This is a genomic window from Shewanella sp. SM95 (assembly GCF_025653595.1).
Lineage (GTDB): Bacteria > Pseudomonadota > Gammaproteobacteria > Enterobacterales > Shewanellaceae > Shewanella > Shewanella oncorhynchi.
The window spans coordinates 1-57,671 of record NZ_JAKKSE010000017.1; the positions used below are offsets into that span (position 1 = coordinate 1).

Annotated in this window: 51 protein-coding genes (1 of these 51 running past the window's edge); 27 read left to right on the forward strand and 24 right to left on the reverse strand. The window is 45.6% G+C overall.

Translation table 11 applies throughout. From position 1 onward, the window contains the following. Positions 1 to 4 precede the first annotated feature (4 nt). Entirely contained in the window at positions 5 to 2,548 is a 2,544-nt protein-coding gene (locus L5M29_RS16795; RefSeq protein ID WP_263169032.1) for an Ig-like domain-containing protein, read from the forward strand. Positions 2,549 to 2,618: 70 nt separating this feature from the next. Here L5M29_RS16795 and astB read toward each other — a convergent pair whose 3' ends face one another. Further along, the gene (astB, locus tag L5M29_RS16800; RefSeq protein ID WP_131523320.1) at positions 2,619 to 3,953 is read right to left on the reverse strand and encodes an N-succinylarginine dihydrolase; all 1,335 of its coding nucleotides are present in this window, start codon (positions 3,951 to 3,953) and stop codon (positions 2,619 to 2,621) included. A 330-nt stretch (positions 3,954 to 4,283) separates the two neighbouring features. On the opposite strand from astB, the gene topA reads away from it, so the two are divergent. Further along, positions 4,284 to 6,926 carry a type I DNA topoisomerase gene (topA, locus tag L5M29_RS16805; protein WP_105252683.1) on the forward strand — a complete coding sequence of 881 codons (2,643 nt, stop codon included), beginning with the start codon at positions 4,284 to 4,286 and terminating at the stop codon, positions 6,924 to 6,926. Positions 6,927 to 7,152: 226 nt separating this feature from the next. Here topA and zomB read toward each other — a convergent pair whose 3' ends face one another. Then, complete coding sequence (gene zomB, locus L5M29_RS16810) at positions 7,153 to 7,932, reverse strand: flagellar motor control protein ZomB (protein WP_028759720.1); 780 nt, start codon at positions 7,930 to 7,932, stop codon at positions 7,153 to 7,155. 228 nt (positions 7,933 to 8,160) lie between these two features. Between zomB and cysB the strand changes: the two genes are divergently transcribed. Then, positions 8,161 to 9,144 (forward strand): HTH-type transcriptional regulator CysB, encoded by a 984-nt coding sequence (gene cysB, locus L5M29_RS16815; RefSeq protein ID WP_028759721.1) that lies wholly within the window; start codon positions 8,161 to 8,163, stop codon positions 9,142 to 9,144. A gap of 64 nt (positions 9,145 to 9,208) precedes the next feature. On the opposite strand, the gene L5M29_RS16820 is transcribed toward cysB, so the two are convergent. The 4 genes from L5M29_RS16820 to L5M29_RS16835 all read right to left on the reverse strand — a co-directional run bounded on the left by L5M29_RS16820 (position 9,209) and on the right by L5M29_RS16835 (position 12,796). Next, the gene (locus tag L5M29_RS16820; RefSeq protein WP_263148394.1) at positions 9,209 to 9,871 is read right to left on the reverse strand and encodes a response regulator transcription factor; all 663 of its coding nucleotides are present in this window, start codon (positions 9,869 to 9,871) and stop codon (positions 9,209 to 9,211) included. Positions 9,872 to 10,091: 220 nt separating this feature from the next. Next, a complete protein-coding gene (locus L5M29_RS16825; RefSeq protein ID WP_168825401.1) occupies positions 10,092 to 10,556 on the reverse strand; it encodes an acyl-CoA thioesterase in 465 nt (154 codons plus the stop codon). A gap of 180 nt (positions 10,557 to 10,736) precedes the next feature. Next, on the reverse strand, positions 10,737 to 11,801 hold the full coding sequence (locus L5M29_RS16830) for a 3-deoxy-7-phosphoheptulonate synthase (protein WP_028759724.1): 1,065 nt from the start codon (positions 11,799 to 11,801) through the stop codon (positions 10,737 to 10,739). 182 nt (positions 11,802 to 11,983) lie between these two features. Beyond that, a complete protein-coding gene (locus tag L5M29_RS16835) occupies positions 11,984 to 12,796 on the reverse strand; it encodes a pyruvate, water dikinase regulatory protein (RefSeq protein ID WP_028759725.1) in 813 nt (270 codons plus the stop codon). Between the two features lie 124 nt (positions 12,797 to 12,920). On the opposite strand from L5M29_RS16835, the gene ppsA reads away from it, so the two are divergent. The 4 genes from ppsA to L5M29_RS16855 all read left to right on the forward strand — a co-directional run bounded on the left by ppsA (position 12,921) and on the right by L5M29_RS16855 (position 19,590). Next, a complete protein-coding gene (gene ppsA / locus L5M29_RS16840; RefSeq protein ID WP_028759726.1) occupies positions 12,921 to 15,290 on the forward strand; it encodes a phosphoenolpyruvate synthase in 2,370 nt (789 codons plus the stop codon). A gap of 98 nt (positions 15,291 to 15,388) precedes the next feature. After that, entirely contained in the window at positions 15,389 to 18,430 is a 3,042-nt protein-coding gene (locus L5M29_RS16845; protein WP_263168941.1) for an FAD-binding and (Fe-S)-binding domain-containing protein, read from the forward strand. A gap of 125 nt (positions 18,431 to 18,555) precedes the next feature. Beyond that, positions 18,556 to 19,029 (forward strand): DUF1285 domain-containing protein, encoded by a 474-nt coding sequence (locus tag L5M29_RS16850; protein ID WP_212600194.1) that lies wholly within the window; start codon positions 18,556 to 18,558, stop codon positions 19,027 to 19,029. A gap of 144 nt (positions 19,030 to 19,173) precedes the next feature. Next, the gene (locus L5M29_RS16855) at positions 19,174 to 19,590 is read left to right on the forward strand and encodes a MarR family winged helix-turn-helix transcriptional regulator (protein WP_028759729.1); all 417 of its coding nucleotides are present in this window, start codon (positions 19,174 to 19,176) and stop codon (positions 19,588 to 19,590) included. Positions 19,591 to 19,726: 136 nt separating this feature from the next. On the opposite strand, the gene L5M29_RS16860 is transcribed toward L5M29_RS16855, so the two are convergent. Continuing rightward, positions 19,727 to 20,071, reverse strand: coding sequence for a hypothetical protein (locus tag L5M29_RS16860; RefSeq protein ID WP_011789104.1), 345 nt, complete (start codon positions 20,069 to 20,071; stop codon positions 19,727 to 19,729). Between the two features lie 211 nt (positions 20,072 to 20,282). Continuing rightward, positions 20,283 to 21,317: a Glu/Leu/Phe/Val dehydrogenase dimerization domain-containing protein gene (locus L5M29_RS16865; protein ID WP_028759730.1), complete on the reverse strand. Its 1,035-nt coding sequence runs from the start codon at positions 21,315 to 21,317 to the stop codon at positions 20,283 to 20,285. 280 nt (positions 21,318 to 21,597) lie between these two features. Here L5M29_RS16865 and L5M29_RS16870 point away from each other — a divergent pair, with 280 nt between their 5' ends. Further along, positions 21,598 to 22,047, forward strand: coding sequence for a DUF4826 family protein (locus L5M29_RS16870; protein WP_011789106.1), 450 nt, complete (start codon positions 21,598 to 21,600; stop codon positions 22,045 to 22,047). Positions 22,048 to 22,219: 172 nt separating this feature from the next. Here the strand turns inward: L5M29_RS16870 and L5M29_RS16875 are convergent, their stop codons facing one another. The 6 genes from L5M29_RS16875 to rluE form a co-directional block, all read right to left on the reverse strand. Beyond that, on the reverse strand, positions 22,220 to 23,359 hold the full coding sequence (locus L5M29_RS16875; protein ID WP_263168944.1) for a cupin domain-containing protein: 1,140 nt from the start codon (positions 23,357 to 23,359) through the stop codon (positions 22,220 to 22,222). Between the two features lie 117 nt (positions 23,360 to 23,476). Beyond that, positions 23,477 to 24,847, reverse strand: coding sequence for an adenylosuccinate lyase (gene purB / locus L5M29_RS16880; protein ID WP_263168946.1), 1,371 nt, complete (start codon positions 24,845 to 24,847; stop codon positions 23,477 to 23,479). A 29-nt stretch (positions 24,848 to 24,876) separates the two neighbouring features. Next, the gene (hflD, locus tag L5M29_RS16885) at positions 24,877 to 25,494 is read right to left on the reverse strand and encodes a high frequency lysogenization protein HflD (RefSeq protein WP_131523325.1); all 618 of its coding nucleotides are present in this window, start codon (positions 25,492 to 25,494) and stop codon (positions 24,877 to 24,879) included. A gap of 3 nt (positions 25,495 to 25,497) precedes the next feature. Next, positions 25,498 to 26,616: a tRNA 2-thiouridine(34) synthase MnmA gene (mnmA, locus tag L5M29_RS16890; RefSeq protein WP_014610717.1), complete on the reverse strand. Its 1,119-nt coding sequence runs from the start codon at positions 26,614 to 26,616 to the stop codon at positions 25,498 to 25,500. A gap of 307 nt (positions 26,617 to 26,923) precedes the next feature. Next, positions 26,924 to 27,418, reverse strand: a complete 495-nt coding sequence (locus tag L5M29_RS16895; protein WP_263168949.1) for an NUDIX hydrolase — start codon at positions 27,416 to 27,418, stop codon at positions 26,924 to 26,926. A 45-nt stretch (positions 27,419 to 27,463) separates the two neighbouring features. Then, a complete protein-coding gene (gene rluE / locus L5M29_RS16900) occupies positions 27,464 to 28,249 on the reverse strand; it encodes a 23S rRNA pseudouridine(2457) synthase RluE (RefSeq protein WP_263168951.1) in 786 nt (261 codons plus the stop codon). 343 nt (positions 28,250 to 28,592) lie between these two features. Here rluE and L5M29_RS16905 point away from each other — a divergent pair, with 343 nt between their 5' ends. Beyond that, positions 28,593 to 30,818 carry an NADP-dependent isocitrate dehydrogenase gene (locus L5M29_RS16905; RefSeq protein WP_105252673.1) on the forward strand — a complete coding sequence of 742 codons (2,226 nt, stop codon included), beginning with the start codon at positions 28,593 to 28,595 and terminating at the stop codon, positions 30,816 to 30,818. A gap of 321 nt (positions 30,819 to 31,139) precedes the next feature. Here the strand turns inward: L5M29_RS16905 and cspD are convergent, their stop codons facing one another. Then, positions 31,140 to 31,346 (reverse strand): cold shock domain-containing protein CspD, encoded by a 207-nt coding sequence (gene cspD / locus L5M29_RS16910; protein ID WP_006081937.1) that lies wholly within the window; start codon positions 31,344 to 31,346, stop codon positions 31,140 to 31,142. 194 nt (positions 31,347 to 31,540) lie between these two features. On the opposite strand from cspD, the gene clpS reads away from it, so the two are divergent. Together clpS and clpA are read left to right on the forward strand one after the other, a co-directional pair. Beyond that, positions 31,541 to 31,849, forward strand: a complete 309-nt coding sequence (gene clpS, locus L5M29_RS16915; protein ID WP_006081936.1) for an ATP-dependent Clp protease adapter ClpS — start codon at positions 31,541 to 31,543, stop codon at positions 31,847 to 31,849. A 43-nt stretch (positions 31,850 to 31,892) separates the two neighbouring features. Beyond that, positions 31,893 to 34,160, forward strand: coding sequence for an ATP-dependent Clp protease ATP-binding subunit ClpA (gene clpA, locus L5M29_RS16920; protein WP_263168955.1), 2,268 nt, complete (start codon positions 31,893 to 31,895; stop codon positions 34,158 to 34,160). Positions 34,161 to 34,276: 116 nt separating this feature from the next. Here the strand turns inward: clpA and infA are convergent, their stop codons facing one another. The 3 genes from infA to aat all read right to left on the reverse strand — a co-directional run bounded on the left by infA (position 34,277) and on the right by aat (position 35,988). Then, the gene (gene infA, locus L5M29_RS16925) at positions 34,277 to 34,495 is read right to left on the reverse strand and encodes a translation initiation factor IF-1 (RefSeq protein WP_006081934.1); all 219 of its coding nucleotides are present in this window, start codon (positions 34,493 to 34,495) and stop codon (positions 34,277 to 34,279) included. Positions 34,496 to 34,577: 82 nt separating this feature from the next. Next, entirely contained in the window at positions 34,578 to 35,288 is a 711-nt protein-coding gene (locus L5M29_RS16930) for an arginyltransferase (RefSeq protein WP_028759740.1), read from the reverse strand. Next, positions 35,275 to 35,988, reverse strand: a complete 714-nt coding sequence (gene aat / locus L5M29_RS16935; RefSeq protein ID WP_113940541.1) for a leucyl/phenylalanyl-tRNA--protein transferase — start codon at positions 35,986 to 35,988, stop codon at positions 35,275 to 35,277. The genes L5M29_RS16930 and aat overlap by 14 nt, the downstream gene beginning before the upstream one ends. Positions 35,989 to 36,042: 54 nt before the next feature. Here aat and L5M29_RS16940 point away from each other — a divergent pair, with 54 nt between their 5' ends. Together L5M29_RS16940 and L5M29_RS16945 are read left to right on the forward strand one after the other, a co-directional pair. Beyond that, positions 36,043 to 36,513, forward strand: coding sequence for a glycine zipper 2TM domain-containing protein (locus L5M29_RS16940; RefSeq protein ID WP_028759742.1), 471 nt, complete (start codon positions 36,043 to 36,045; stop codon positions 36,511 to 36,513). A 70-nt stretch (positions 36,514 to 36,583) separates the two neighbouring features. Next, positions 36,584 to 37,336 carry a Nif3-like dinuclear metal center hexameric protein gene (locus tag L5M29_RS16945; protein ID WP_263168957.1) on the forward strand — a complete coding sequence of 251 codons (753 nt, stop codon included), beginning with the start codon at positions 36,584 to 36,586 and terminating at the stop codon, positions 37,334 to 37,336. Between the two features lie 156 nt (positions 37,337 to 37,492). On the opposite strand, the gene L5M29_RS16950 is transcribed toward L5M29_RS16945, so the two are convergent. Both L5M29_RS16950 and metG read right to left on the reverse strand, forming a co-directional pair. Continuing rightward, positions 37,493 to 38,449, reverse strand: coding sequence for an AEC family transporter (locus L5M29_RS16950; RefSeq protein WP_263168959.1), 957 nt, complete (start codon positions 38,447 to 38,449; stop codon positions 37,493 to 37,495). Between the two features lie 271 nt (positions 38,450 to 38,720). Beyond that, on the reverse strand, positions 38,721 to 40,790 hold the full coding sequence (metG, locus tag L5M29_RS16955; RefSeq protein ID WP_263168961.1) for a methionine--tRNA ligase: 2,070 nt from the start codon (positions 40,788 to 40,790) through the stop codon (positions 38,721 to 38,723). A 160-nt stretch (positions 40,791 to 40,950) separates the two neighbouring features. On the opposite strand from metG, the gene apbC reads away from it, so the two are divergent. The 9 genes from apbC (at position 40,951) to L5M29_RS17000 (ending at position 48,032) form a co-directional block, all read left to right on the forward strand. Continuing rightward, positions 40,951 to 42,066: an iron-sulfur cluster carrier protein ApbC gene (gene apbC / locus L5M29_RS16960; RefSeq protein ID WP_006086266.1), complete on the forward strand. Its 1,116-nt coding sequence runs from the start codon at positions 40,951 to 40,953 to the stop codon at positions 42,064 to 42,066. 11 nt (positions 42,067 to 42,077) lie between these two features. Continuing rightward, positions 42,078 to 42,716, forward strand: a complete 639-nt coding sequence (udk, locus tag L5M29_RS16965) for a uridine kinase (RefSeq protein WP_028759746.1) — start codon at positions 42,078 to 42,080, stop codon at positions 42,714 to 42,716. 31 nt (positions 42,717 to 42,747) lie between these two features. After that, positions 42,748 to 43,329, forward strand: coding sequence for a dCTP deaminase (gene dcd / locus L5M29_RS16970; RefSeq protein WP_028759747.1), 582 nt, complete (start codon positions 42,748 to 42,750; stop codon positions 43,327 to 43,329). 5 nt (positions 43,330 to 43,334) lie between these two features. Continuing rightward, complete coding sequence (gene pabC / locus L5M29_RS16975; RefSeq protein ID WP_168825428.1) at positions 43,335 to 44,144, forward strand: aminodeoxychorismate lyase; 810 nt, start codon at positions 43,335 to 43,337, stop codon at positions 44,142 to 44,144. Beyond that, positions 44,141 to 45,178, forward strand: coding sequence for an endolytic transglycosylase MltG (gene mltG / locus L5M29_RS16980; RefSeq protein ID WP_105252663.1), 1,038 nt, complete (start codon positions 44,141 to 44,143; stop codon positions 45,176 to 45,178). Before pabC ends, mltG begins: the two co-directional genes overlap by 4 nt. 22 nt (positions 45,179 to 45,200) lie before the next feature. Beyond that, positions 45,201 to 45,827 (forward strand): dTMP kinase, encoded by a 627-nt coding sequence (gene tmk / locus L5M29_RS16985; protein ID WP_028759750.1) that lies wholly within the window; start codon positions 45,201 to 45,203, stop codon positions 45,825 to 45,827. After that, on the forward strand, positions 45,821 to 46,777 hold the full coding sequence (gene holB / locus L5M29_RS16990; protein WP_173244537.1) for a DNA polymerase III subunit delta': 957 nt from the start codon (positions 45,821 to 45,823) through the stop codon (positions 46,775 to 46,777). The genes tmk and holB overlap by 7 nt, the downstream gene beginning before the upstream one ends. 6 nt (positions 46,778 to 46,783) lie before the next feature. Next, positions 46,784 to 47,110 (forward strand): PilZ domain-containing protein, encoded by a 327-nt coding sequence (locus tag L5M29_RS16995; RefSeq protein WP_028759752.1) that lies wholly within the window; start codon positions 46,784 to 46,786, stop codon positions 47,108 to 47,110. A gap of 133 nt (positions 47,111 to 47,243) precedes the next feature. Beyond that, positions 47,244 to 48,032, forward strand: a complete 789-nt coding sequence (locus L5M29_RS17000; protein ID WP_263168965.1) for a TatD family hydrolase — start codon at positions 47,244 to 47,246, stop codon at positions 48,030 to 48,032. Between the two features lie 241 nt (positions 48,033 to 48,273). Here the strand turns inward: L5M29_RS17000 and rsmF are convergent, their stop codons facing one another. Further along, positions 48,274 to 49,719 (reverse strand): 16S rRNA (cytosine(1407)-C(5))-methyltransferase RsmF, encoded by a 1,446-nt coding sequence (rsmF, locus tag L5M29_RS17005; protein ID WP_263168968.1) that lies wholly within the window; start codon positions 49,717 to 49,719, stop codon positions 48,274 to 48,276. Between the two features lie 224 nt (positions 49,720 to 49,943). Between rsmF and L5M29_RS17010 the strand changes: the two genes are divergently transcribed. Further along, complete coding sequence (locus tag L5M29_RS17010; protein WP_263168969.1) at positions 49,944 to 51,170, forward strand: nucleoside recognition domain-containing protein; 1,227 nt, start codon at positions 49,944 to 49,946, stop codon at positions 51,168 to 51,170. 140 nt (positions 51,171 to 51,310) lie between these two features. Here L5M29_RS17010 and L5M29_RS17015 read toward each other — a convergent pair whose 3' ends face one another. From L5M29_RS17015 to L5M29_RS17025, 3 genes are read right to left on the reverse strand one after another with little or no spacing between them, the layout of a single operon-like run. Then, positions 51,311 to 53,950, reverse strand: a complete 2,640-nt coding sequence (locus L5M29_RS17015) for a PqiB family protein (RefSeq protein ID WP_263168973.1) — start codon at positions 53,948 to 53,950, stop codon at positions 51,311 to 51,313. Next, positions 53,937 to 54,554 carry a paraquat-inducible protein A gene (locus L5M29_RS17020; protein WP_105252657.1) on the reverse strand — a complete coding sequence of 206 codons (618 nt, stop codon included), beginning with the start codon at positions 54,552 to 54,554 and terminating at the stop codon, positions 53,937 to 53,939. Before L5M29_RS17020 ends, L5M29_RS17015 begins: the two co-directional genes overlap by 14 nt. 1 nt (position 54,555) lies before the next feature. Beyond that, the gene (locus tag L5M29_RS17025; protein WP_173496834.1) at positions 54,556 to 55,188 is read right to left on the reverse strand and encodes a paraquat-inducible protein A; all 633 of its coding nucleotides are present in this window, start codon (positions 55,186 to 55,188) and stop codon (positions 54,556 to 54,558) included. 206 nt (positions 55,189 to 55,394) lie between these two features. On the opposite strand from L5M29_RS17025, the gene L5M29_RS17030 reads away from it, so the two are divergent. The 4 genes from L5M29_RS17030 to prc form a co-directional block, all read left to right on the forward strand. Further along, complete coding sequence (locus tag L5M29_RS17030) at positions 55,395 to 55,694, forward strand: YebG family protein (protein WP_105252655.1); 300 nt, start codon at positions 55,395 to 55,397, stop codon at positions 55,692 to 55,694. A 17-nt stretch (positions 55,695 to 55,711) separates the two neighbouring features. Then, entirely contained in the window at positions 55,712 to 56,170 is a 459-nt protein-coding gene (locus L5M29_RS17035; protein ID WP_028759760.1) for a GAF domain-containing protein, read from the forward strand. Between the two features lie 280 nt (positions 56,171 to 56,450). Then, entirely contained in the window at positions 56,451 to 57,080 is a 630-nt protein-coding gene (gene proQ / locus L5M29_RS17040) for an RNA chaperone ProQ (RefSeq protein ID WP_028759761.1), read from the forward strand. Positions 57,081 to 57,108: 28 nt separating this feature from the next. Next, positions 57,109 to 57,671 carry the 5' end (the start) of a carboxy terminal-processing peptidase gene (gene prc, locus L5M29_RS17045; RefSeq protein ID WP_173244557.1) on the forward strand. 1,483 nt of this gene lie beyond the right edge of the window, so the window shows 563 of its 2,046 coding nt (coding positions 1-563); its start codon is at positions 57,109 to 57,111; the stop codon falls past the right edge of the window.

A 57,671-nucleotide genomic window follows, 5' to 3' on the forward strand; every position in this document is an offset into this window, starting at 1 on the left:
ATTAATAACTGCAAATATTGAAGGTGCAGTGAATGTTAAAGTAAATGTGTTTGGTTATGACAGTACTGCCGATGTATCGCTTTATATGCAAGGTGACGGTAATGCGGTAGGGCAAGTGCCACCACCGAAACTAACACTCAGTTCAACTACCACCAACATTAACGCAGCGACCCCTGCAACCGTGACGGCAACGTTACTGGCAGCTGATGGCAGTGCCTTAGCCAACAAGTTGGTGCAATTTAGTTTAAGCAATGCGGCGTTAGGGTTATTTGACCCAGAAATTGGCTCTGTGCTGACTGACGCTAATGGTAAGGCAAGCATTAAGCTGAAGACCTTGAATATTCCAGGTGCGGGTTTTGTGTATGCTGACATAGTAGGTGTGGATGTCGCGCAAGCTTCATTGGGCGTCACCATGGCAGGCGATGGCGGGTCTTCTAAAGTGACCTTACAACTGACGGACAAGAATGGTAATCCAGCAGAGACTATCTCTACAGCTTTCTCCGGCAAGCTTAGGGCTACAGTTATTGGGTTAACTAAACCAGTGATTGTTACATTTGCATCGCCTATTGGTGATTTACCCGTGGTTACCGCAGTCACAAAGCTCATTAATAATGAATGGGTTGCTGTTGTTGATATTTTTGCGACAGATAAGTTGGGTGCAGGATTAGCGACAGCATCACTTGCTGATGGTGATGTTGGTGAAGCTATTGTTGTCGTTGGTGCGACTGACCTTAATATGGGCAGTGGTGATCCGTTTATAGATGGAGTTGCTAGCGTTAGCACAACGCAAATTTCTGCCGGTGGTACAGCTTCCGTCAGCGTCGCTATTAGGGATAATCTTGGCAATTTATACACTCAACCAGTTGCAGTTACCTTTAAATCAACATGTACTAGTCAAACACCTGCCAAAGCTGACCTAAGCTCACCTGTAACCACTATTAATGGTGTTGCTGAATCTCGTTATTTAGCCAAAGGATGTGAGGGGGATGACACAATAAATGTGTCTGCTAATACAGGTGGTTTGACTCTTTCTGCAACAGCATCTATCAATGTGTTACCAGCTAGCGCGGGCAGCATAGTGTTTGTTGATGCCAGGCCAGAAAACATTGGTATAAAAGGTACAGGTGGTAGTGAGTCCTCAACGTTACGCTTTAAAGTGTTAGATACCAATGGTAATCCTGTAGCTAACCGAGATGTCAGTTTTAAATTGAATAATCTGTCGGCAGGTTTGGGGTTAATTCCAAACTCGGCTAAGTCAAATAACGAGGGGTATGTGCAAACAGTGGTTAACTCTGGCACCGTTGCCGCCACAGTAAGAGTTACCGCGAGTATTGACGGTACAATCCCATTAATCTCTAGTCAATCCAATGTGCTTGTGGTTTCTACCGGTAAACCTGATCAAGATAGTTTCTCTTTATCTGCTTCAGAACTTAACATAGAAGGTTGGGAGCATGATGGTGCTCAAGTCACTATTACCGCCCGTTTAGCCGATGCCTTTAACAACCCTGTGCCTGATGGTACTGCTGTGGTGTTTACCGCTGAAGGTGGTTCGATTGACAGTTCTTGTCGAACTTCAAAAGGTGTATGCTCAGTGGTTTGGACCAGTCAGAATCCTCGCCCTGTAGGAGTCGATGGTAATGGACCTTTGTATGACGCAAGTGGTGCACAAATTAATGATCCTAATGCAGTGTTGAAGGAAGAAACTAATTTTGATGGTGGTAAATATTTCGGCAACCATTTTGGCCAGCCCTATGGTGGTCGGGTGACTATTACTGCAACCGCGATTGGTGAAGAGTCATTTGCGGACTTAAACAGCAATAACATTCTCGACACAGATGCTGAATTTAGTTTATTCGCTGGTTTGCCGCCCAATTGTGGCCGCGATAATAGTGGTGAATGTTATGATCTTACTGAGGCATTTGTTGATCACAATGAGGATGGTTTATACACGCCTGCTTATCCAAAGAATGGTTCAACAGATGCATCAGGTGATCGAGAAACTTTCATTGATTTCATTGATCCGGTAAGTCCAACTGGACAAGGAGTCTTTAATGTAGCGGATGGTGAGTACAGTGGTGTTCTATGTGATGACTCAGCTGCCTCATTAGTCAAATGTAGTCCTCAAGCATCAATTTCTGTTCGCCGTTCATTAGTGTTAGTAATGTCGGGGAGTGTTGCGATAGCAACCCGTATAGAAAATGTTCTGATACAAGATAAAGCCGCCGGCAATCAACAGATTGATATAGGAATTAAAGGGACAGCTTTTGTAGCTTTTACTATTTCAGATATCAATAATCAGCAAATGCCAGCAGGCTCCGTTATTAATGTTAAAGCGTCAGGGGCTACAGTAACTAGCTCAACAAGTATTATTTGGCCAAGTACAAATTATAATGGTGGTCGTGAAGTTGACGTTAGTTTAAAAGGTGGTGATGAACCTGATTCTGGGAATTTAATTGTCACCGTTACTACACCAGGTATAAAAGGTGATAATGGGGATATCGCTGGAACGACAACCGAAGTTTTAAATATTCCAATTGTCGTGAATTAGTCTTTCGTTAGTTTGTAAAACAAGGTGCCAACGGCACCTTGTTTTACATAAAAGCGAAATATCTGCCTAATTAACGCTGGAACTGATACACGCTACCTAGTTTCATGATCTGTGTCAGTTCATCTAGAGCTGTTCGAGATTCGATGATTAGCTGAGGGTCTGCAAGATCTTGGGTGGTTAATCTGTCACGGTAATGTTTGTCTACCCAAAGGTTTAAACGAGTAAATAAAGCATCATTCATCAGAGTGTGTTGATTTACCGCTGCGACTTCCACTTCATTCATGGCGACACGTAAACGAAGACAGGCAGGGCCGCCACCGTTTTGCATGCTTTGTTTTACGTCGAAATAAAGCACTTGCTTAATCGGCGTGTTTAATGTGAGTAATTCGTTCAAATAGGCAAATACCGCGGGATTTTCTTGGCAATCTGTTGGGGCAATAATCGCCATTTCACCGGATGGCAACGTAATAATTTGAGTATTGAATAAATAGCTTTTGACTGCGTCGTTAATTGCTACTTTCGCAGTTGGCACTTCAATGAAATACAGCTCAGTGTCGAGTTTACGTTTAATTTCATCGATCTTATTCTGGGTATTTAAGAAGGCTTGTTCGTGGTAGAACAGGACATTTTGATTACCTACTGCGATAACATCGTTATGGAATACACCTTGATCAATCACATCAGGATTCTGTTGGATGAAGACACAATTATCGTCTTCCAGCTGATGTAAGCGTGCGACTGCCATCGACGCTTCTAAGGTTTGTCTTGCTGGATATTTTTGTGGTTTAGGTGCGTTGGGATTGGTGGCTTCTTGTCCATAAACAAACAGCTCAACACCAGCATGGCCGTATTCATTGCAGAGACGAGTGTGGTTTGCGGCACCTTCATCACCGAAGCTATTATGCTCAGGTAAGTGACTATGGTGATGAAAATAGTGGGGATCACTGAAAGTTGCTGTTAATATGCGCCCCGTTGTCAAAGGCTCGATGCTGCGATGAAGTTTATCGACTAAATTTGCTGGGGTAAAATGCAGTTTGCCGTCACGTGTATCAGCACTTGGTGAGACGGTAGCGGCATTGGCTGTCCACATACTGGAAGCACTGCAACAGGCATTAAGTAATATGGGCGCTTCTTTTGCCGCTTGTTTTAATACATTAGCATCAGAGCCAGAAAATCCAATTCGGCGCAATGTATAGAGGTCTGGGCGCTCTTGAGGAGCTAATATTCCTTGAACCATGCCCATATCGGCTAGTGCTTTGGCTTTTTGGAGTCCTTGTTTTGCAGCAGCTTTGGGGTTGGAAACTAAGGCGGCATTGCTAAGTGAGGCGACATTGCCAAAAGACAACCCTGCGTAATTGTGTGTTGGTCCAACGAGTCCATCAAAATTCGCTTCAAAGTGCTTCATTGCTTATCCTTGTGATAGGGAAAGTTATTATTTGTTCATATGGTCCCTGAGGGAACCCAGTATACTGAAGCTTTTCGAGTGCACAAGCGGACGGTTTTGTGCTCAAAGCGACTTTTTCACGATAAATGCATAACTATTTCTTGCTTGCTGGCAAATAATGAAATATTAGTTTTTAATTACGCATATTATATTTTTACATTTTTTCAACTTTGATTAAAAAGTGACTCGCTGGTACATATAAAAGAGGGATTAACTTGAAACTATCAGTACAACCCTCTATATATGGTGCCAATTTCCACCTTCTTGAGATTTTTTGGCGCAAATTAAACTATGGGTAAATCGCTAGTTATTGTCGAATCACCGGCCAAAGCTAAGACTATTAATAAATATCTTGGCAAAGAATTCATCGTTAAATCGAGCGTAGGTCACATCCGTGATCTGCCGACATCATCGACTTCAGAAGGCAATGAAAAGGTTAAATCCGCTGCCGAAGTTAAGAAGATGTCGCCAGAAGAAAAAGCTCAATATAAAAAGGTGAAAGATCAGCAAGCGCTAGTGTCTCGTATGGGCGTAAACCCTGAAAAGGGCTGGGCGGCTAAGTACCAAATTTTGCCGGGTAAAGAAAAAGTCGTTAAAGAGTTACAGGCACTTGCCGATTCTGCTGACCAAATCTATCTCGCAACCGACTTAGACCGTGAGGGAGAAGCTATCGCCTGGCATTTGCAAGAGGTGATTGGTGGTGACCCTTCACGGTATCAACGTGTTGTTTTCAACGAAATTACTAAGTCTGCGATTCAAGATGCTTTTAGTAAACCGTCGACACTCGACACTAACATGGTTAATGCCCAACAAGCGCGCCGCTTCTTAGACAGAGTTGTCGGTTTTATGGTGTCGCCTCTACTGTGGAAAAAAGTTGCTCGCGGTTTATCCGCTGGGCGAGTGCAGTCGGTTGCCGTGCGTTTAGTGGTTGAACGCGAAAGCGAAATCAAAGCTTTTGTGCCTGAAGAATTTTGGGATGTACACGCAGAGCTCAATACGCCCGCTCAAGAAGCTTTGCGGATGGAAGTGGTTAAGCATTTAGATGCTGCCTTCAATCCTATCAATGAACAGCAAGCGATGGCTGCGGTTCAAGCGTTATCTGCGGCAAGTTTTACTGTGCTGGCCCGCGAAGATAAAGCGACTCAAAGTAAACCATCGGCTCCTTTTATTACGTCGACACTGCAACAGGCCGCGAGTACACGTTTAGGTTTTGGTGTAAAGAAGACCATGATGATGGCTCAGCGACTTTACGAAGCCGGTCATATCACTTATATGCGTACCGACTCGACCAATTTGAGTCAAGAAGCCGTTGAAAACTTGCGCGATATGATTGCCAAAGAATTTGGTGATAAGTATCTACCCGCCGAACCGATTCGATATGGATCAAAAGAAGGCGCACAAGAGGCTCACGAAGCGATTCGCCCATCAAACGTTCAAGTGCAAGCAGCGACTTTATCTGACATGGAGCGTGACGCTCAGCGCTTATATGAGCTTATTTGGCGCCAGTTTGTCTCATGTCAAATGACACCTGCACAATATGATGCCACTAAGTTGACCGTAAAAGCGGGTGATTATGAGCTCAAAGCCACGGGACGTACCTTACGTTTCGATGGTTGGACTCGTGTACAAACAGCGCTTAAGAAGAAAAACGAAGAAGACAATACGTTACCATTCGTGGCTCAGGGCGATGTATTAGCATTAAAAGAATTGCAGCCTAAACAACATTTTACTAAGCCGCCAGCACGATACAGCGAAGCTTCTTTAGTAAAAGAATTAGAAAAACGCGGCATTGGCCGCCCATCAACCTACGCAACCATCATTTCAACGATTCAAGATCGTGGTTATGTAAAAGTCGAAAATCGTCGTTTCTATGCCGAAAAAATGGGTGAAATTGTCAGCGAACGATTGGTGAGCAGTTTTGCTGATTTGATGAGCTATGACTTTACCGCCAGCATGGAGCAAACATTAGATGATGTGGCTCGGGGCGAGTTAGACTGGAAAAAAGTACTCGATGGTTTCTATGCTGACTTTACTAAGCAATTAGAAAAAGCGGAGCTGGATCCCGAAGAAGGTGGCATGCGTCTTAATCAAATGGTGATGACGGATATCAAGTGCCCAACTTGTGGTCGTCCTATGGGGATCCGCACTGGAACGACTGGTGTTTTCCTTGGTTGCTCTGGTTATGAATTACCCCCTAAAGAACGCTGTAAAACGACGATGAACCTCACGCCCGGCGTTGAGGCGATTAGCGAAAACAGTGAAGATGCCGAAACAGATGCACTGCGTGCGAAGCACCGTTGTAGTATTTGCGGCACGGCAATGGACAGTTACCTGATCGATGAGAAGCGTAAGTTACACGTCTGCGGTAACAATCCAATCTGTGAAGGCTATGAAGTCGAAGAAGGCCAATTCAAGATCAAAGGCTATGAAGGTCCACTGATTGAGTGTGATCGCTGTGGTCACGATATGGAACTGAAAAATGGTCGTTTTGGTAAGTACTTTGGCTGTACCAATGAGGAATGTAAAAATACTCGTAAACTGTTGAAAAATGGTGAGGCGGCGCCGCCAAAAGAAGATCCAATTTATTTACCTGAACTGAAATGCAGTAAATCGGATGCCCATTTCGTATTACGTGATGGTGCTGCGGGTATCTTCTTAGCGGCCAGTACTTTCCCTAAATCACGTGAAACCCGTGCGCCTCTGGTTGAGGAACTGGTTCAATACCGTGAACTGCTATGGCCTAAGTATCAGTATTTAGCGGATGCGCCAGTCACTGATGATGAAGGCAATAAGGCTGCGGTGAAGTTTAGCCGTAAGACGAAAGAGCAATACGTTGCGACTGAAGTCGATGGTAAAGCCACGGGTTGGTCTGCGCATTACGTCAATGGGAAGTGGGTGAGTGAATCTACCAAGAAGGCCAAGAAAGGCGCATAGCGGTGGATTGAGTTAGCTTAACGCCAAGAGAATAACAAAAAAGCCAAGTCAATTATGACTTGGCTTTTTTGTTTCGATTTTCTTTAGAGACTGATTTGTTGCTGTAGATAATGAGTCAGAAATGTTGCTCGCTTTACTCGCACTCACTCACCACGCCCAATAACGCTGAAGAACGAGTGTAAGACGTGCCGCTAATTCAACTTAAAGCTAAGCACACAGTAACTGATCACCATTTCTTTTTCGGCTGAAACAGCATGTCGATATCATCTTCTTCATTCTTAGGTCTAGGAGCACTGGGTTCAGATTGTTTCTGTGCGCCCATAATCTCATCAAGCAATTGTTTAGCCTCATCCACTTTACGACCAATGAAAGGGTCATTAGGCGTTTGTGCCTTAATAGCGTGCAATGTCGATAGTGCTTTAGTCACCATTTGTTTTGATGAACCATATTGCTTCATAAAGCTGGCCGCGCGGGCACGAGAAAGCATAGAATCGACATTAATTCTGAGCTGTAAACTGTCGATGCGGCTTTCTTCTTGAGCAAAAATGCTCGGATCGACTTTACCTTTATTATGCTCGGCTCTGAGTATCGCCTTTAATTTTTTTAAGGTTTGAACAAGCGCTAAAATTTGTTTGTCATTATCGGGTAGTCTGAAATTCTCAATTGGAGGAGTTTGAGGCTGGCCAGACTGTAAGCTTGTTATTTGATTATTGATATCGGCTAGGCGGCGTTGGTAGTCTGACTGTTGTTGGCCATTACTGATCGCTGTTGCAGACTGCAAGGCATCTTGTACACGCCGGTACAAAACCAACACTATATTCGTGCTACAAGGCATCATTCCGGTGTTTGATAACACAGTTTCAGTTTCATCGATAATTGCTCTTTGACGGGCAAATTCAATGCGACGCTCAGCCTCTACACGTTCTTTTTGTTGCTGTAATACGTTAATTCCGATAACAAGCAGTAAAAGCGCACCGATGAGGATCAGAACCAAGGTGAATGACATAGATGTTCCATTATTTATCCAATTGAGCTAATGCTACAATAAATCAATAAACTAGCATAGTTATCTTAGCCTAGGTTATCATTTCTGTCGTATGAATCTGTAGACTTGTGCTCTATATTCCTATTTGCTTTAATTTTTACTATATACTATAACGATTGATTATAGCTGAGAGTGCTTTGAGGGCTCAGTTGTTAATGGCATTTTGCGTGTTTGAGACAAGGAAATAAGATGAAACTGCAACAACTCAGGTATATTGCTGAGGTCGTAAAACATAACCTCAATGTATCGGCGACAGCTGAAAACTTGTATACCTCTCAACCTGGGATCAGTAAACAAGTTCGTATGCTTGAAGATGAGTTGGGGATCCAAATATTTGGTCGTAGCGGTAAGCATTTAACCCATGTCACACCTGCGGGTTTGCAAGTGATCAGCATTGCCAATGATATTTTAGGTAAAGTTGAAAGTATCAAAAAAGTGTCTGAAGAATATACTAAGCCAGATCAAGGTGAGTTAAATATTTCCACAACAGATACTCAGGCACGCTATGCATTACCGACGATAATTCGTCAGTTTATTGATCGCTATCCTAAAGTGAACTTGCATATGCACCAAGGGACACCGTCGCAGATCAGCGAACAGGCGGCTCGCGGTGATGCAGATTTTGCCATTGCGACCGAAGCAATGCATTTATATTCAGATCTGATAATGTTGCCTTGTTACCACTGGAACCGCTCTATCGTTGTGCCCAAAGACCATCCTCTTGCGACCCGCAATCAAGGCAGCTTGATTAGTATCGAAGATTTAGCCCGTTTCCCCTTAGTGACCTATGTCTTTGGTTTTGACCGTGCTTCTGAAATTGAGAAAGCGTTCAATCGGGCCAATTTAGAGCCGCGTGTTGTCTTTAGTGCGACCAGTGCCGACGTGCTTAAAACCTATGTTCGTTTAGGATTAGGCGTGGGGGTCATCGCGTCTATGGCCATTGATCCAAATGTTGATAAAGATTTAGTTGCTATTGATGCCGGTCATTTGTTTGCCCACAGTACGACTAAAATTGGTTTTAGGAAGGGCAGTTTCTTGCGCAGTTATATGTATGATTTTATTCAGCACTTTGCGCCGCATTTAACCCGTGATGTGGTGGAGAAAGCCGTAGCATTACGGGATCAACAGCTCATAGATGAAATGTTTGCCGATAAAAATCTGCCAATGCGTTAATTGGCGATGATTTACTGACATAAAAATGCCGCTAATAAAAGCGGCATTTTTATGGGTTTAGCGATTAAGATAAATCGACTTTATCCATCTCGAGTTGCGCAAGGGCAATAACTGCTTGAGTGCGGTTGCGAACGCCAAGTTTTCTAAATATGGCGGTAGCGTGCGCCTTGATGGTCGCTTCTGACACGCCAAGATCGTAGGCTATTTGTTTATTTAATAAACCTTCGGCAAACATCTGCAACACTTTATATTGTTGCGGAGTGAGATCGGATAACTTGCTGGCCATTTTATCAATGGCATCGTCATTGATAGCAATAATCTCAGTGCCTTTAGGCAACCAAATATCACCGAATAACACCGCACTTAGCGCCTCTTTTAGGGTTTCCATTGAAGCTGATTTAGGGATAAAACCACTGCTGCCATAATGAATCGCACGGCTAATGGTATTGATATCCTCGTGGGCTGAAATCACCACAACGGGTAACTCAGGATAATGTGAGCGTAGGTGGATAAGTGTGGAGTAGCCGTGGGACCCCGGCATCTGCAGATCTAACAGTACAAGATCGTAATCGATGCTTCGAACATCCAATACAGATTGCAGTGCGTCAGCACTGTCGGCTTCAAACCACTGTGCATGCTCGAAAGCGCTGGTCAGCGCTTGACGTAGTGCATTTCTGAACAATGGATGATCGTCTGCGATAATAATATTTAAGTTTTCTAGCTTCATGGCTTTTATGATTATGTTCGGTGCGCGTGAAGATTGAACTCAATGTAACAGAAAAGTAATCAAGGATCCTATTGCTTTATTCAGGAATAAGGACAAAATTTTGATATGTTTCTGGTTGTTAGACTTTGGTCGGTGTTTTACAGGGAAAAAGATGGACAGTATAGTTTCAATTGAAAGCCCGAAAGTACGGGCTAACCTATACTTTAAAATCGTCTAAAAACTACCCATATGTCCACACTTTTGTAGGATTTCGTTGTTCGTCAACCGCAACAAAGGTGAACACACCACGTATGGCATGCTCTCGATGGTCTTGATACATGTCTTCGACATAGATGTTGACTTCAACTTTTAATGACGTATTACCTACATGGATCACACGAGCGATGAGTTCGGCTAGTGTGCCAGCTGGGATAGGCTTTTTAAAATCAATTCTATCGGAACTCACTGTGACTAAGGTTTTACGGCAGAAACGAGTTGCCGCAATAAAGGCTGTTTCATCCATCCACGCTAAAGCTTCGCCACCAAATAACGTATTGTGATGGTTGGTGATTGAGGGGAATACTGCTTTAATCACGCGCGCTTCTGAGGAATCAATTCGAGTTTGAATCGCGTCAGGAAAGGGTGTTTCAGCGGCTTCGATTCGTGAGGTATTTTCGGTGTTTGTGGACATGGGGGTAAGCGACATACAGCAACCTAAGGTAATGCAGCAAAATAAGCTCGAATTATAAAGATTTATGGTGGTTAAAGATAGAAAACTACAGGCTTTAAGGTGCAGTAGGCATATGACTGAGGATAATGTCATGCTTCCAATAAAAAAACCGAAATGAGATCGGTTTTTTATTGGACGATTTATTTTACTTCAGATTTATTTGGTTAACAGTGCTTTTCTTTCGCGGGAAGCCGCTGCGAGCTTACGTAGCAGAATTTCAGAGTCGTCCCAATGTAAGCAGGCGTCTGTGATACTTTGGCCATAACAGAGTGGCTGGCCTTCAACGACTTTTTGATTACCTTCTTGTAAGAAGCTTTCAGCCATTATACCTGCGATGGCAGTGCTGCCAGCACGCATTTGAGTCATAATTTCATCGGCGACCATCAGTTGTTTGAGATGGTTCTTCTCACTGTTTCCGTGGCTGAAATCGATAACCATACGTTGAGTTACCCCAACAGATGCAAGCTGTTGACGCGCTTCTTCGATATCTTGTGCGTGATAATTAGGTTTTTTACCACCACGTAGGATGATATGGCCAAACGGGTTACCGTGGGTGCGATAGACCGCCATAGCGCCATCTTTATCTGGTGAATAGAAAACATGTGGCACTTGTGCGGCACGCACTGCATCAACGGCAATATTGATGTTCCCATCAGTACCATTTTTAAAACCAACCGGGCAGGACAGTGCTGAAGCCATTTCACGGTGGACTTGGCTTTCCGTAGTACGCGCACCAATCGCACCCCAAGTAATGAGATCCGCTATGTACTGACCGTTCACCATATCTAAAAATTCGGTGGCGATAGGCAATTTTAATTCAGTGATTTGTTGCAGCAACTCGCGGGCAATGCGTAAACCTTTGTTTGGTTCGAAACTGCCATCGAGATCGGGATCTGAAATTAATCCTTTCCAACCGACAATTGTGCGGGGTTTTTCAAAATAGACGCGCATTAAGATACACAAGTCATCTTTCAATTCCTGGTGTAACGCGGCTAAGCGTTGAGCATAATCTAATGCCGCTTTAGTATCGTGGATTGAACATGGGCCTATGATCACTAATAGACGTTGGTCTTCACCCATAATGATGGCTTCGACTTCACGACGTTGCTGAACCAGATAATCGGCTGCATCTTGAGTTAATGGGAACTCAGATGCCAGTTGCGCAGGTGAGATGACTTTTGCTAATAAGGAAGTGCGTAGTTCGTCTGTTTTTATGGTCATTCAAAATACCGAGCTTGCGTGCGGCGCTTTTCGCCAGATTGCCTCGGATTATAACGAATCGAACCGAGTTGCACAGTGCCAATTGCGTTAATTGTCGGCAACTGTGCAATGAATTTGATTTAAGTTAGTTTCTTTTAGACTAAATTCACTCGGTTTCTTTTGCTGATTTTGGCTTATTAGGCTTAGAACATATGCCGTTCTAGGCCCGTGACATCTAATATTTTAGTGGCAATTTCTTCCACGGAATGATTAGTGGTGTCTATGTAAGGAATGCGTTCGCGTTTAAACAGCATTTCCACTTCTTTGACTTCTAAGCGGCACTGTTTGAGCGATGAATAGCGGCTATTCTCCATTCGACTCTGACGGATTTCATGTAAACGCACGGGATCAATCGTTAAACCAAACAGTTTTTTCTTATTGCGTTTCAGCGCTTCAGGTAACTTAAGGTTATCCATATCATCTTCGGTGAAAGGGTAGTTTGCCGCTTTTATACCGAACTGCATTGATAAATACAGGCTCGATGGCGTTTTGCCACAGCGAGAGACCCCAAGTAAAACCAGATCGGCTTGATCCATATGTTTCATGGTCTGGCCATCATCGTTATCCATGGCGAAATTAATGGCATCAATACGCGCTTCATAGCCGTGATTCGCTTTTCCATGGGTTCTATGTACAACTGGAGAGGCAGAAACACCTAAATGTTGTTCGAGTGGGGCCACAAAAGTATTCAAAAAATCATAATCAACCCCTTCACTCGAGTAGATGATGTCGCGGATCTCGGCTTTTACGATGGAATGGAATACTAACGGCCGCTCACCTGTTGTAATAAAACAATCATTAATTTGTCGCTTAACTTGCTCCGCTTTCGTCAAAGTTTCGACGAATGGAATTGTAAGTGACTCAAATTCTAATGGAAATTGCGAGAGAACCGCATGACCAAAAACTTCAGCTGTGATCGCTGTCCCGTCGGAGATATAGAATACTTTTGGTGCCATACTGACCTCTTGTAGTAATAAAATTACAAATAAAATTATAGATTTACGCGTGTTCGACAGGAGTGTAAAATGCCGCTGCCCTCGTGTGAAGGGGCCACTGAAATAAACTTGCGGAGATAGAACTGTGCAGCAATACGTACTCTGGTATCAAGAATTAGGCATGGGTGACGTCAACTTAGTTGGCGGTAAAAATGCTTCTCTAGGCGAGATGATCAGCAATCTGGCCAATGCCGGTGTTCAAGTACCTGGCGGATTTGCGACAACTTCCCATGCGTTCAACGAGTTCCTTGAACAAAGCGGAGTTAACCAGAAGATTTATGACATTCTAGCCACACTGGATGTAGATGATGTCAATGCGCTGGCTAAAGTAGGTGCACAGATCAGGCAGTGGGTTATCGACACCCCATTTCAACCAGCATTAGAGCAAGCCATTCGTGAAGCTTACGATAAACTTGCCGCTGAAACTAGCGAAGCGTCATTCGCGGTACGTTCTTCTGCAACAGCTGAAGATATGCCAGATGCGTCTTTTGCGGGTCAGCAAGAAACTTTCCTAAACGTTAAAGGTTTTGAATCTGTACTAACGGCTATCAAGCACGTTTACGCTTCACTCTTTAACGACCGCGCGATTTCTTACCGTGTTCACCAAGGTTACGAACACCACGGTGTTGCCTTGTCTGCTGGCGTGCAACGCATGGTTCGTTCAGACAAAGCGGCTTCAGGTGTGATGTTCACTATGGACACTGAATCTGGCAATAATGATGTGGTGTTTATCACTTCATCTTTTGGTCTGGGTGAAATGGTTGTTCAAGGCGCGGTAAACCCAGATGAATTTTATGTTCATAAACCTATTTTAGCCTTAGGTCATAAGGCAGTTGTGCGCCGTAATATCGGTAGCAAGCTCATCCAAATGGTGTATTCAGATGATGCTGCTCACGGCAAACAAGTCAAAATTGAAGATGTGACTGCTGACAAACGTCGTCAATTCTCTATCAATGACGCTGAAGTTGAAGAATTAGCCAAACAAGCCATGGTGATCGAAAAGCATTACGGTCGTCCAATGGACATCGAATGGGCAAAAGACGGCAACGATGGCAAATTGTATATCGTTCAAGCGCGTCCAGAAACGGTTCGTAGCCGTGAAGATGTGCAATTGATCGAGCGTTATCACTTAAAGAGCCGTGGCGCTGTGATCTGTGAAGGTCGCGCTATCGGTCATAAAGTGGGTACTGGTGTCGCCAAAGTATTAACGTCAATCGCCGATATGGATCAAATCCAACCTGGTGATGTGTTAGTGACAGACATGACAGATCCAGATTGGGAACCTATCATGAAGCGCGCAAGTGCTATCGTTACAAACCGTGGCGGTCGTACCTGTCATGCGGCAATTATCGCCCGCGAATTAGGTGTACCAGCGGTGGTGGGTTGTGGTGACGTGACTGACCGTATCAAGAATGGTCAAATCGTGACTGTTTCTTGCGCCGAAGGTGACACTGGCTTTATCTACGAAGGTAAACAAGAATTTGAAGTGATTTCAAACCGTGTTGACTCTCTGCCTGCATTGCCAATGAAAATCATGATGAACGTGGGGAACCCTGATCGTGCATTTGATTTTGCTCGTTTGCCAAACGAAGGTGTGGGTCTAGCGCGTTTAGAATTCATCATCAACCGTATGATCGGCATCCATCCAAAGGCACTGCTCGAATTCAATCAACAGGATGCAGCGTTGCAAACTGAAATCAACGAAATGATTGCTGGTTATGAATCACCTGTTGAGTTCTATATTGCCCGTCTGGTTGAAGGTATTGCGACTATCGGTTCAGCTTTCTATCCAAAGAAAGTGATCGTACGTATGTCAGACTTTAAGTCTAACGAATACGCAAACTTGGTTGGTGGTGACAGATACGAGCCGGAAGAAGAGAACCCAATGCTGGGCTTCCGCGGTGCGAGCCGTTATATCTCTGAATCCTTCCGTGACTGTTTTGCCCTTGAGTGTGAAGCGATCAAACGCGTTCGTAATGACATGGGTCTGAAAAACGTTGAAGTCATGATCCCATTCGTTCGCACAGTGAAAGAAGCTGAGCAAGTGGTCGGCCTGCTCAAAGAGCAAGGTTTAGAGCGCGGTAAAGACGGTTTACGTGTCATCATGATGTGTGAAGTGCCTTCAAACGCCCTGTTAGCAGACCAATTCCTTGAGCATTTCGATGGCTTCTCTATCGGCTCAAACGATTTAACTCAGCTGACACTCGGCCTTGACCGTGACTCAGGTATCATTAGCCATTTATTCGATGAGCGTGATGAAGCCGTTAAAATGCTACTTTCATTAGCCATTAAAGCGGCTAAAGCGAAGGGCGCTTACATAGGTATTTGTGGTCAAGGTCCTTCAGATCACGCTGATTTTGCCGCTTGGTTGGTAGAACAAGGCATAGATACAGTGTCATTAAACCCTGATACTGTGATTGATACTTGGTTGTATTTAGCCGAAGCGCACGGTTGATCTAGATAGTAATTTTATAAACTTGTTAAAAAAGCCGCTTTTTAGCGGCTTTTTTTTGTTTATAATGGCGCCATAACGATAATTGACAGAAGCCATCTATGCTACCCCTGCTATCACATCAACAAACATTAGAGCCAGTGTATTTGGCATACCTTGATGCACTGGAGCAAAGTGAGTATTCCGGTGATATAGACAAACGTTACAGCGCACGTTTAGTGCAAGCCACCGACAACTCTGTATATCAATTTTTGCCTCAAGCTGTGTTATATCCTAAAAATCAGCAGGATATTCAAATTGCATTGACGCTGGCTGCTACTGACGCATTTCGCAGCGTGACCTTCAGTGCGCGGGGCGGTGGTACGGGCACCAACGGACAATCACTGACCCATGGTTTGATTTTGGATGTGTCGCGTTACATGAACCGTGTGCTCGAAGTGAATGCTGAGCAAGGTTGGGTTCGAGTCGAAGCTGGCGTGATTAAAGATGCGCTTAACGATGCATTGCGTCCCCATGGATTTTTTTTTAGTCCCGATTTATCCACTTCAAACCGCGCCACTATTGGTGGCATGATCAATACCGATGCCTCGGGTGCGGGCTCACTGGTCTATGGTAAGACGTCAGATCACGTGCTGGCGCTGCGCAGTGTGCTGATCGATGGCAGTGTGCTGGATACGCATCCCCTAGATGCGGGACTACTGTGTAACCCCGATAATGTCAGTGATAATTCGCTGGGGCAGAAACTGATTTCTGCTGTGGCGGCGGTATGCCGTGAAAAGCGTACTCAGATTGAAAACCAATTTCCTAAGCTCAATCGTTTTCTCACTGGCTATGACTTAAAACACGTGTGGAACGACAAGCTGACGCAATTCGATTTATCACGAATTCTGACGGGCTCAGAGGGCACGCTTGCGGTGATAACCGAAGCCAAACTTAATATCACCCCGCTGCCGACTGAGCGCGCTATGGTGAACATTAAGTACGATTCGTTCCAATCGGCATTGCGTCATGCGCCATCCTTAGTTGCCGCGCGGGCGACTGTGGTCGAAACCGTCGATTCAAAAGTGCTTAATTTAGCCCGTGAAGATATTGTCTGGCATTCAGTGGCTGATCTTATCCAAGAAGTGCCAGGTAAAGTTATTGATGGCCTCAATATGGTCGAATTTGCAGGTGACACGGTCGAAGTTGAGCAAAAGCTCGCGAGTTTGGAAGCTGTGTTAACTGAGCAGATCAGCAAAGGCGAGTGCGGTGTATTGGGTTACCAAGTGACGCAAGATAAGCCGAGTATCGAAAAAATTTACGGCATGCGTAAAAAAGCCGTTGGCTTACTCGGCGCCACTAAAGGTCGCCGTAAGCCTATCGCCTTTGCTGAAGATACTGCGGTACCGCCCGAAAAACTCGCCGATTACATTATGGAGTTTCGCGCGTTACTCGACGGGCATAATCTGCAATACGGTATGTTCGGCCATGTGGATGCGGGCGTGTTGCATGTTCGTCCCGCGCTCGATATGTGCGATGTTGAAGATGAAAAATTACTACGAGTCATTTCTGATCAAGTCGCGGCACTGACGCTTAAATACGGCGGCTTAATGTGGGGCGAGCACGGTAAAGGCGTGCGCGGTGAATACGGTCCAGCTGTCTTTGGTGATGAACTTTATGGTGTGTTGCAAGATATTAAAGGTTTGTTTGACCCCGATAACCGATTCAATCCCGGCAAGCTGGTGGCGCCTAAAGATACAGGTGCCCTCTATTACGATGTCGACAGTGCTAAGCGCGGTAAGTTTGATCGACAAATCCCCGTTGATGTGCGTGATGCGTTCCCCGATGTGATGAATTGTAACGGTAATGGCCTGTGTTTTAATTACAGTAGCTATTCGCCCATGTGCCCATCGTTTAAGGTGACGGGTGACAGAGTGCAGTCACCTAAGGGGCGTGCTGGGCTCATGAGAGAGTGGCTAAGGCTACTTGAGGCTGAAGGGGTTGATGTTAATGCCCTCGCAAAAGCGAAACCTTTTGGTATATTGCAGCGCATACAAAATACCATTAATGCCAAACGTGATTATGATTACTCCCACGAAGTGATGGAATCGCTTAAGGGCTGTTTAGCCTGTAAAGCCTGCTCTGGACAATGTCCGGTCAAAGTGGATGTGCCTAAGTTTAGGGCGCAGTTCTTCAATATTTACTATCAACGCTATTTAAGACCCGCGAAAGACTATCTCGTTGCAGGGATTGAAGATAGCTTACCATTGATGGCTGCGGCACCGCGTCTCACTAATTTTGTCGCACAAAATCCATTGAGCCAATGGGTGATTAAACAGGCGATTGGTTATGTGGATGCGCCTGCGTTATCTGTGCCGACTTTGAAGCAAAGACTCGATGGTCATGCAAGCCGTGGTTACGACTTAGCTGCGTTGCAAGCGATTCCTGAAGAGAAGCGCTCGCAGTTTGTGTTGGTGGTACAAGATCCTTTTAACAGTTTCTATGACTCAGGTCTTGTGCTGCGCTTTATCCAATTGATAGAAAAACTCGGCTTAAAGCCGGTGTTATTGCCCTACAAACCCAATGGTAAGCCAACACATATCAAGGGATTTTTAGATAAGTTTGCTAAAACGGCGCAGTCGAGTGCGGACTTTCTGAACCAAGTCCATAAACTGGGCATGCCCATGGTCGGTATCGATCCTGCCTTAGTCTTGTGTTATCGCGATGAATACCGTGAAGTCTTAGGGGCTAATCGCGGTAATTTTGAGGTCAAGTTAGCCAACGAATGGCTACTGAATGTCATCAAAGATTTACCTGCAAAAGCTGCGCAAGGTAAGCAATATACTTGGTTTAGTCATTGTACCGAATCGACGGCCAAGCCAAATACCGCCAATGAGTGGACTAAAATCTTTGCCCATTTTGGCGCTAAGTTAACCGCAGTCAATTTAGGTTGTTGTGGTATGGCGGGAACCTATGGTCATGAGGCAGAAAACCTCGAGCGCTCTAAGGCCTTGTTTGATATGTCTTGGCAGCAAACGCTAGCGAAAATTGAGCAGCCGCAAGTGTTAGTGTCTGGCTATTCGTGCCGTAGTCAGGTAAAACGTTTTGCCGGATACAAGCCAAAGCATCCACTTGAGGCCTTACTCGAGTTAGCAAATATTTAATAGTGTTTATGCCGTTTTGATTGCGCTAGTCAGATCGTAATTATCCTCACTGGTATATCCCAGTGTTGAATGTCACACTAAAGCCAGCCGCAAGGCTGGTTTTTTTATGGATGATGGAGGCCTAGATGGAAAAGATGACTGACAGTATTCAACACACGCTCAAACAATTCGCCGCTGATAGTAGGCTAACCTCGGTTGTGCCATTGTGCAGTGAAGTCCCATTGTTTGACATTAACGCCTTGGGTGATTGGACATATCTAGGCACATCGCTGCCAGCAAAGTTTGCTAAGTTGTTCGCCAGTATTTTACATTGCATCGATGATGAGTATTTCTTAATTACCCCAGTGGAGAAGGTGCGAGTGCGGGTTGAAGATGCTCCCTTACTGATTGTCGATTTCGAGCGAGCGCAACCCCATTCGCTGCTCAATGTAAGAACCAGTATTGAAACACAGCACCATAAAGTCGATATAAAACAGATGAAGCTCACCGATGACAGTGTTTATTTGCCGCTTGAGCGCGGTTTATGGGGCAAATTAGGTCGGGCCTGTTACTATAATTTTGTGAATGAATTCAATTTATCTGATCTAGATGAGGAATGAGCTCGTAGGTTAATCACATAATTTGCTGTGGTCTAAGCTAGTTTATTATGGGTTAAGTGGTAGTATTAAAACTAACTCTGGGTTCCTATGATGGCGTGCAGAGTAAGTGAAAACGCGTTAAACCTTTGCTGTAGGAGGTGCTGTTTGAATCGTCATGAAAGCTTAGGCTATCTTGTATCCCACTTAAATATCGAGCTGCAAAATGAGCTTGATCTGCATCTTAAGCGATATCAACTCGATATAAAACTGTGGCCTGTGCTGTTTGCTTTGTGGCAAGAAGAGGGCATAAGCCAAACTGAATTGTCTAAGCGTTGCGATGTGGCAAATTACACTATGACGCGCTTACTCGATCAGTTGCAGGTGCAAGGTCTTATTACTCGCCATCAAGAAGTCGATAATCGGCGTGCCTTCCAAATCTTTTTGACCGATGAAGCCAAAGCATTAGAGCAAGATCTTATTTGCGAAGCTGAGCGGGTCAATGAAAAATTCCTGTCAAATCTAAGTGAAGATGAACAACAGACATTCATTTTACTATTAAATAAAATCAACCGTTTGGCTTGAGATTTTGAATCTAATGGGTATGGAGGAAAACTGTGGTTTAGCCGTTTTTACTTCTATCTGTATGTGATTATCTAAATCATGTTCCCAGTTTAATCCCACCCACTATGCCTCACTTTGCGGGATTAAACTGGTTTGATTAATTCAAGTAAAGTGCAAAGACGCAAAGCAGACTGACGGCTATCACTGAGTGCTGTAAATAACGACGGCTGGCTAATAAATTTTCTTTGCCTTGTTTTAGGCTAGCGACGAGTCTATGTTGCTTATAAATTCGGCACATGAGTTCATCAGTTTGGGGATCGATAAGCAGTTCAAACTTGCAAGGCGCGCCGTCTTTAAGCTGAATGGTATGCTCGCTTTGAGGCTTAAAGTTAAGCTTGTGCGACACCATCTGGCCATTAACGAAGACCCGCTCTAAACCACTCCAATTGCTGGCTTGCAGTTCTACCACATCTTGGTTGAGATCATATTTGAAACGGATCATAGCGCTATCCTGTGCTGGGACCTGATAGACTAATTCAAGCAGACAAATATGACGTTTTCCAGCGTGATTAAATGAATATTCTGTGTCGAAATTAAAAGCGCGGCTAAACCATGAGCTTAGTGATAGATTAAATTTTAGATAACAAAAAAGCGACCAGAAGTCGCTTTTTTCAATATTTGGCGGGCATAAAAATAATAAACGCGTAGAAAAATTACTGCTTAGCGGCTTCGATAATGGCTTTCGCCATTTCATCAGCCACGGCGCCGGTTGTACGGTTCTGCGCATCGGCTTGGCTGAATATTTTCAGCAGCGTGTTGTAAATTTCTTCTACTTTAGCAGTCGATTTTGCTGCGTCGTAATCTTTTTCGAACGACACGTTGATAATGCCGCCTGCGTTAATCACATAGTCTGGCGCGTATAGTATGCCCATTTCTTTCAGTTGTTCACCGTGGCGTACTTCGGCTAATTGGTTGTTGGCACAGCCAGCAACAATTTTGGCTTTCAGTTGCGGTAAGGTCGCATCGTTTAAGGTTGCGCCAAGGGCACAAGGGGCATACACATCCACATCTTGCGCGTAGATTTCTTGAGGTGCGACAACAATGGCACCAAAGTCGGTAGCGACTTTATCTAACGAGGCTTGATGAATGTCAGTAACAATCAGTTCTGCGCCTTCGTTATGCAAGTGTTTGCACAGGTAATAGCCAACGTGACCGACGCCTTGAACGGCGATTTTAAGGCCTTTAAGGCTGTCTAAACCAAGTCTATGTTTAACTGCAGCTTTGATGCCTAAATAAGTGCCAAGGGCTGTGAACGGTGATGGATCGCCACTTTTGCCTTCAAGACCTGCCATATAAGGGGTTTCTTCATGGGCGATCATAATATCAGCTGTAGTAGTGCCAACATCTTCCGCTGAATAGTAGCGGCCACCTAGGCTGTTAATCAAACGGCCAAAGGCGCGGAACAGCGCTTCGCGATCCTGTCTTTTCGGATCGGCAATGATCACGGATTTACCACCGCCCATGGTTAAACCTGCTAGGGCATTTTTATAAGTCATGCCACGAGAAAGGCGTAATACGTCAGTCAGGGCTTCATCATCCGATTGGTAGTTCCACATCCTACATCCACCCACGGCAGGACCAAGGTTAGTGTTATGGATGGCGACAATGGCCTTTAAGCCACTTTCTTTATCATGACAGAATACAACCTGTTCATGTTCGTCAAAGGATACATGATTAAATACAGCCACGTGAATTTCTCCGCTATACACAATGAAAAAGCCGACGAGGTGAGCCTCTATCGACTGCTTGTTATATTTATTGCAGAACCATAGCATTTAGCGATACTCTCAACCATGCATAATGACCGAATAAATACATTATTTGTGGCAATTTAGCTTTCCACTTTACGTAAACGTAAGCTTTGCGATTAAGAATGGATTGTACTGAATTTAACGTAACGAATAGAATGAATCGCGTACTGATCCCAAGAATTAGGCTCGCGTTATAACAATAAGATAGGACGGAAGTATGACTGAACAAGCTGTCGACCAAACTCAACAAAATTTATCAGCTGAAGAAATAGAAAAGCTGCGTCAAGAGTGGGTCAGAACTCAATTTCAAAAAGCCAATCGTTTTCTCGCTGAAAAAGGCGTGATCCCAAGCAAAGTCCTAGCCGATGAAAGCCGTTATCTTGCGCCTTATATGGCGATTTGGAAGATGGAATCAAAGCGCCCAAGCAACAAAACCTATTGGGTGATGTCAGGTGATTTACCGTCGGATTTTGTCGATGTCAAAGTGGCGGCGACGGCCCGTGATGCCGTGCGTCATTTCTCTATGATGTGGCAAATGCAGGCGGAAAACTTAGTGCGTTCGGGTGCAACCCGTGATGCCACTCAGGCTAAATTTGCTCAATTATTAGTATCGCGTGCCGAGAGTTTATATCGTATGCACAACGACGATAAACTGTGGAATGCTTAAACTCAAATGAGTTAAGGATTGTATTTAGATAGTATTGAGTTAATACAGTCACTTGTGTCGATTGATACTGATAATTGAAATAATAAGGCACTCAATTGAGTGCCTTATTTATGTTGATGTTTTATTTACACTTTATATTAAGAAAAAGGTCATCGAGCAGAGTCGATAGGGCTTATTCTTCGCTGTCGCTCAAGTAGTAGAAACCTTGATTGATGAGTTTCAACAGTAAGGCTTGGACTTCTTCATGCTGACATATTTCAGTCGCTTCATCGGCGCTTAAGCTGACGTTATCGCTCAACTGTGCGATAACATCTGCCGGTGTATTGGGCAGTTCATGCACGTCACCATTGATGAATAATCGCGGCGTGGAGTCATTTTCAAGGCGCAATACTTTCAAACCGCCGATACGGCTGACGCCAGCACCTTGGGCGAAGGCATCTTGCAAATCTTCAATGCTGTAAGCTTCTTCGCCTTCACACAAATCAAGTTCGAAACGGTTTTGACTGAGTAGCTTACCTAACACGATTTGGTAGCTATTGGGATCTTGGCTCAGCTGACTCAAGAGTGACATTATGCCCACTTGATGATCTTGGCTGACGATACCGGCTGAACTCGGTTCAGTTTGCGACGTGAAACGCTGCTGACCTAAGTTATTGTCGAGCAAATAATCGGCGACTTCACTGACCAATTCTTGCTGGCTAGGAGCACGGAAACCAATCGAGTAACTCATTGCCACAGTTAGGGTTTCGCCGCAATGCGGGAAACCGGGTGGAATATAAAGCATGTCGCCTTTTTCTAACACTACATCGATAATGGGGGTGAAGTCTTCAACCAGCGGCGAGTTGGGATTGCCACCACGGCGTTGTTGCGGGGTATTGTCACCCACAGTCCAGCGACGCTTACCTTCGCCTTGAATGATAAACACATCGTAGTTATCGACGTGTGGGCCGACACCGCCACTTGGGGTTGCAAATGATGCCATCAAGTCATCGAAGCGCCAGTCAGGTAAAAAGCGGAGAGCTTCAACTAATGGCTGCGAATCTGGATACCAATGGTTGACTGCTTGCACTAATAACTGCCAATGGGTTTCGCCATAGCTGTCGTAATCTTCAAACGGACCTTGCACCACTTCCCAATCATTGTCTTTGGTTACGACGATGCGTGAAGAGATTTCTTCTTCACAGGCAAGGCCTGCTAATTCATCGGCGCTGATAGGATCTTCAAACTGCGGAAACGCTTTTTTGATCAGCAGGGGTTTCTTTTGCCAGTACTCACTAAGAAACTGGGCGATATCGAGATTGAGTGTATACATAGTGTTAAAAAAGGCGACCACATCGCGGTGATGTGAGTCGCCTTAATCCTTATTTCTGTTTATGAAAGAGTATTGTCCATCGCCAATTTCAGCTAATAACTAAGTTCAGTTAAAAACTTACTTCAGTTCGTCGACAAACGTTTCGGCGCGACCAATGTAATTGGCGGGCGTCATTTTCTTCAGTTCAGCTTTCACTGAGTCTGGTAATTCAAGTCCGTCAATAAACACTGACAGTTGCTGCGCGTCGATACGTTTACCGCGCGTCAGTTCTTTTAATTTTTCGTATGGCTTTTCAATGCCATAACGACGCATCACCGTTTGTACGGGTTCTGCTAACACTTCCCAGTTGTGATCGAGTTCATCACGCAGATGCGCTTCGTTAACTTCTAACTTGCTGATGCCTTTTAAGGTCGCTTGATACGCGATCAACGCATGGGCAATACCCACGCCTAAGTTACGCAGTACAGTCGAGTCAGTTAAGTCACGTTGCCATCTTGATAGCGGCAGCTTAGACGCTAAATGTTGCATCAGGGCGTTAGCGATACCTAAGTTACCTTCAGAGTTTTCAAAATCGATTGGGTTAACTTTGTGCGGCATAGTCGATGAACCGATTTCACCAGCGATAGTGCGTTGTTTGAAGTGACCTAGGGCGATGTAACCCCAAATATCACGGTCAAAGTCAATCAGCACAGTGTTGAAACGGGCAACCGCATCAAACAATTCGGCAATGTAATCGTGTGGCTCGATTTGCGTCGTGTAGGCATTCCAGTGCAAGCCAAGGCTAGTCACAAAACGCTCTGACAGCTCATGCCAATTAACTTCAGGATAGGCTGACAGGTGAGCATTGTAGTTACCTACGGCACCGTTCAGTTTGCCCATGATTTCAACATTGGCGATTTGTTTGATTTGACGTTCAAGGCGCACTGCGACGTTCGCCATCTCTTTACCGAGCGTCGATGGGGACGCGGGTTGGCCATGGGTGCGTGACATTAACGGCACAGAGCGATATTCAATCGCCAGCTTTTTAATCGCAGTCAGTAACTCGTTGCAGTAGGGCAGTAATACTTGTTCACGGGCTTCAGTCAACATTAAACCGTGGCTTAAGTTATTGATATCTTCAGAGGTACAGGCAAAGTGAACAAACTCACCTACAGCGGCTAACTCGGCATTGTCGGCGATTTTTTCTTTGATGAAATATTCAACCGCTTTCACATCGTGGTTAGTGGTGCTTTCGATAGCCTTAACACGCAGCGCATCTTGTTCGTTGAAATTGTCTTTAATGCCATCGAGCACGGCGATAGCTGACGCGCTCAATGTTGGCACTTCGCTAATGTCTGGACAGTCGGCTAACAGTTTTAGCCAATTGATTTCAACCTGAACACGGTACTTGGTAAGACCGAACTCGCTGAAAATCCCTCTCAATGACGCGGTTTTACTACCATAACGACCGTCTACCGGAGAGATAGCAGTTAGTGCGGAAAGATCCATGTGTAGCTCCTTGATGAACGCTAATTTTATTATAGGGTAAGACTTTTCTTGGCTGTATCGACTATGGCTTTGCGGGCGAAGACTAAGTGTCGACGTTTACCGCCCAACTGACGCCACAGTACTGCGCTGCGTATAGCGGCAAGCAGCAGAGCACGAATTTTATGTTGTACAATAGGGCGCTGCAAACACACAGGATTACCCGATATTTGGATTTTTGGCCCTAAATTACTGATGATGTCACTGTAAATGCTGGCAAGATTGGCAACGACTTGCTCATCTGTGATGGCAAAATGATGTAGCTGGCGATTCACTTGATTAATACGTTCAGCCAACATGCCTAAGCCGCTGTTAGAGCGAACTAATTTTCGCTCTAACGCCAACACGCCCACTAAATAGCGGGTGATTTCAACATCTTTTTGGCTGCTATCACCGAGCTGGTTCAGGATCAGCTTATAGCCTTTTTGCAATACGATTTTATCTTGGTAGACATCGGCCGTATTGTCAGGATTGGTGACGAGAATGGTGTTTAAGCTCGCTGCGAGCTCGGCATTATCCAATTCGCCATGGCGCGCTAAATGTTGAACTTGGGCAATGGCTTGCAGTATGCCTGCAAACGCCATAGTCCGATTAATGAGTTGCTCGTTCACGCTTTACCCTCGGATTAATTGATCTATGATGCCGCCACCTAGGCAGACTTCACCATCATAAAATACCGCAGACTGTCCAGGCGTCACCGCCGCTACAGGTTCATCGAAGACCACGCGCAAGGTGTGTTCATCTGTGTAGGTCAATGTACAAGGCACATCTTGTTGGCGATAACGGGTTTTGACAGTGATATGACAACCATCGACAGGCCCAGTTCTATCCACCCAATGCAGTTGGTTAACTGTCATGCCGGTCGACATCAAACGGGGATGGTGTCCGCCTTGACCCACGATCAATACGTTACGCTCAAGATCTTTATCGACCACATACCAAGGATCGTCATTGCTGTTTTTCATGCCGCCAATGCCTAAGCCTTTACGTTGGCCTAAGGTGTGGTACATGAGTCCTTGGTGCGTGCCTATGACTTCGCCTTCTGGGGTTTCGATATTACCAGGCTGCGCTGGTAAATAAGTCCCTAGAAATTCAGTGAACTTGCGCTCACCGATAAAGCAGATGCCAGTACTGTCTTTTTTGTCATGGGTGATTAAGCCCATTTCTTTCGCAATTTCACGAACTTGATGTTTTTCGAGCTCACCGACAGGGAACAGGCTTCGGGCAACTTGCTCGTGGCTAAGGGTGTAGAGGAAATAACTTTGGTCTTTATTGCCATCAACACCGCGGAGCATTTGCGTACTGCCATCGCTGTTATCGCGGCGGCGTACGTAGTGGCCCATGGCGATGTAATCGGCGTCGAGGATTTCGTCGGCAAATTCTAAAAATGCCTTAAATTTGATTTCTTTGTTGCACATGATATCGGGATTTGGCGTGCGGCCGGCTTTATATTCGGCGAGGAAATACTCAAATACATTGTCCCAATATTCGGCAGCAAAGTTGACTGTATGTAGCTTGATCCCGAGCTTGTCGCACACTGCTTGGGCGTCTTTTAAATCTTCTGCGGCTGCGCAGTACTCGTTGTTGTCATCTTCTTCCCAGTTCTTCATGAAAAGGCCTTCAACCTGATAGCCTTGCTGCATAAGCAAATAGGCTGAAACAGATGAATCTACACCGCCGGACATGCCGACAATGACTTTTTTTCCTGTATGAGTGGGTTCGATTGATGTCATAAATCCTAAAAACCATTGAGTATGTGTGTTGGCTAGGTGGATGAATTTAAGCCGCGACATTGAGCGCGTAACAAAAATACCTAACCTAACTAAAAATATGGGCTAACTAAAAATCCAAGCTAACTTTACATCTAGGTGCTGTGCTACTGATTGCTAAATCAAACTTTGCCAGCGCTATCAAATAAAATGAGTCCGCAAACTGTCAGTAAACCTCGCATTTACGGCCAACTATTTATTTGCTGTACAAGGCCTCTGCAGTAGCACACGCATTAAGCTTAGCCAGCCGTTTATGCGGGGCGGTATTCTATCACGCCTTGCTCGCTTGGGCTATCGTGAGGCGGTCATTATTGAGTAAGCTAAGGGGATAAGTTTGGCCATTTTGTGCCTGATTGAGATAGTCTTTTAAGCAATCGAGTACTAAGGGACTGCGCAGTAAAGAGGACTTGGCTTCTATCTGCGCAAGACTTAACCAATGCGCACTATGGATCGCTTTATCCTGCGGCGCAGGTGAGGGCATATCATCTAACTGCACGAAAAAAGTAAAGCGCACAAAGGCTAAGTCTTCACTGGCGCTGAGTTGATAAATGCCGACGAGTCCTTGGGCTTTGAGTGATAACCCCGTTTCTTCAAACACTTCGCGCTCACAGGCTTGGATCAAGCTTTCATTCGCTTCTAAGTGACCCGCTGGTTGATTAAAGCGTTGCTCGCCTTCAATCCACTCTTCTACCATCAGATATTTGTCCTGTGAAGTTGCATGAACAATACAAGCGACGGTCACATTGGGTTTATATCTTTGACTCATGGAGCCTCCTTTGAGTGGATTTGAACGCAGAAATTAGGCTGAAATTTAGACTTCATCACCGAGACGGATGCATTTGTGCTCACCCGATGGCAAATTATCTAGACTCCATTGGCCTATTTTATAACGGATTAATCTTAAGGTCGGAAAACCGATATGCGCTGTCATGCGTCTGACTTGGCGGTTGCGGCCTTCATGAATTTGGATTTCTAGCCAAGTTGTTGGGATATTTTTGCGCTCTCTCACCGGTGGATTACGTGGCCAAACGTCGGGTGAATCCATAATTTTGACTTTAGCTGGCAGCGTTATACCATCATTTAATTCAACACCTTGGCGCAGTTTTGTCAGTGCATCTTCCGTCGGTACGCCTTCTACTTGCACCCAATAGGTTTTAAAGGTTTTCTTTTTTGGCTCTGTCAGCCTTGCCTGTAATTGACCGTCATTGGTCAGCAGTAATAAGCCTTCACTGTCTCTGTCTAAGCGGCCTGCGGCATACACGTCAGCAATCGGGATATAGTCTTTTAGGGTCTTGCGACCTTGTTCATCGGTAAACTGGCAAAGTACATCAAAAGGCTTATTAAATAGCACAATAATCGGCGCAATCGTTTGGCTCTGCACCGGTTTTGCCGCCGCAATTGCGCGTCGATTAGGATTTTTAAAGGGTTCTTTCTTTAAACTGCCATTGGCATTTCGTGCTGGCGCCACTTTGCTATCTACGGCGGTAGCGCGGTTGGCAGGGCCTCTGCTGGCGGGTTTAGCGGGTTTAATCGGGCTCTTGGCTGGGGAACTTGCGCTGGCATTGGCACCTTTAGGTTGAAACTTGTTTTTGTTCATACTTTTGCTAACAGAAGGTTGAGACACGCTTACCTGACTTGATTGAGTCGTTAATGTGGTCATAGTGTACTTGGCATTCGCCGTTAGTGGAATTTGAATATTATTGCGAATGCTCTATGATGTCGGCCAGAAAATGTGATCTGTGCCTAAATGTTTATTAGGTTTTAATGAGTCGTTGTAACAAATTTTAGCTTGCGCGCAAAGAAAGAAGGGCATTGAGAATTTGAAAGATGAGGGCGTGGCCGATTGCCTTGATTGATATTTTTCCTGTGCTCAGATTTGTTCGCCATGCTATAAAATTATTATAAAAAATATTAAATTTTACAATAATGTAGGATGTAACATGAAAGATAACTCATCAACAATTATTTACACTGAAACAGACGAAGCGCCAGCACTGGCCACCCTCTCACTCTTACCTATTATCAGAACGTTTACCGACGCCGCGGGCGTTGCGGTTGAAACCCGTGATATCTCGTTATCGGGCCGTATTATTGCCAGTTTCCCTGAGCAACTGACTGAAGCACAAAAGATTGGCGACCATCTGACAGAGCTTGGCGAGTTAGCGAATCAGCCAGAAGCGAACATCATCAAGTTACCAAATATCAGTGCTTCGATCCCACAATTAAAAGCCTGTATCCTTGAACTGCAGCAAAAAGGTTACGACATCCCTAATTATCCGGATGAGCCAAAAACCGACGCTGAAAAGTCAATTAAAACACGTTACGACAAGATTAAAGGCAGTGCGGTAAACCCAGTACTGCGTGAAGGTAACTCAGATCGCCGTGCCCCATTATCGGTGAAAAACTTCGCCAAGAAAAACCCGCATTCCATGGGGAAATGGGCCAAAGATTCCAAGTCACACGTTGCCCACATGACTGACGGTGATTTCTACGGTAGCGAGCAGTCTGTGACTTTATCTGATGCGGGCAGCGTGAATATCGTGCTGACCCAAAAAGATGGTCAAGAAGTGGTGCTCAAATCGGGTCTTAAGCTGCTGGCTGGCGAAATTATCGATGCTGCGGTGTTGAGTAAAAAAGCCTTAGTGAGCTTCTATGAGCGTGAAATCGAAAACGCCAAAGCTGAAGATGTGCTGTTATCGCTGCATCTGAAAGCCACTATGATGAAAGTGTCTGATCCTATTATGTTTGGTCACGCTGTGAAGGTCTTCTTCAAGCCAGTATTTGACAAACATGCGGCGCTTTTCGCTGAATTAGGCGTTGATGTTAACAACGGTTTTGGTGATGTTTATGCCAAAATAGCGACATTACCTGCTGATAGCCGCGCCGAAGTCGAAGCCGATATCGCCGCCGTTTACGCTGCGCGTCCCGCATTGGCTATGGTTGATTCTGACAAAGGTATCACCAACTTACACGTACCAAGCGACATCATTATCGATGCGTCTATGCCTGCTGCGATTCGTTCATCTGGCCAAATGTGGGGACCAGACGGTCAACTGCATGACACTAAAGCCATGATCCCCGATCGTTGCTATGCCGGTATTTACCAAGAAACGATTGCTTTCTGTAAAGAGCACGGCGCTTTTGATCCTAAAACCATGGGCAGCGTGCCAAACGTGGGCTTGATGGCGCAAAAAGCCGAAGAGTATGGCAGCCACGATAAGACCTTTGAAATTCCTGCAGATGGTGTGGTTAACGTTGTCGATGCCAGCGGTAAGGTATTGATGAGCCATAACGTGGAAGCGGGCGATATCTGGAGAATGTGCCAAGTTAAAGACGCACCTATCCGTGATTGGGTCAAACTGGCCGTGCGCCGTGCCCGTCTAAGCAATACACCCGCAGTATTCTGGTTAGATAGCAAACGTGCCCACGATGCGCAAATCATCGCAAAAGTGCAGCAGTATCTGCCAGAGCATGACACTGATGGCTTAGACATCAGCATCATGTCTCCAGAAGATGCGACGCGTTTGTCTTTGGCTCGCATCAAAGAAGGCAAAGATACCATTTCAGTTACGGGTAACGTTCTACGTGACTACCTGACTGACTTGTTCCCTATCCTTGAGCTAGGCACCAGTGCCAAAATGCTGTCAATCGTTCCGCTAATGAACGGCGGCGGTCTATTTGAAACAGGTGCGGGCGGTAGTGCACCTAAACACGTGCAACAGCTTGAGAAAGAAGGTCACTTACGTTGGGATTCACTGGGTGAATTCTTGGCTCTGGCGGCGTCTCTTGAGCATTTAAGCCAAACTGTGGGCAATCCAAAAGCCCAAGTATTAGCCGATACTTTAGATCAAGCCATTGGCCAATTCTTAGATAGCAATAAATCGCCATCAAGAAGAGTCGGTGAGTTAGACAACCGTGGCAGCCATTTCTACTTAGCCATGTACTGGGCACAAGCCTTAGCAGCGCAAACGGGCGATGAGCAGTTACAAGCTCACTTCATTCCGTTAGCGCATGCGCTCGCGGCGAATGAGCAAGTGATTGTGGCTGAATTAGCGACGGCACAAGGTGCACCAGTCGATTTAGGCGGTTACTACCGTTTAGATGCGGCTAAGGCTGAAAAAGCCATGCGCCCAAGCGAAACGTTGAACAAGCTGTTGATTGCTTAATCCCGCTCGTTATCACTTTTAGATGGCGTGTGCGTCAGTGTGGGCCATCTAAATTGATGTAAGGTTGTAAGTCATTAGACTGATTTTAAAAAAGGATCTGCATTGCAGATCCTTTTTTATACCCTAAATTTGTTGTCGAGACCGATGATAAAATCTTTTTGCTGGGATGCAATGGGTGATGTGCGGCAATTGAACTTGAATTAAATTCATGCGAAATGATGATGAGCGATGCAGCATTAAGTGGTGAGAATTGATGAAACACGCAGCAATAAAAAGGCAGGGACAAGTCCCTGCCTTTTAGATCATTGGCCTCACCAAACGTTATTTTGTTGGTGAAATGGCTGAAGCGTGCATCCCTTTTGGACCGGCTTCTACTTCAAATTGAACGGGTTGGCCTGCTTTTAGAGTTCGATAGCCTTCCATTTCAATGGTAGAATAGTGTGCAAAAACGTCCTCACCACCTTGATCAGGGCAAATAAACCCGAATCCTTTGGCGTTGTTGAACCATTTAACAGTTCCGCTTGCCATACTTCCACTTCCTTCTGTTGTCTACTTACCAGTAAGATAGTAAAACCTGTATAGACGGGTATTCGTTCACCGTCTGCACAACAGAATGTAAGGAGTAAATGCGGAAGTCAAGCTAAAATTAACAAAGGGGTAACAACTGATTAATTTGAACGGATCAATTGGAAGAGGCCAACACGAGAGGCTAGTATTAAAAAATGGCAAAGATAGGAAATATTGAACACGTTGAAGAACGTGTCGAATCAGAGTTAATGCCGCCTTCGATGTATAAGGTGGTACTCAATAATGATGATTACACCCCAATGGATTTTGTGATTGAAGTTTTGCAGGTTTTCTTTCGCAAGAACGAGCAGGAAGCGACCGATATCATGTTGACGATCCATCACCAAGGAAAAGGAATTTGCGGTATTTTCCCGTTTGGGATTGCAGAAACTAAGGTGATACAAGTAAATCAATTTGCAAGACAAAACCAACATCCGTTACTGTGTTCGTTAGAGAAAGCATAAAACCGCTTTACTCTGTAGTCTGTTGTTAATTTTGGGGGTGCTTATGCTGAACAAAGATCTGGAAGTCACCTTAAATCTGGCGTTTCAGCAAGCCAGAGACGCGCGTCACGAGTATATGACAGTGGAACATCTGTTATTAGCTCTGATCGACAATCCTGCGGCTCAAGAAGCGTTAATCGCCTGTGGAGCGAATCTAGATAAACTCAGAGATGAAGTGGCAAGCTTTATCCAACAAACAACCCCAATCATTGCCGATATTGATGATGACAAAGAAACTCAGCCGACGCTTGGGTTCCAGCGAGTGCTGCAACGGGCAGTATTCCATGTGCAGTCATCGGGTCGCAATGAAGTGAACGGCGCTAACGTGTTAGTTGCCATTTTCAGTGAGCAAGAATCCCAAGCCGTGTATTTACTGCGACGCTGTGACATTAGTCGCTTAGACGTAGTGAATTTTATTTCCCATGGTTTCGCCAAAAATGATGATGCTGAGTCACATCAAGATCAAGAACGTGTCGAAGATCAGAGCGAAGGTAGCGAAGAGCGCAGCATGTTGTCGCAATTTGCGTCCAACTTAAACCAACTTGCAAAGCAAGGGATCATTGACCCACTGATTGGTCGCGACCAAGAAATTGAGCGCGCGATTCAAACCCTGTGCCGTCGCCGTAAAAATAATCCACTGTTAGTGGGTGAGGCGGGTGTAGGTAAAACGGCGATTGCTGAAGGATTGGCGTATCGCATCGTCAATAAACAAGTGCCCGATGTAATGCTTGAAGCGACAGTGTATTCCTTAGATTTAGGTTCACTGCTGGCGGGAACTAAGTATCGCGGCGACTTTGAAAAGCGCTTTAAGAACCTGTTAAAAGAACTGGCGGCTGATAAGCATGCCATCCTATTCATCGATGAGATCCATACCATTATCGGTGCGGGCGCGGCCTCTGGCGGCGTAATGGATGCCTCTAATCTGCTGAAACCTTTACTATCTAGCGGTAACTTGCGCTGCATGGGCTCGACAACTTTCCAAGAATATCAAAGTATTTTTGAGAAAGACCGCGCACTTGCACGTCGTTTCCAAAAGGTGGATATCAATGAGCCTTCAGTGGAAGAAACCACTAAGATTTTGATGGGGCTTAAGTCTAAATACGAAGAATATCATGGGGTTCGTTATACTCAGGCCGCGATCAGCTGCGCTGCAGTATTGTCGGCCAAGCACATCAACGACAGGCATTTACCCGATAAAGCCATCGATGTGATTGATGAAGCGGGTGCGCGTATGGTGATGCTGCCTATGAGTAAACGTAAAAAGACCATAGGCCAAGCCGAGATTGAGTCGATTGTGGCGAAAATGGCACGTATCCCCGAGAAGTCGGTATCCGCTACTGATAAGGACTTACTGCGTAACCTTGAGCGCAACCTTATGATGGTGGTCTTTGGCCAAGATAAGGCCATTGAGAGTCTGAGTTCGGCCATTCGCTTATCGCGCAGTGGCTTAGGTGCTGACCGAAAACCTGTGGGGAGCTTCTTATTCGCCGGTCCCACCGGTGTGGGTAAAACCGAAGTCACTAACCAACTGGCCAACTGCTTGGGGATGAAACTGGTGCGCTTTGACATGTCTGAGTACATGGAAAGCCATACAGTGTCACGCCTGATTGGTGCACCTCCTGGTTATGTGGGTTATGACCAAGGTGGCTTGCTCACGGATGCTGTGATTAAAAATCCGCACTGTGTCGTGCTATTGGATGAAATTGAGAAGGCCCACCGTGATGTCTATAACCTGCTGTTGCAGGTGATGGATCACGGTACTTTGACCGATAATAATGGTCGTAAGGCTGACTTCAGACATGTGACTTTGGTGATGACTACTAACGCGGGTGTACAGGAGACTATTCGTAAGTCGATTGGCTTTACCCAGCAAGATCACACCCAAGATGCATTATCTGAAATTAATCGAGTATTTTCGCCAGAATTTCGAAATCGTCTCGATTCCATCATTTGGTTCAATCATTTGGACATGACGATTATCGCCAAAGTGGTCGATAAATTCTTGGTGGAATTGCAGGCTCAATTGGATGCAAAACACGTTACTTTGGATGTCAGCGACGAAGCCAGAACCTTGTTGGCCGAGAAAGGTTACGACAAGAACATGGGCGCGCGTCCAATGGCTCGGGTCGTGACCGAATTGATCAAACGTCCATTGGCAGACGAGATCTTATTTGGTGTCTTAGAGTCAGGCGGTGTGGCGCATGTGGATGTGAAGGAGGGCGAGATTGTCATTCGTACCGAACGTCACGAAAAAGCGACAACAAAAGCTTAACGCTTGATTATCCATTAGTTTTAGACATAAAAATGGCTGCAATTGCAGCCATTTTTTTCATCTTTCGCAAACAAAAAAACCCGGCCTTGCCGGGTTTTTAAATCTAAGAGGCTATATCAGCGTGCGCGGAAGACAATGCGACCTTTGGTCAGATCATAAGGAGTCAGCTGGACGGTAACTTTATCGCCAGTAAGGATCCGGATGTAGTTTTTGCGCATTTTGCCTGAAATGTGGGCTATCACCACATGACCATTTTCAAGCTCTACACGAAACATTGTGTTTGGCAAGGTTTCAAGGATAGTGCCTTGCATTTCAATGTTGTCTTCTTTCGCCATTAATTAATTATCCCATTAGCCTTCGAATATAAAAAACGGGCGTATCATGCCCCAAATTCCCCCCGCTGTAAAGGGGAAGTACTTAGCAAACTTGGGAATACTCCCAGCCCGTCGGTGTCAGAATTTGATAAGGGCGATACAAACGCTTGTAAGACATCTTACGGTTTTCATCTATTTGATATCCGAGATAAACAAATTCTTTATTCATGAGTTTCGCCAGTCGACACTGAATTAAAATTAACAGTGCGCCGAGGGAGCGATGTTCTTCGTCGGGGTCAAAATAGCTGTAAATTGCCGAAAGACTATTGGGCAAACTATCAGTGACCGCAACTGCCAATAATTTATTTCCATCATAGACTTCGATAAACGTTGGCGGTAACCAATGGCAAAAAAGAAAGTGATTATATTGATCTTCACTCGGGGGAAACATGGGGCCGTCAAAATGTCGCCCACGAATATAATGTTCATATAGCGTATATTGCTCGGCGGTTTGCTCCGATGTAATTCGCCAAGTCAGATCTTGGTTTTTTGCTAAAGTGCGTTTTTGGCGTTTCGATGGGACAAATTCATGGGTTGGTACACGGATTGGTTGGCATGCACTGCATCTAGGGCAGCGTGGTTTGTAGATAGAGCTACCACTGCGGCGAAAACCTACCGCGAGCAAACGCTCAAATAAAATAGGATCGAGCGTATCTTCTTGGATGACGAGTAGCTGCTCCTGCTGGCCATCAAGGTAGCTGCAGGGAAATATTTGACTGATACCGATAGCGATCGATGCTTTACTCGAGTTCAAGGATGACCTCTTTAGTGGCCCAAGTATTTGGGTCCACGGGATTGTTTCTCAGTTCGCTCAGTAACGTTATAAAATCAATGCGTTTAATAGCTTTAGCTCCCAAACTTTCTAGGTGGGGATTCATCACTTGTGCGTCGATGAGTTTGAATCCCATCTTGAGTAAATGTTGTTGCAGTGCGGCAACGGCGGCCTTGGATGCATTGGTTTTACGGTGAAACATGGATTCGCCGCAAAATACTTGGCCGATTGCTAAGCCGTAAAGCCCACCGATTAAACGTTCACCTTCCCACACTTCAATGGAGTGGGCATGACCTGTGTGATGCAATTCGCGATAGGCCATTTGAATTTCTTGGGTGATCCAAGTGCCGCTCTGTTTTTCTCTTGGCTGCGCACATCCCGCCATCACATCGGTGAAAGCGTGATTGATTGTGATCCGCCAAGGTTGTTTTTTTAAGTATTTACGCAGGCTGGTGCTGATGTGAATTTCACCTGGAATAAACACGGCGCGGGGATCCGGTGACCACCATAGGATGGGATCGTCAGAATTAAACCAAGGAAAAATACCGTTGTAGTAAGCAGAGAGTAAACGTTCAGGACGTAAGTCGCCGCCGATAGCCAATAAACCATTAGGATCGGTTAAGGCGTGCTCGGGCGAAGGAAAAGCGTCAAATTCGTGATTCAGGAAAGACAGTGACTTCACAATTGAGTATGATTTAGTTATAGACCTTATTATTAAGTTAGCGGAAATTCAGATATGTGGAAACCTACTCTAGCAAGCTTTATGTTTATTTTTGCTTTTATCATCAGCCCTGCTAATGCTGGCTATGATCGCAATCAAGCCGTGCCAGTTGAGAAAGTACTCTATGGCGATATCACTTCGGTACGTAATATCACCGAAACCCAGTTAATTGAAGACCGTAATCAAGGTTGGAAAACCTTCGGTGGCGCCTTAGCGGGTGGGGTGATTGGTAATCAGTTTGGTGGCGGGTCGGGTCGAGATGTTGCGACGATTTTAGGTGCCTTGATTGGTGGGGGTATCGGTAACCGTTATGGCAGTGGTACTAGCGTGCAATCGTTTAAGCTGGTGGAACTGATGATCAATCAAGAAGATGGTACTCAGGTCATGGTGATCCAAGATTACGATGCTGGCATGACGTTTAACGCGGGTGACAGAGTTCGAGTGGTGTACCTGCAAGGTGGCGTGCGTGTTGATATCGCGATGTAAGCGATTGTCTCATCTTGAATAAGTGCTCATCTTCAGTAAATGGTCATCTTGAGTAACGGACGGTAATGCAATGACACGGACAGAACTAAGCCAATATTTAGCCGATTTTTTACATGTGTCGGCCTTTAAGGATTATGCACCCAATGGGCTGCAGGTAGAAGGCAAGGATGAGATCCACACCTTAGTCACGGGCGTGACAGCGTGTCAGGCCTTGATCGATGAAGCGATTCGATTAAACGCCGATGCGATATTGGTTCATCACGGCTTTTTTTGGAAGAATGAACCTGAAGTGATCACAGGCATGAAACAACGCCGAATTAAGGCGCTGCTCAAGCATGATATTAGCTTGTTTGGGTATCATTTACCCTTAGATGCCCACCCAATGCTCGGTAATAACGCGACTTTGGGGAGACAGCTTGGGATCGTCGACGCAGAAGCCATCGAAGAGGTGGCTCAGGGGCTACTGTGGCGTGGAAAACTTGATCTTGCAGTCAGTGCTAGCGAATTTTCTCACACCCTTGAGAATGCGTTAGGCAGAGCCCCACTGCACATTGGTGATCGCGATGCTAAGATCCAACATGTAGCTTGGTGTACTGGTGGCGCACAGGATTATATCGATGTTGCGGCGAGTTTAGGTGTGGATGCGTTTATCAGTGGTGAAGTGTCCGAGCGAACGTTCCATAGTGCGGTAGAGCAGGGCATACATTATTTTGCGGCGGGGCACCATGCGACAGAACGTTTTGGCATTCAAGCCTTAGGCCGTCACCTCGCCCGCGAGTTTGATCTCGTGCACCATTTTGTGGATATCACCAATCCGGTCTAATCCATTCATAAAGCGGCTTATGATGACCATCTAACTGTTTTATTCCTAAACGAAAGGCGAGCATGGCTCGCCTTTTTTATTGTGGTTTATTATTACTTATAGTCACTCAAATCCGTTTCTCTAGCGTTTGTGCAATCAGCTCTTAGCCTTTAGCTGCTAGATCAGCCCAAAAGTGGACAATACAAAGATGCCTAAGGTGCACGTGATCAGCGAGCAGACTGTGGTTAGCGCAATAATATTGGCCGCAAGGGGCGCATTGCCACCCATGGCGCGCGCCATCACATAGCTTGCGGCTGCGGTGGGTGCAGAACTCATTAAAAAGACCATTGCTAACTCAATCCCTCGATAACCCAACAGCAAGGCCCCAATAGTGATAAAAAGCGGGGCAAAGATCAGTTTCAATGCGGTCGAGAACCAAGTTGTATGCTTTTCATGTTTGAGTGAACCAATATCGAGCGAGCCGCCGGTGCACAGTAGCGCTAATGGCAGGGTCATATTGGCAAAGTATTGTCCCGCATCGAGCACCATTTTCGGTACTGGAATAGCAAGCAAATAGAACAAGATGCCAACCATAATGGCAATGATCAACGGGTTTTTGGTGATGGTCTTGATGATCACACCAAATGCACGTTGGCTGGATTCTTCGCCTTTAGGGCTTAGGCAAATAACCGCTTGAATGTTATACAGCAGCGTCATCGAGGCAACATAGACCGCGGCTAAGGCAACACCAGAACTCCCATAGGCGTTGGAAACATAAGCTAAGCCGATAATGGCGGTATTGGCCCGAAAACCCCCTTGAATGATCACACCTTGGTCTTTGTGCTTGGGAAATAGCCGCCCAGTTGCATAGGTGGAGAGAATAAAAAACAGGAAATTGGCCGCTAAACCATAGCCAATTAAGGGCGCACTGGAGGCGAGATCATGATTGGAACTAATGATGCTAAGGAACAGCAAGGCTGGCAGCGTCACGTTAAAGACTAATCTTGATGCAACATCAATAAAGTTTTCATTGATGATTTGGGTGCGTTTTAGGATCACACCGAGCGCTAACATCAAACAGATTGGACCCGTAATCGAGGCAGAAAACAGCAACTGCTCAACGATATTTCCCATAACGACTCCTCGAGTTATTCATTTAGCACTGCGTCGATTTTAGACTTGTCACTGATATGAATGTCACATTGCCGTGAATATCTTGTCGATAGAAATACGAGTTTTAACTCGGTCTCTTAAACCACTCAGTTAAAATTAAATGGCTTAAACTCAGTCTTTTAAAAGACTGCGTGACACTTGCGACCACGAATCGGCTCAAACAATCGATACCAACAAATAAGGCCACATAAAATGCGGCCTTATTGATTTTTCGAGCGTTATCTAGCGCAGATTACTTAACCCGCATGCCAGGCTGTGCGCCTTCATGGGGTTCTAAAATCCACAGATCGCTGCCACCAGGGCCAGCGGCCAAAACCATGCCTTCTGACATGCCAAAACGCATCTTACGTGGTGCTAAGTTAGCCACCATCACAGTTAGTTTGCCTTCAAGGTCTTCTGGCGAATAGGCCGATTTGATCCCTGCAAACACTTGGCGTGTTTCGCCGCCGATGTCGAGCTGCAACTTCAGTAACTTGTCTGCGTCAGCAACATGCTCGGCTTTCACGATACGAGCGATACGCAGGTCGATTTTCGCAAAATCATCAAAGTTGATGGTTTCACTGATAGGATCGTTAACCAGAGGCTCACTGCTGACATTAGATGATTCAACCGTTTTTTCAGGCGCAGCCGTCTTTGGTGCATCGGCCGTGACTTGCAGGTTATCCTTGGAGTCGGCAACCATAGCATTGACTTTATCGAGCTCAACACGTTGCATCATGGCTTTGAATGGAGCTATTTCATGACCCGCTAAATCTTGGTTCAATGCATTCCAAGTGAGCGGTAGTTGGAAGAAGGCTTCCACATCTTGGGCTAAACGTGGCAATACAGGTTTTAGATACGTCACGAGAATACGGAACAGATTCAAGGCATTTGAACACACTTGATGGGCCGCTTCCTGTTGATCATCGTGTTTCACCATTTGCCAAGGTGCTGCATCGGCTACAAAACCGTTAGCAATATCCGCCAGAGCCATGATTTCGCGCATTGCTTTGCCGTATTCGCGCGACTCGTAAAATTCGGCAATCACCTCTTGCTTGGCTAGAAACGCCTCAGTCAGTGTGGTGTCGTTAATTTTCGCTAGCTTGCCATCGAAACGTTTAGTGATAAAACCTGCAGTGCGCGAGGCTAAGTTCACTAGCTTACCGACTAAGTCTGAATTCACGCGCTGGGCGAAATCTTCGAGATTTAAATCTAAATCGTCGATACGGCTGCTGAGTTTGGCGGCGTAGTAGTAACGTAAATATTCAGGATCTAAATGATCTAAATAAGTTCGCGCCTTGATGAAAGTGCCTTTGGATTTTGACATCTTAGCGCCGTTGACCGTCACATAGCCGTGGGCATAGACGCTGTTTGGCTGGCGGTAACCTGAGCCGTGTAACATGGCTGGCCAAAACAGACTGTGGAAGTAGACTATGTCTTTACCGATGAAGTGATAAACCTCGGCGGTTGAATCTTTGCCCCAGAATTCCTCAAAGCTCAGCTCAGGGCGTTTGTCACAGAGGTTTTTGAACGAACCCATATAACCGATAGGCGCATCTAGCCAAACGTAGAAATACTTGCCTGGCGCATCGGGAATTTCGAAACCAAAATACGGCGCATCACGGGTGATATCCCATTGCTGCAGACCTTGATCGAACCATTCGTCGAGTTTATTGGCCATCTCGACTTGCAGGGCACCAGAGCGAGTCCACTCTTTTAGCATGCCTTCGAAGGCGGGCAGGTCGAAGAAAAAGTGCTCAGTGTCTTTCATCACTGGTGTCGCACCCGATACCGCTGATTTTGGATTGATGAGCTCAGTTGGGCTGTAAGTCGCGCCGCAGGCATCACAGTTATCGCCGTATTGATCCGGTGACTTACACTTAGGACAAGTGCCTTTTACGAAGCGGTCTGGCAAGAACATGGATTTCTCAGGATCGAACAGCTGAGAAATACTCTTGCTCTTGATATAGCCATTCGCACGTAGCTTGAGATAAATATCACTCGCCAGTACGCGGTTTTCATCGCTGTGGGTGCTGTGATAGTTATCGAAGGCGATATTGAAATCGGCAAAATCCTGCTGATGTTCTTTGTTCACTTGGGCAATCATGTCTTCTGGCGCTATGCCTAATTGCTGTGCTTTAAGCATGATTGGCGTGCCATGGGCGTCATCGGCACAAATATAGTGGCACTCATGTCCACGAAGCTTTTGATAACGCGACCAGATATCTGTCTGTATGTATTCCAGCATGTGACCTAAATGTATCGGTCCGTTTGCATAGGGAAGTGCGCTGGTCACGAGAATTTTACGTTGTGAAGTTGCCATCTTGTCTCAAATATCGTGGTGGGCCAAAAATATTGGTAGAGATACTAACCGATTACAGGATGATTTTCATCAAAACCTGAGCCAATTGAGCTAAATCTGCGCTAATGTTTTCTGCATTATCTGGTACACTTGGGCAAATTTATTGGTGGGGGTAATTCTTTTGTCTTCAACTCAAACTGATTATCGTCTGAATGACGATCTTCTCGGGCCAGTTCTGGCTATTCTCGATTCATTTGTTGACCCGTATCTCGCGAAAGGGTTAGTGAGCGCAGGATGCGTAAATAAGCTGGCATTGGAAGGTAAGCGTTTGCAGCTTGGCTTAGTCTATCCATACCCTTGTATGACTCAGTATCGCGACACTGTCATGGCGCTGACGAATAAGTTAGCGGTGCTCGATGCTATTGATGAAGTCGAGTGTGAAATCGATTTTCAACCTAAAGCTTATTCAGCGTTATCTTCTATTGCGCCGATTGCCAATGTGAAGCAAGTGATTGCCGTAGCCTCAGGTAAGGGCGGCGTGGGTAAGTCAACCACAGCGGTGAACTTAGCTTTGGCATTAGCGGCCGAAGGTGCGCAGGTGGGTATTCTCGATGCGGATATTTACGGCCCGTCAGTGCCTATGATGTTAGGTATTCCTAATTTCAGACCGCTTTCCCCAGATGGTAAACATATGACAGCCGCCAGTGCCCATGGTATTGCCGCGCAGTCGATTGGTTTTATGCTCAGTGGTGATGAAGCTGCCGTGTGGCGTGGCCCAATGGCCGCGGGCGCGTTAGCCCAGTTACTGAATGAAACCCAATGGCCAGAACTGGATTATTTAGTCGTTGATATGCCACCTGGCACAGGGGATATTCAGCTCACGTTATCGCAAAAAGTTCCTGTGAGCGGCGCCGTTATCGTGACGACACCGCAGGATATCGCGCTGGCCGATGCCAAGAAGGGCATCAATATGTTCCAGAAAGTGAACATTCCTGTGCTGGGTATTGTTGAGAATATGAGTTTCCATTTATGTCCTGAGTGTGGTCATAAAGAACATCCATTTGGAACTCACGGCGGCAGTAAAATCGCTGAACGCTATCAAGTTCCACTGTTAGGCGCTTTGCCGCTGCACATCAATATCCGTGAAGCCATGGATAATGGTGCGCCGACTGTCGTTGCCGATCCTGACAGTGAAGTCGCAGCTCTTTATCGGGAAATTGCCCGTAAAGTGGGCGCAGAATTGGCTTTAAAGCAAAGCCAGAAAACAGTTTCTATTAGTGTTTCAGATGACGAGTAAGGTTTAAGGGTATGAATTCTCAGCAGTGTGTCATTATTGCAATTGCTGGCGCGTCAGCATCGGGCAAAAGTTTAATTGCCAAAACGATTTTTGACGAATTGCGCCGCGATTTAGGCACAGATCAAATTGGGGTAATTAATGAAGACGCGTACTATCGCGATCAGAGTCATTTATCCATGGATGAACGGGTATTAACGAATTACGATCATCCAAAAGCGCTGGACCATCAACTGCTGTGCACGCATTTACAGTTGCTCAAGTCTGGCGAAGCTGTTGATATCCCTTGTTATAGCTATACAGAACATACACGCACTGCAGAAACCTTAAAGATGACACCGAAAAAGGTGATCATTTTAGAAGGTATCTTATTGCTGACCGATCCTAAGTTACGTGCGCTGATGGACGCGAGTGTGTTTATGGACACGCCGCTGGACATTTGTTTCCTACGCCGCTTAACTCGTGATGTGGCCGAGCGCGGCCGTACTATGGAGTCTGTGATTTCACAGTACAAGAAAACCGTGCGTCCTATGTTCTTACAGTTTATCGAACCATCGAAACAATACGCCGACATTATCGTTCCCCGTGGCGGCAAAAATCGTATTGCGACCGATATTTTAAAGACTCGTATCCAACATTTACTGGCAAAATAACGACATAAAAACTCAAGGAGTAATAGGCAAGATGCGCTTAACCGATATCGAAATTGAACAGGCCCTTGATAACGGCACTATCGTAATAGAACCTCGCCCAGGCATAGAAGCTATTTCAGGCGTCAGTGTTGATGTGCGCTTAGGTGGACAGTTTCGCGTCTTTAAAGATCATACCGCGCCTTTTATCGACTTGAGTGGTCCAAGTGCTGAGATGCAAGCGGCGCTCGATCGGGTGATGAGTGAGATTATCGAAATCCCCGATGGCGAAGCATTTTTCTTGCATCCTGGCGAATTGGCTTTGGCTGTGACTTACGAGAGCGTAACTTTACCTGCTGATATCGTCGGTTGGCTTGATGGCCGTTCGTCTCTAGCGCGTTTAGGCCTGATGGTACACGTAACGGCGCACCGTATCGATCCGGGTTGGCAAGGTAAAATTGTGCTCGAGTTTTATAACAGCGGCAAGTTACCTTTAGCTTTGCGTCCACGCATGACTATAGGTGCGCTTAACTTTGAACGCTTAAATCATGCGGTTGCACGTCCTTATAACACTCGTAAGAGTGCCAAGTACAAAGATCAGCAAGAAGCGGTGGCTAGCCGTATCAGTCAGGACTAACACACGTGTTTTGGGTGAATGGCGCATCGCAGGCAAGTGTCGACCCTTCCGATCGAGGGCTTGCCTACGGTGATGGTCTGTTTGCAACGATGCGAACGGACGCTGAGGGGATTATGTTTTTTGAAGCCCACCAAGCCCGTTTAACCGCAGGCGCAGCAAGGCTTGGATTTCAATGGCAAATGAGTGAAGCATTGCAACAGCAACTGAATACCTTAGCCATTGAATATCCTCATCATTGCATTAAGTTAATCGTTTCCCGTGGTGCTGGTGGCCGTGGCTATACACCGCCAGAAACGGTTAATCCTACTGAAATCGTCTCAGTTCATACTATCCCCGGCCATTATGCTCAGTGGCAGCAACAGGGTATTAGCCTTAAAACTTCGTCGGTACGATTGGGTTTGCAGCCTCTGTTGGCAGGGATGAAGCATTTAAATCGACTCGAACAAGTCTTAATAAAATCCCACCCTTTACCGCAGGGATTTGATGACTGGTTAGTCAAAGATATCGAGGAGAATGTGATTGAATCTTCGATGGCGAATGTGTTTTTTATCAAAGATAATCGCATTATCACGCCTTCATTAGCCCTGTGTGGCGTGGCGGGTGTGATGCGCGAACAGATAATGTTGGCCTTGCTTGAACAGAACATGAATATCGAATGTTTGCCCGTTGGCGCCGAGCGTTTAATCGAATTTGACTCAGCGTTTATCACTAACAGCGTTTTAGGGATTGTGGATGTACTGGCGATAGACTCGCTCAAGTTCACTCGTGCTCCGATTACCGCGCAACTTAGACAGACACTTTCACTCACTCTATGAAAAAAATTATTATTATCGCCAGTTCAACCCTGTTGACCTTGCTAACCTTAGTCTGTTTGGGTGCCTTTTGGGGCTATCAAACAGTTGTCGAATACAGTCAAACGCCGCTGAGCCTCAGCGAGCCTAAAGAGTTGAAGGTTGAGCGCGGCACCAGTGTAAATCAACTGGCACAGCAACTTGCCGATGACGGCGTTATTCAAGATACGTGGAAACTCAAGTGGCTACTTAAGTTTCGTCCTGAGCTTGCCAAAATTCGCACGGGACTTTATGAAATATCACCTTCACAAACGATTACTGATTTACTCAATGATTTGATTGCCGGCAAAGTAAAAACCTTCAGTTTGACCTTAGTTGAAGGTAAAACTATTGTGGAATGGGAACAACAGCTTACCAGTGCTCCGCATTTACAAATGTCACCAGAAGCATTTGCAGCGGTATTGATGGCACAAGGCGATGATTCTGGTTTGCCTGAGGGAAAATTCTTCCCCGACACTTATCATTATACCGCCGAGGCGGATGCTAAAGTCATGCTGACTCAAAGCTATAAAATGATGGAGCAGGAGCTTGCCAAAGCGTGGGCGGAACGGGCGCCGAATTTACCGTTAAAATCACCCTATGAAATGCTGATTTTGGCATCGATAGTTGAAAAGGAAACCGGCCAAGCCCATGAGCGTGAGCAAATCGCCGGTGTATTTGTTAATCGTCTTAACCTAGGTATGCGTCTGCAAACCGATCCGACCGTTATTTACGGCATGGGTGATCGCTATAAGGGTAATATCACCCGCAAAGATTTAGTCGAAGAGACGCCTTTTAATACTTATCGCATCTTTGGATTGCCGCCGACGCCGATAGCTGCACCGAGTAAAGCCTCATTGATGGCCGTGTCTAAGCCCGCCAGTGTGAGTTACCTTTATTTTGTATCGCGCAACGATGGCACCCATGTGTTTTCAACCACGCTTGAAGAACACAATCATGCTGTAGACGTCTATCAGCGTAAGACAAAACCAGCGACGCCAGAAAAATCACCAAAGTAAAAATGCAGAGAAAGAAAATCCAATGTCAGTTTTTGCAAAATTTATCGTTATTGAAGGTTTAGAAGGCGCAGGTAAGTCGAGTGCGATTAACCTTATTCGCGACTTTATTGAAAAACATACGGGTAAAGCGCCGATTTGCACCCGCGAACCGGGCGGTACACCATTGGCCGAACGTATCCGTGATTTAGTTAAGATTGCTGATGCGAATGATCCCCTGTGTGATGAGGCCGAGTGTTTACTCATTTATGCTGCCAGAGCTCAGTTAGTTGCTAATGTCATAAAGCCCGCGCTTGCGCAAGGACAATGGGTATTGGGTGATAGACACAATCTATCGTCATTAGCTTATCAAGGTGGTGGACGAGGGTTAATGCCGTTAGTGGAAGCAGTGAGCACTGCAACACTAAAGGGATTTAAACCCGATCTTACTTTGTACTTAGATTTAGATCCTAAGCTTGGGCTTACCCGCGCAGCTAAACGTGGTGAGCTTGATAGAATTGAGCAACAAGCGATTGATTTCTTTGAGCGCGCACGCGCTACATATCTCAAACTTGCCAGCGAAGATGACAGTATTGTGGTTATAGACGCGAGCCAAACTATGGCCGAAGTGCACAAAGATATCTTAGCCGTGCTTCAGGCGATGGTATGGTAGCCGAGTCCGGATTTACGGCTGAGCAATTACCTTGGCTCGAAGGGCCAAGACAGGCATTTTTAGCTCAATTAGCGCGTCAAAAAATACCTCACGCACAACTCGTGGGCATTGATTCAGCCTATGGCGGTGAGTTGCTGAGTGTGTTTATGGCGCGCGCTGCTATGTGTTTGCAGCCAACGCCTGTGGGCGCGTGCGGTTTTTGTAAGTCTTGTCAGCTCTATGATGCTGGCAATCATCCTGATTTTTATCATATCGCCGCCGATGGCAATCAAATTAAAGTCGATCAAATTCGTGAGCTGTGTACGCGTCTGACAGCCACCGCACAGCAAAGTGGCAGGCGTGTAGCGATTATCCACCACAGCGAGCGTCTTAACTCCGCTGCTGCGAACGCACTCCTTAAAACCCTTGAGGAGCCTGGTAAAGACACCTTACTGATTTTGCAGTCGGATACGCCTGCACGTTTGATGGCGACGGTTAGCAGTCGTTGTCAACGCATTCCTTTTGTCGTTCCTAGTCGAGAGGTCATCAAAAACTGGCTTGCCCAGCGATGCGGTATTCAAGAGGATGTAACTTGGTGTTTGAGTGTGGTGGGTGGGCCGTTAAAGTTGGCTGAGAGCTTGCAGTCTGAGGGTAGCCAACAGAGTCGGTATCAATCCTTGCTACAATTTCGCAAAGATTGGGCACAAAGTTTGTCGTCTGGTCATCTGTGTGCTAGTTTGTTAATAATAAGTGAACAACAAATAATTGATGTTCTTAAGGTTTTGTACCTACTTATACGACAGGTTTTACTGAAAAATAGCCATCAAGATGCGTTTGTTCATGCGCAGCTCGGGAATTTGGCGGCTAAGATCATGGGAATGTGTCATAGCTTAAGCACAATGCCGAGCGTCAATTATCTGGCCCTGTGTCAAAGTTATGTCTTAGAATATAGAGAGATAACAAATAAGTAATATGCCATGGTAGATCTCGTCGTTAATTTTGATACCTTACATCAGTTATATCGTGCCTATATGCCTTTTATTAAGCCGGCAGGATTATTTATTGCGACCAGTGAAAGTCATTATCTTGGCCAACCGCTGACGATTGCGTATCGTTTACCCGGCGCAACTCTCACTAATGAATTTCGTGGTGTTGTGGTGTGGATTAATCCCTTAGGAGCGTCGGGTGGCCGCCCTGTGGGGATTGGCATTAAAATTATTTCTGAGCCAGATAGCCATAAACACCATATCGAAAAGTTACTGTCCCGCGAACTCGCTTCTGGCGATCTAACCTGCACTATGTAAGTTGGCCCGCATTATTGCTCTGGTTTAAACGTTTGCTCACTGTTTAAACTGGCTATTTACTTCTGTTGAATTTGACCTCGATCTCTTGGCTGGGTATCCTTGTCGTCCTTTGTTACTCTGCTTGGAAATCCTTGTGCTTATTGATTCACACTGCCATCTCGATCGCCTCAAAGCGGCGCCTGATCAACAAACCTTAGAACATATTCTTGCTAATGCTAAAGCCCGTGGCGTGGACTATATGTTGTGCGTGAATGTACGCCAGCAAGGATTTGAATCGATGCGAGATAAAGTTGCAGCCTTCGAACAGGTATTTTTGTCATCGGGTGTGCATCCATTAGACGTTAAAGAAGGCCTCGATGTTGAGCAAATCCGCCGCTTTGCCACCGATCCTAAAGTGGTCGCGATTGGTGAAACGGGGTTAGATTATTTTTATGCAGACGACACTAAGCTGTTGCAACAGCAATGTTTTGAGCAGCAGATTGCCCTTGCGGTAGAAGTGAATAAGCCTTTGATTGTCCATACCCGTGATGCACGTGAAGATACGATCAATATGCTTAAGCAGGGCAACGCGGATAACGTTGGCGGCGTGCTGCATTGCTTTACCGAGAACTGGGAGATGGCGAAAGCGGCGATTGAGCTTGGCTTTTATATTTCGGTTTCTGGCATAGTCACTTTTAAAAATGCGGGTGATCTGCGAACCGTTATTCGCAAAGTGCCTCAGGATCGTCTGCTAGTTGAAACGGACTCGCCCTATTTGGCGCCGATCCCACACCGTGGACAAGAAAATCAGCCTGCCTATGTGCGTGATGTGGCTGAGTTTGTGGCAGAGCTTAGAGGTGAGCGTTACGAAGATCTTGCTGAATACACCAGCAATAACTTTTTTAATTTATTCAAAGATGCGGCGCGTATAGTCGGCCGTTAGCCGCAAGTGCTTTGACCCATTTTATGCGATTGCGTGATTGTTAGCGTACAGGCATAAAAAAAGGCCCAAAACGATGAAAGCTGTTTGGGCCTAGGGGAATGGCTCATTGAAGAGCCGTGCGCTACAGGTGAAAGCGCCATGCAGTGCGCTTTACAATAGACTCAGTGTAGCCGAGCTTTTGTCTTATAGTCGCGCTCACTTTCTTCTTTTTTAGGTTATTTATCGCTAAAAAACAGCGAAATTATAACGATTTTGTCTGTTCTGGTAGCAGTAACACTTTATCTTTCACTAAGTCTCTGGGTAGATTGTTTTTTAACTTATTGCCTAAATGTTTCGCCATGCCTAATGGTGCTCCGCCATAACAGACGATCACTTCACCTTGAGCTTTCACTGCGGTGTTTAGGGCAATATCTCGCCCCATCAAATATTCTTTCGCTTCAACATCGCTCACATCGACCGTTTTTGCGGTTGGGCTGAGCTGTTTTCCTGCTAATGCAATAATCGCTTCATGGCGGACTTTAAAGCCGTGTTTACTGTTATCGGCGAGTTTAATGCCAATACGCTGAAAGCGCATACGGCCGATAAAAGCGTTGAATTCATGCGGAAATAGCCAGAATTCATCATCGCGAACCATGATGAGTTCGTCCGGTAAGCTGATGCCTAAATCCTGCTGAAAATAGTCTTTGATCCCTTGGGCTTGTTTCGCTGATGCGGGCGTGAAGGGGAAGTTTTTCTGCAGTTTAGGCTCCGGCTGTAAACGCGGCACTGAGGCGGTTTTTGTCAATTTAGCGACAAAGAAACCTTCACTGTCGTAAATCTGTGGCCAGACATGTAAGAAGCCTTCGGGCGTTGTAGCTCGATCTGCACCATCAAATAAATCGCTTAAGGATTCAAATTGCACCGCATCGCCGTAGACTTGTTTTAAATACTCGCACACGCCTTGGTTTTCGAGGCGGTTTAAGGTGCAGGTTGAGTAGACCAAACTGCCACCGGGTTTCAGGGCGAGAAACGCCGATTCGATTAAGGCTTTTTGGGTTTCGCTAATCGCCAGCACATCGTCTAGGCTCCAGTGTTTTAGTGCATCGGCGTCTTTACGCACTGTGCCTTCACCTCCACAGGGCGCATCGATAAGCACGGCATCAAAACTTTCGTATAGGTATTCGCCAAATACACGGCCATCGAAATGGGTGAGGGCGCAGTGGCTCGCGCCCATGCGTAGCACATTGGCGTGTAATACTTTTACGCGGCTTGCCGAATACTCATTTGCCACTAATAAGCCTTGGTTTTGCATTAATGCGGCCATTTGAGTGGTTTTTGAACCCGGCGCGGAGGCAAGATCGAGAACGCACTGCCAATGTGCATTCGGTGTAAAAAGTGCGGTCGGCGGCAACATAGAGCTGGCTTCTTGAATGTAGAATAGACCCTGAATGTGCTCTAAGGCATTGCCGAGCTGTTCTTCTTCGTCGTAACTGATCCAAAATCCGTCTTCACACCAAGGAATAGGATCGAACGTCCAGCCTTTAGGTTGCATCAAGGTCTTAAAGTCGTCGCTGCTCATTTTTAAGGTATTGACCCGAATTGAACGTCTAAGCGGCCTGTCGCAGGCGGCAATAAACTCGCCCATGGATAAATGGGCGGGGAGTTCTTGGGTGATTGTATCGATAAAATTTTGATTTAATTGGACCATTGATTTCATTGAACCATAGGAAAATAGACTGTGTATCAACTGGCGCGAGTATATCATAATCCCTTATTGGGTCTGAGATTTTATCCCGAGCCGCCAAGGTTGCTATTGTGATTTAATGTTTATGCTTTGACGATTTGAGCGATATTGGAATGAGTCGCCATAAAACTAGCACTCAGTAGCCATGAGCTAATAGAATAAAAACAAATAAAAATAAGGGGATTAGCGTGCTGAATCGCGTGTGGTTGGCTTTTTTTATCACGGCATTGCTTGCAATAGCAGTGCAGTTATTCAATGGACATATAGAAGTATTATCGGCTTCAGTCGCCGCATTATTTGCGAGTGCTAAGCTTGCCGCTGAAATTTCTCTTGGGCTGATTGGCGTGCTTTCTCTGTGGATGGGATTGATGCAGGTAGGGGAAAAGGCTGGCGTTGTCGGTGCTATTGCCTTTGTGTTTGAGCCATTACTGCGCCGTTTGATGCCTGAAGTGCCCAAGGGGCATCCGGCCTTTGGCAGTATCACGATGAATTTAACCGCGAATATCTTTGGGTTAGATAATGCCGCCACACCACTTGGTTTAAAGGCTATGCATGATTTACAGAGTTTAAATCCGCTAAAAACCGTGGCGACCAATGCGCAAATCTTATTTTTAGTACTCAATACTTCCTCTGTGACCTTAGTGCCTGTGACGGTATTCCTTTATCGTGCCCAGCAAGGTGCCGCTGCGCCTGCGGATATTTTCTTGCCGATTTTACTGGCTACTTCGGCATCGACATTGGCGGGCTTGCTGGTTGTGGCGTTAGTGCAGCGAATTTCATTATTAAACTCAGTGGTGCTCGGTTATGGCGCCTTGATGCTCTCAGGATTAGTGGCGAGTGGTTTTTATCTGATGACTTTAAGTGCTGAGGCCATTGGCACAGTGTCGACGGCAATGGGCAATGGTATTTTGCTGTTATTGGTATTTACCTTCGTGATTGTTGCGGGCATTCGCAAGGTGGCGGTTTATGATGAGTTTATTGAAGGGGCGAAGGCGGGTTTTGCTCAATCTATCCAGTTGATCCCTTATTTGCTTGCTATGTTATTAGCGATTGGTTTACTGCGTGCATCCGGCGCCTTGGATTATCTGTTGCAGTTGATTGCCACTGGTGTGCGGATATTGGGTTTTGATACGCGTTTTGTCGATGCAATGCCGACCGCACTGATGAAACCTTTTAGTGGCTCAGGCGCTAGAGCCATGATGCTTGAGACAATGGATCACCACGGAGTAGATTCCTTTGCGGGTCGATTAGCGGCGATTTTTCAGGGTAGCACTGAAACCACTTTCTATGTTCTCGCTGTGTATTTTGGTTCTGTGGGTATTCGCCATGGACGCCACGCCTTGGCTTGCGGTTTAACCGCGGATTTTGCGGGGATCAGTGCCGCGATTGCCGTTTGTTATTGGTTCTATGGATAAGGGGGCTAGAGTATTGAGCTACCTAGAATGTCTCAATAACATTGCGAGAAGCTAAAAATAAATCAGGCGCATTATGCGCCTGATTTATTTGTAAGAGCTTTAATATTAGTGCGTTGGTGTAAGTATTTTGATGAAAAGAATTACTGGGCTGGTGCCCATTGCTGCCATTCGTTTTCGGCTTTGTGTTGCAATCTTAATACTGTGCCAGTCGCTAAACGATTATCCTCTTGAGTCGTGTCCTTAGTCGCCACATTGATGCCGCCAGCGAGTAAGGTTTCCAGCGAGCCCGCTTCGATTTGGGCACCAGAGAAGAGGCCTACATCGACTTTAATCCCTGAGGCATCCCAGAACTGACTGCTTTGATTCACTAAGTGACTGTACTGAGCCTCGATATGGGCCTGCATCAATACACTATTCCCCTGTGTCGATAGGCTATAACCGTCGATTTGACCGACTTTAATCCCTCGGAAGAAGATAGGTGTGCCGACTTTCATTGAGCCTAGGCTAGTATCTTCTAGAATGAATTTCAGCGCATCTTCGGCAACATTGGCATAGCTGCTGGCAGCGAGGTTGGCAACAAACTGGGTCGCTTTTTGACTGCCCTTACCCGGTAAGACTCCTATGTAAGGACCTGTGATCAGCGTTTCTGGCGCTTTGATCCCCGCCAGAGAAATTTGTGCATCCACTAAATGATATTCACAGTCACTGCGGCTGAAATGTTCGGCATATTCCCCGTAGAGATATGCGCTAGCTGTGAGTGTATTGAGATCCGCATTGAGCTTCACCTGCGACACTTCACCCACTTGATGACCTTGATAGCGAATCGCGGCCTTGGCCGTAAGCTTGCTGGAGGCGGGTAACGTGAGGCGAATCGCCTGCGCCTGACTTAATGCCAACTGCTTGCTCTCATAGAGTTTTAACGGGGTTGTATTGCTCACTTTGTCATTGCTATCAAGCAGTCCCAGACTGATGCTGCCCTTTAATGCCCCTTGTAGCGGGGCAACGGCGACATCAATACCGGCAAGACTGGCACTGATATCCACGGCGCTGTTACGCCAGAATACTTTTGGCTTTTTCAGCAAGGGTTGAAACTGTTTGTCGATAGCGAGCTTGATAGCAAAGTCTTCGGTTTTGCTTTGCCAGTTCACTGAGTCAACTGTGCCAATTTGCATTTTTTTATAATAAATCGGTGAGCCTTGGCTGACATCGGCGCCATCTTGACTGATTAACGTTAAATGCACTTGCTGCTGACGATCATAAAAAGCTGTCGCGGCATCCACAGAGCTAAAGAGGGTCAGAGCACTGTTAGCAGCTAAAGGTGTGTTGCTGTGACCTTGGATCAAGCTAACTGCACCTTGAGTGAGCGTTGTAAAATCCCTTGCTTTGACTGAGACCCCGTCTAACGATGCGTTTACCGTTAATGCTGACTCAGGCACAAAATAGCTGTCGCTGCGTATTAGACTGGCAAACTCAGGTTGTAGCTCGAGTTGGTATTCCACCGCCGATAAATCTTTGGTTAACTTAACCGCAAGCACTGAACCAATGGGGATTTGCTTGAAGCGAACTTGAGCGCCCGCTGAAATGCCCATGTTTTCGGCTGAGGTTAAGGTCAAGAAACGCTTCTTCGATTGCAGTAAATCAGGTGCCTTTGATTGTAAGGCAAAGCTGCTTGGTACCGCGCTTTTGGTGTTGATGCCTGGCAGGAAGTTGATCACGCTACCTGTCAGTAAGCGTTCTGGATTCTTAATGCCTGAGAGGGAAATATCAGCACCTTCAAGCCAAAACACGCCGTCGTTAGTTAACAGTGAACCGTATTGAGGTTCAAACTTAGCCACGGCTGTAACACCATTGGACGTGAGTTGTTTACTTAAAATACTGCCAATGCTCATGCCGCGATAAACGATACGAGTGCCTTTGTCGACACCGTTAGCGTCAGCCATGGTTAGGTTTATTTCTATGCCGCCAAGGGCAGTGGTTTCTGAATCATAAAGCGAAAAAACGTCACCGTTTTTAGCTATGTCTGCTTTATCGTCAGAGCTGAAACTCACGCCGCCAGCCAGAATGGATGCCAAACTCTCTGAACTGACTTTAACTCCAGTTAGTGAAGCATCAATTTTGACGCCAGAAACATTCCAAAAGTGAGAATTTTTCTTCACTAATCGCGCGTATTGCTCTTGAATGAAAGCGCTGATAATGACTCTTTGATTGCCATCTAAACGATAGCTGACCACGCTACCCACTGGGATTTGGCGGAAAAATATTGGCGAGCCAACATCGAGCGAACCGAGTTTATCGGAGGTCAATTCGACCATCACACCTTCTGAGCCGATTTGCATCGGCGGCGGTTGGCGTTCTGCCTCGAAGAAGGTTGATGCATTGCCTTTACCGGGTTGAATAGCAATGTAGTTACCGGAAAACAGCGCATCTAAGCCTTCAACACCTGTAATACTTGCTTTAGGTGTGACAAGCCAGAAGAGGGTTTCTTTATTCAAGAAAGGCTTAGCGCGGTAGTCCATCATGACCTTGACGTTCACGCCTTTGAGATCGTCATCTATGCCAATGTCTTTCACTTTACCGACAGTCAAACCTTGGTATTTGACTAAGGTTTTACCCACATCAATCCCTGTGGCGCTCGGAAAGTGAATTTGAATTTCAACCCCCGATTCTTTAATGCTCTTAATGCCCAGCCAAGCACCTAATGCCAACGCGACAATAGGAAGCAGCCAAATGGGCGAAAAGAGTTTTTTCTTTACAACTTTCGGCGATTCAATTTGTGTCATCTTGAGGTTCCAATCGATCCCAGAGTAAACGAGTGTCTAAAACTTTTGCGGCTAACTGAGTTAACAGAATAACCAAGGCAAATGCGGTAGCCGCAGGCGCGGGTTTCGCGTCGAGTAATTGTCCCATGTTCACTAATGCAACTGTGATTGAGATGACAAATAAATCGAGCATTGACCAGCGGCCAATCCATTCGATGATGTGAAAACCCACCATCAATTTCTTTTTTGAAATCGGAATGTCAAAGCTGATCGCACACAGATAAATGGATAAGCCGATGATTTTAATCCATGGTACTAAAATACTGGCGGTAAACACTATGATGGCAATAGGCAGCATATCTGAATGCACTAAATGCAAAATGCCTGAAAAAATGGTGTCGTGCCGCACTTGCCCTTGATTGGTCAGCATAGTGATAGGGTAAATGTTGGCTGGCACCAGTAAGATGGCAGCGGTAATCAACAAAGCCCAACTTTTTTGCAGGCTGGAATAGTCTCTGACGTGCAACTCAGTTTCACAGCGCTGACAGTGCGTGAGTTCACTGCTGTTGAGTTGGCGACACACTTTACAGAGACATAGGCCGATATCTTTACCTTGTTGTTTCATATCAGCTATGACCTTCCAATAACGTCCACATATGTTCTAAATCGTATTCTCTTTGTAGAAACAAGGTCACGAGAAACAGCATAGTGAAGCAAAATGTGCCCATACCAAAATAAATGTCCGAAAAATCAGATAGCTGAAATGATGAAACTAAGAAGCTGATCACATAAATTTCCAGCATAGTGAGCTGCGATAAGATACCATGAAATTTTAATAACTGCTTCAATGAGTTACGCCAAAAAAGGCTACTCAATCCCCATTTCACAATTAAAATCTGTGTCAATATCGATAACAGTAATAAGCCAGGGCCTATCACCGCGGCGGCAAGTACGGCGACACCTACAACCCAATAGCCTTGGTCAAATACTGCAAATGCCCCTTGGAAAACCGTGGTAGTACGAATACTGCCGAAAAAGTGGATCTCGAGTACGGGTAAAAAATTGGCTGGGAAATAAAACACTAATGCAGAAATACATAGGGCTAACATACCATTCACAGAGCAGTATGGCGTGTCATAAAGTGCAGTGCTGCAACGAGGACAGAGTGCTCTAACGCCGCTAGGCAAGGCACGTTTGCGGACTGCTAAATCGCAGGAACGGCATAGGGTTACTGAGTTTTCTGCTGCGTTTTCATGCATATAAAAATATATATTAGCCTAATAGGAGTAATAACAGCGAGATCGGTGCAAAGTGTCGTGCTAGTTAGCTGTTAAGCCACGTCTAGCGCTTTATAATCTTGGCAACGAAAGTACGCTAATAATATCAGATTAATCAGAACACTTGCATCACAAGTTCAATCTATGTCACTCTAGTTACTGTATATAAAAACAGTGCGAGGGCAGTCATGGCAGTAATAACACAGTTTGTCGTGGTCAGAGAAGGGGTTGAAAAGATGACATTCACATCTAAGAAGGAGGCTGATGCCTACGATAAGATGCTCGATATCGCCGATAACCTTATCCCCTTCATTCAAAAAGCTGATTTGGGTATAGATGAAAGTGTGGGCGAAAAGCTCGCATTCTATTTTGCTAACAATAAAGATGAGCTGACGAACTTGCTTAAAGGCGCCGTTCAGGTTAATAGTACGCCAACGAATCCGCCTGCAGCGAAAAAAGCGGCTAAAAAGACCGAAGCAGCAGAATAAAATTGTTAGGAAATGTAATGAAATCGAAATTTTATGAGTCACTTAACCGTCAAGCCTTGGCCTTGTTGGAAGGGGAAGACGACCTTGTTGCGGCTATGGCGAATTTTTCAGCCTTGCTCAATGATAATTTAACTGAGCTGAACTGGGTGGGATTCTACGTCATGCGTGGCGAACAACTAGTATTAGGCCCGTTTCAAGGTAAAGTGGCTTGTACACGCATTCCGTTAGGAAAAGGTGTGTGTGGTACAGCAGCATTCACTAATCAAACTCAGCGAGTGGCCGATGTCCATCAATTTGATGGTCATATTGCCTGTGATTCTGCCAGTAATTCTGAAATCGTTGTGCCAGTTCGTGCGCAAGGTAACGTGGTTGCCGTGCTCGATATTGACAGTCCTATCTTCGATCGTTTCGATGAAGAAGACCAAAAGGGGCTGGAATTACTGGTTAAAAGTTTTGAAAACTGCCTATTTGATTAATTTGCGTACAATAACGCATAATTCATAGTCGCAATCGGTGGCGTGCGCCTTATAATATGCGCCTGCACGCATTAAGCTGGTTTGATTGGCATGCAATGAATAAGCTTAGTGTTTTGAGCTGACAAAATTTGTTAAGGTATATTTTTTAACTTTAGTAAACGCGGCTAGGATGCTAATTTGTACGTTGACTCAATATTGAGTTTAACGAAGATAAACGACATGTAAGAAGCTGATATATATCACCTCGAATCGATGTCCCTTTTTGACTGTGGAAGTAATGATGGAATCAACAGAAAAGTTGACCGACACCAATGCAATTTTGGCGTATTTGTATGAAACATTTCCTTTGTGCTTTATTGCTGAAGGTGAAACTAAGCCATTAAAAATCGGATTGTTTCAAGATTTGGCTGAAAGGTTGGCTGATGATTCTAAAGTCAGTAAAACTCAGCTCAGAGTTGCCTTGAGACGTTACACCAGCAGCTGGCGCTATTTAAAGTGCGTTAAAGCGGGCGCACAACGCGTAAACCTGGATGGCGAACCTTGCGGCGAGTTAGAGCAAGAGCACATTGATCATGCTCAAGCCATGTTGAAAGAGAGTCAGGATAAGGCCAAAGCGAAACGTGCAGCACTTGCACCTAAGCCTGCGGCGAAGAAAGCACCTAAAAAGGTGGCTGTTCCTCAGCGTCCTAAAACTGAGCGTCCTGCTAAGCCTGCACCAAAAGCTGCAGCGCCAGTCGTCAATTATGTTCAAGCACAATTGACTGATTTAACGAAAAAACAACGCGTCAATGTTAAATTAGGTATGACACCCGTAGCCGGTGTGATTACTGACATTAACAAGGAAGATATTCATGTTCAGCTTGATAGTGGCCTAACGATTAAAGTTAGAGCAGAACATATCCTGCTGTAATCATTTATTAAAACGGAGTAACTTGTTGATGCGAAAACTCACTTTGGCTACCTCGATCGCCACTGTTTTTGTCGGATTCTCGGCTTGGGCCGTACCACCCACGATTCAAATCAGCGAGTTACCCACTCTCAAGCAGGAAGCGCAACATAAGGTTGCGAGCAAAAGGGTAACGGACTTATACACTCGTTCGCACTATCATAGATTCAATCTTGATGACGCCTTTTCTGCGCAAATTTTTGATCGTTATCTACAGCAGTTGGACTATCGCCGCAATGTGTTAACCCAAGCGGATGTCGATAGTTTTAAACCTTATGCAACCCAATTCGATGACATGCTTAGTTCTGGTGAACTTGAGCCTGCCTATAAAATGTTTGATATCGTCCAAAAGCGCCGCTATGAAGGCTTTGTCTATGCTTTATCTCTATTAGATAAAGAGATGGATTTTTCTGCGCCCGGTGATGCCTATGAGTACGACCGCGATGAGGCCGCATGGCCAAAAGACCAGACAGAAATTAATGAGTTATGGCGTCAACGTGTTAAATACGATGCACTAAATCTTAAACTCACAGGTAAGCAATGGCCTGAGATTGT

Excerpts from the sequence above, each read along its gene's own strand:
- astB (WP_131523320.1), bottom strand. The coding sequence starts at position 3,953 with ATGAAGCACTTTGAAGCGAATTTTGATGGACTCGTTGGACCAACACAC.
- topA (WP_105252683.1), top strand. The coding sequence starts at position 4,284 with ATGGGTAAATCGCTAGTTATTGTCGAATCACCGGCCAAAGCTAAGACT.
- zomB (WP_028759720.1), bottom strand. The coding sequence starts at position 7,932 with ATGTCATTCACCTTGGTTCTGATCCTCATCGGTGCGCTTTTACTGCTT.
- cysB (WP_028759721.1), top strand. The coding sequence starts at position 8,161 with ATGAAACTGCAACAACTCAGGTATATTGCTGAGGTCGTAAAACATAAC.
- L5M29_RS16820 (WP_263148394.1), bottom strand. The coding sequence starts at position 9,871 with ATGAAGCTAGAAAACTTAAATATTATTATCGCAGACGATCATCCATTG.
- L5M29_RS16825 (WP_168825401.1), bottom strand. The coding sequence starts at position 10,556 with ATGTCGCTTACCCCCATGTCCACAAACACCGAAAATACCTCACGAATC.
- L5M29_RS16830 (WP_028759724.1), bottom strand. The coding sequence starts at position 11,801 with ATGACCATAAAAACAGACGAACTACGCACTTCCTTATTAGCAAAAGTC.
- L5M29_RS16835 (WP_028759725.1), bottom strand. The coding sequence starts at position 12,796 with ATGGCACCAAAAGTATTCTATATCTCCGACGGGACAGCGATCACAGCT.
- L5M29_RS16845 (WP_263168941.1), top strand. The coding sequence starts at position 15,389 with ATGCTACCCCTGCTATCACATCAACAAACATTAGAGCCAGTGTATTTG.
- L5M29_RS16850 (WP_212600194.1), top strand. The coding sequence starts at position 18,556 with ATGGAAAAGATGACTGACAGTATTCAACACACGCTCAAACAATTCGCC.
- L5M29_RS16860 (WP_011789104.1), bottom strand. The coding sequence starts at position 20,071 with ATGATCCGTTTCAAATATGATCTCAACCAAGATGTGGTAGAACTGCAA.
- L5M29_RS16870 (WP_011789106.1), top strand. The coding sequence starts at position 21,598 with ATGACTGAACAAGCTGTCGACCAAACTCAACAAAATTTATCAGCTGAA.
- L5M29_RS16875 (WP_263168944.1), bottom strand. The coding sequence starts at position 23,359 with ATGTATACACTCAATCTCGATATCGCCCAGTTTCTTAGTGAGTACTGG.
- purB (WP_263168946.1), bottom strand. The coding sequence starts at position 24,847 with ATGGATCTTTCCGCACTAACTGCTATCTCTCCGGTAGACGGTCGTTAT.
- mnmA (WP_014610717.1), bottom strand. The coding sequence starts at position 26,616 with ATGACATCAATCGAACCCACTCATACAGGAAAAAAAGTCATTGTCGGC.
- L5M29_RS16895 (WP_263168949.1), bottom strand. The coding sequence starts at position 27,418 with ATGAGTCAAAGATATAAACCCAATGTGACCGTCGCTTGTATTGTTCAT.
- rluE (WP_263168951.1), bottom strand. The coding sequence starts at position 28,249 with ATGAACAAAAACAAGTTTCAACCTAAAGGTGCCAATGCCAGCGCAAGT.
- L5M29_RS16905 (WP_105252673.1), top strand. The coding sequence starts at position 28,593 with ATGAAAGATAACTCATCAACAATTATTTACACTGAAACAGACGAAGCG.
- cspD (WP_006081937.1), bottom strand. The coding sequence starts at position 31,346 with ATGGCAAGCGGAACTGTTAAATGGTTCAACAACGCCAAAGGATTCGGG.
- clpS (WP_006081936.1), top strand. The coding sequence starts at position 31,541 with ATGGCAAAGATAGGAAATATTGAACACGTTGAAGAACGTGTCGAATCA.
- clpA (WP_263168955.1), top strand. The coding sequence starts at position 31,893 with ATGCTGAACAAAGATCTGGAAGTCACCTTAAATCTGGCGTTTCAGCAA.
- infA (WP_006081934.1), bottom strand. The coding sequence starts at position 34,495 with ATGGCGAAAGAAGACAACATTGAAATGCAAGGCACTATCCTTGAAACC.
- L5M29_RS16940 (WP_028759742.1), top strand. The coding sequence starts at position 36,043 with ATGTGGAAACCTACTCTAGCAAGCTTTATGTTTATTTTTGCTTTTATC.
- L5M29_RS16945 (WP_263168957.1), top strand. The coding sequence starts at position 36,584 with ATGACACGGACAGAACTAAGCCAATATTTAGCCGATTTTTTACATGTG.
- L5M29_RS16950 (WP_263168959.1), bottom strand. The coding sequence starts at position 38,449 with ATGGGAAATATCGTTGAGCAGTTGCTGTTTTCTGCCTCGATTACGGGT.
- metG (WP_263168961.1), bottom strand. The coding sequence starts at position 40,790 with ATGGCAACTTCACAACGTAAAATTCTCGTGACCAGCGCACTTCCCTAT.
- udk (WP_028759746.1), top strand. The coding sequence starts at position 42,078 with ATGAATTCTCAGCAGTGTGTCATTATTGCAATTGCTGGCGCGTCAGCA.
- dcd (WP_028759747.1), top strand. The coding sequence starts at position 42,748 with ATGCGCTTAACCGATATCGAAATTGAACAGGCCCTTGATAACGGCACT.
- mltG (WP_105252663.1), top strand. The coding sequence starts at position 44,141 with ATGAAAAAAATTATTATTATCGCCAGTTCAACCCTGTTGACCTTGCTA.
- tmk (WP_028759750.1), top strand. The coding sequence starts at position 45,201 with ATGTCAGTTTTTGCAAAATTTATCGTTATTGAAGGTTTAGAAGGCGCA.
- holB (WP_173244537.1), top strand. The coding sequence starts at position 45,821 with ATGGTAGCCGAGTCCGGATTTACGGCTGAGCAATTACCTTGGCTCGAA.
- L5M29_RS16995 (WP_028759752.1), top strand. The coding sequence starts at position 46,784 with ATGGTAGATCTCGTCGTTAATTTTGATACCTTACATCAGTTATATCGT.
- rsmF (WP_263168968.1), bottom strand. The coding sequence starts at position 49,719 with ATGGTCCAATTAAATCAAAATTTTATCGATACAATCACCCAAGAACTC.
- L5M29_RS17015 (WP_263168973.1), bottom strand. The coding sequence starts at position 53,950 with ATGACACAAATTGAATCGCCGAAAGTTGTAAAGAAAAAACTCTTTTCG.
- L5M29_RS17020 (WP_105252657.1), bottom strand. The coding sequence starts at position 54,554 with ATGAAACAACAAGGTAAAGATATCGGCCTATGTCTCTGTAAAGTGTGT.
- L5M29_RS17025 (WP_173496834.1), bottom strand. The coding sequence starts at position 55,188 with ATGCATGAAAACGCAGCAGAAAACTCAGTAACCCTATGCCGTTCCTGC.
- L5M29_RS17030 (WP_105252655.1), top strand. The coding sequence starts at position 55,395 with ATGGCAGTAATAACACAGTTTGTCGTGGTCAGAGAAGGGGTTGAAAAG.
- L5M29_RS17035 (WP_028759760.1), top strand. The coding sequence starts at position 55,712 with ATGAAATCGAAATTTTATGAGTCACTTAACCGTCAAGCCTTGGCCTTG.
- proQ (WP_028759761.1), top strand. The coding sequence starts at position 56,451 with ATGGAATCAACAGAAAAGTTGACCGACACCAATGCAATTTTGGCGTAT.